Annotated in this window: 62 protein-coding genes and 6 pseudogenes (1 of these 68 running past the window's edge); 41 read left to right on the top strand and 27 right to left on the bottom strand. The window is 40.5% G+C overall.

The genetic code is table 11. The features are described from left to right. The 15 genes from CKY02_RS10690 to CKY02_RS10620 all read right to left on the bottom strand — a co-directional run. On the bottom strand, window positions 1-201 hold the beginning of the coding sequence (locus CKY02_RS10690; protein WP_112895283.1) for a phage tail protein I. The gene continues 408 nt to the left of window position 1, outside the view; the window shows 201 of its 609 coding nt (coding positions 1-201); its start codon is at window positions 199-201; its stop codon lies off the left edge, out of view. Continuing rightward, window positions 194-1,102: a baseplate assembly protein gene (locus CKY02_RS10685; RefSeq protein WP_112895282.1), complete on the bottom strand. Its 909-nt coding sequence runs from the start codon at window positions 1,100-1,102 to the stop codon at window positions 194-196. Before CKY02_RS10685 ends, CKY02_RS10690 begins: the two co-directional genes overlap by 8 nt. 2 nt (window positions 1,103-1,104) lie before the next feature. Continuing rightward, on the bottom strand, window positions 1,105-1,446 hold the full coding sequence (locus tag CKY02_RS10680; protein ID WP_046974472.1) for a GPW/gp25 family protein: 342 nt from the start codon (window positions 1,444-1,446) through the stop codon (window positions 1,105-1,107). Beyond that, window positions 1,443-2,081: a phage baseplate assembly protein V gene (locus CKY02_RS10675; RefSeq protein ID WP_112895281.1), complete on the bottom strand. Its 639-nt coding sequence runs from the start codon at window positions 2,079-2,081 to the stop codon at window positions 1,443-1,445. Before CKY02_RS10675 ends, CKY02_RS10680 begins: the two co-directional genes overlap by 4 nt. A 37-nt stretch (window positions 2,082-2,118) precedes the next feature. Continuing rightward, window positions 2,119-2,784, bottom strand: coding sequence for a phage virion morphogenesis protein (locus tag CKY02_RS10670; RefSeq protein WP_112895280.1), 666 nt, complete (start codon window positions 2,782-2,784; stop codon window positions 2,119-2,121). A 1-nt stretch (window position 2,785) separates the two neighbouring features. Beyond that, complete coding sequence (locus CKY02_RS10665) at window positions 2,786-3,202, bottom strand: phage tail protein (RefSeq protein ID WP_046974475.1); 417 nt, start codon at window positions 3,200-3,202, stop codon at window positions 2,786-2,788. A gap of 7 nt (window positions 3,203-3,209) precedes the next feature. Further along, on the bottom strand, window positions 3,210-3,371 hold the full coding sequence (lysC, locus tag CKY02_RS25695) for an Rz1-like lysis system protein LysC (protein WP_228939934.1): 162 nt from the start codon (window positions 3,369-3,371) through the stop codon (window positions 3,210-3,212). Beyond that, window positions 3,343-3,723 carry a hypothetical protein gene (locus CKY02_RS25690; RefSeq protein ID WP_112895279.1) on the bottom strand — a complete coding sequence of 127 codons (381 nt, stop codon included), beginning with the start codon at window positions 3,721-3,723 and terminating at the stop codon, window positions 3,343-3,345. The genes lysC and CKY02_RS25690 overlap by 29 nt, the downstream gene beginning before the upstream one ends. Beyond that, on the bottom strand, window positions 3,720-4,115 hold the full coding sequence (locus CKY02_RS10650; protein ID WP_112895278.1) for a structural protein: 396 nt from the start codon (window positions 4,113-4,115) through the stop codon (window positions 3,720-3,722). The genes CKY02_RS25690 and CKY02_RS10650 overlap by 4 nt, the downstream gene beginning before the upstream one ends. After that, window positions 4,108-4,431 carry a phage holin, lambda family gene (locus tag CKY02_RS10645; RefSeq protein ID WP_112895277.1) on the bottom strand — a complete coding sequence of 108 codons (324 nt, stop codon included), beginning with the start codon at window positions 4,429-4,431 and terminating at the stop codon, window positions 4,108-4,110. The genes CKY02_RS10650 and CKY02_RS10645 overlap by 8 nt, the downstream gene beginning before the upstream one ends. Window positions 4,432-4,434: 3 nt before the next feature. Next, window positions 4,435-4,638 (bottom strand): tail protein X, encoded by a 204-nt coding sequence (locus tag CKY02_RS10640; RefSeq protein WP_112895276.1) that lies wholly within the window; start codon window positions 4,636-4,638, stop codon window positions 4,435-4,437. Next, complete coding sequence (locus tag CKY02_RS10635; RefSeq protein ID WP_112895275.1) at window positions 4,638-5,102, bottom strand: head completion/stabilization protein; 465 nt, start codon at window positions 5,100-5,102, stop codon at window positions 4,638-4,640. The genes CKY02_RS10640 and CKY02_RS10635 overlap by 1 nt, the downstream gene beginning before the upstream one ends. Before the next feature lie 82 nt (window positions 5,103-5,184). Beyond that, complete coding sequence (gene gpM, locus CKY02_RS10630) at window positions 5,185-5,850, bottom strand: phage terminase small subunit (RefSeq protein WP_112895274.1); 666 nt, start codon at window positions 5,848-5,850, stop codon at window positions 5,185-5,187. Further along, window positions 5,850-6,953, bottom strand: a complete 1,104-nt coding sequence (locus tag CKY02_RS10625) for a phage major capsid protein, P2 family (RefSeq protein ID WP_112895273.1) — start codon at window positions 6,951-6,953, stop codon at window positions 5,850-5,852. Before CKY02_RS10625 ends, gpM begins: the two co-directional genes overlap by 1 nt. A gap of 12 nt (window positions 6,954-6,965) precedes the next feature. Then, window positions 6,966-7,802: a GPO family capsid scaffolding protein gene (locus tag CKY02_RS10620; protein WP_112895272.1), complete on the bottom strand. Its 837-nt coding sequence runs from the start codon at window positions 7,800-7,802 to the stop codon at window positions 6,966-6,968. A 142-nt stretch (window positions 7,803-7,944) separates the two neighbouring features. Here CKY02_RS10620 and CKY02_RS10615 point away from each other — a divergent pair, with 142 nt between their 5' ends. The 3 genes from CKY02_RS10615 to CKY02_RS10605 all read left to right on the top strand — a co-directional run bounded on the left by CKY02_RS10615 (window position 7,945) and on the right by CKY02_RS10605 (window position 12,948). Further along, complete coding sequence (locus CKY02_RS10615) at window positions 7,945-9,702, top strand: terminase ATPase subunit family protein (protein WP_112895271.1); 1,758 nt, start codon at window positions 7,945-7,947, stop codon at window positions 9,700-9,702. Next, window positions 9,702-10,736 carry a phage portal protein gene (locus CKY02_RS10610; protein ID WP_112895270.1) on the top strand — a complete coding sequence of 345 codons (1,035 nt, stop codon included), beginning with the start codon at window positions 9,702-9,704 and terminating at the stop codon, window positions 10,734-10,736. Before CKY02_RS10615 ends, CKY02_RS10610 begins: the two co-directional genes overlap by 1 nt. A 421-nt stretch (window positions 10,737-11,157) precedes the next feature. Further along, window positions 11,158-12,948: a P-loop NTPase fold protein gene (locus tag CKY02_RS10605; protein ID WP_146747424.1), complete on the top strand. Its 1,791-nt coding sequence runs from the start codon at window positions 11,158-11,160 to the stop codon at window positions 12,946-12,948. 404 nt (window positions 12,949-13,352) lie between these two features. On the opposite strand, the gene CKY02_RS10595 is transcribed toward CKY02_RS10605, so the two are convergent. The 7 genes from CKY02_RS10595 to CKY02_RS10565 all read right to left on the bottom strand — a co-directional run bounded on the left by CKY02_RS10595 (window position 13,353) and on the right by CKY02_RS10565 (window position 17,776). Next, window positions 13,353-15,485 carry a replication endonuclease gene (locus CKY02_RS10595; RefSeq protein WP_112895268.1) on the bottom strand — a complete coding sequence of 711 codons (2,133 nt, stop codon included), beginning with the start codon at window positions 15,483-15,485 and terminating at the stop codon, window positions 13,353-13,355. After that, window positions 15,482-16,297, bottom strand: coding sequence for a DNA adenine methylase (locus CKY02_RS10590; RefSeq protein WP_331271570.1), 816 nt, complete (start codon window positions 16,295-16,297; stop codon window positions 15,482-15,484). Before CKY02_RS10590 ends, CKY02_RS10595 begins: the two co-directional genes overlap by 4 nt. A gap of 4 nt (window positions 16,298-16,301) precedes the next feature. Next, window positions 16,302-16,523: a TraR/DksA family transcriptional regulator gene (locus CKY02_RS10585; protein ID WP_023043970.1), complete on the bottom strand. Its 222-nt coding sequence runs from the start codon at window positions 16,521-16,523 to the stop codon at window positions 16,302-16,304. Then, a complete protein-coding gene (locus CKY02_RS10580) occupies window positions 16,516-16,710 on the bottom strand; it encodes a DUF2732 family protein (protein ID WP_023043969.1) in 195 nt (64 codons plus the stop codon). The genes CKY02_RS10585 and CKY02_RS10580 overlap by 8 nt, the downstream gene beginning before the upstream one ends. A 73-nt stretch (window positions 16,711-16,783) precedes the next feature. Continuing rightward, a complete protein-coding gene (locus CKY02_RS10575; RefSeq protein ID WP_023043968.1) occupies window positions 16,784-17,143 on the bottom strand; it encodes a DUF5347 family protein in 360 nt (119 codons plus the stop codon). Between the two features lie 143 nt (window positions 17,144-17,286). After that, complete coding sequence (locus tag CKY02_RS10570) at window positions 17,287-17,493, bottom strand: hypothetical protein (RefSeq protein ID WP_023043966.1); 207 nt, start codon at window positions 17,491-17,493, stop codon at window positions 17,287-17,289. 10 nt (window positions 17,494-17,503) lie between these two features. Beyond that, on the bottom strand, window positions 17,504-17,776 hold the full coding sequence (locus CKY02_RS10565) for a Cox family DNA-binding protein (RefSeq protein WP_023043965.1): 273 nt from the start codon (window positions 17,774-17,776) through the stop codon (window positions 17,504-17,506). A gap of 131 nt (window positions 17,777-17,907) precedes the next feature. On the opposite strand from CKY02_RS10565, the gene CKY02_RS10560 reads away from it, so the two are divergent. Beyond that, a complete protein-coding gene (locus CKY02_RS10560; protein ID WP_023043964.1) occupies window positions 17,908-18,201 on the top strand; it encodes a helix-turn-helix domain-containing protein in 294 nt (97 codons plus the stop codon). A gap of 66 nt (window positions 18,202-18,267) precedes the next feature. Next, complete coding sequence (locus tag CKY02_RS10555) at window positions 18,268-19,251, top strand: phage integrase (RefSeq protein WP_023043963.1); 984 nt, start codon at window positions 18,268-18,270, stop codon at window positions 19,249-19,251. Window positions 19,252-19,608: 357 nt separating this feature from the next. On the opposite strand, the gene CKY02_RS10550 is transcribed toward CKY02_RS10555, so the two are convergent. Then, window positions 19,609-19,914, bottom strand: coding sequence for a type II toxin-antitoxin system RelE/ParE family toxin (locus CKY02_RS10550; RefSeq protein ID WP_112895267.1), 306 nt, complete (start codon window positions 19,912-19,914; stop codon window positions 19,609-19,611). Window position 19,915: 1 nt separating this feature from the next. After that, entirely contained in the window at window positions 19,916-20,194 is a 279-nt protein-coding gene (locus CKY02_RS10545) for a damage-inducible protein J (protein WP_112878970.1), read from the bottom strand. A gap of 637 nt (window positions 20,195-20,831) precedes the next feature. Here CKY02_RS10545 and CKY02_RS10540 point away from each other — a divergent pair. The 4 genes and pseudogenes from CKY02_RS10540 (at window position 20,832) to CKY02_RS10525 (ending at window position 22,421) form a co-directional block, all read left to right on the top strand. Next, a complete protein-coding gene (locus CKY02_RS10540) occupies window positions 20,832-21,074 on the top strand; it encodes a type II toxin-antitoxin system ParD family antitoxin (protein WP_112877769.1) in 243 nt (80 codons plus the stop codon). Beyond that, window positions 21,067-21,321: a type II toxin-antitoxin system RelE/ParE family toxin gene (locus CKY02_RS10535; RefSeq protein ID WP_112895266.1), complete on the top strand. Its 255-nt coding sequence runs from the start codon at window positions 21,067-21,069 to the stop codon at window positions 21,319-21,321. Before CKY02_RS10540 ends, CKY02_RS10535 begins: the two co-directional genes overlap by 8 nt. 114 nt (window positions 21,322-21,435) lie before the next feature. After that, a pseudogene (locus CKY02_RS25685) lies at window positions 21,436-21,578 on the top strand (ISKra4 family transposase); the annotation flags it as partial. 227 nt (window positions 21,579-21,805) lie between these two features. Then, window positions 21,806-22,421 (top strand): annotated as a pseudogene (locus tag CKY02_RS10525) (phage integrase). A 219-nt stretch (window positions 22,422-22,640) separates the two neighbouring features. Here the strand turns inward: CKY02_RS10525 and cpxP are convergent. Continuing rightward, a complete protein-coding gene (cpxP, locus tag CKY02_RS10520) occupies window positions 22,641-23,135 on the bottom strand; it encodes a cell-envelope stress modulator CpxP (protein WP_112877771.1) in 495 nt (164 codons plus the stop codon). Between the two features lie 157 nt (window positions 23,136-23,292). Here cpxP and cpxR point away from each other — a divergent pair, with 157 nt between their 5' ends. The 29 genes and pseudogenes from cpxR to CKY02_RS10380 form a co-directional block, all read left to right on the top strand. Next, window positions 23,293-23,988: an envelope stress response regulator transcription factor CpxR gene (gene cpxR / locus CKY02_RS10515; RefSeq protein ID WP_112877772.1), complete on the top strand. Its 696-nt coding sequence runs from the start codon at window positions 23,293-23,295 to the stop codon at window positions 23,986-23,988. Beyond that, window positions 23,985-25,355, top strand: coding sequence for an envelope stress sensor histidine kinase CpxA (gene cpxA / locus CKY02_RS10510; RefSeq protein ID WP_112895264.1), 1,371 nt, complete (start codon window positions 23,985-23,987; stop codon window positions 25,353-25,355). Before cpxR ends, cpxA begins: the two co-directional genes overlap by 4 nt. Before the next feature lie 392 nt (window positions 25,356-25,747). Continuing rightward, window positions 25,748-27,058, top strand: a complete 1,311-nt coding sequence (locus CKY02_RS10505; protein ID WP_112877774.1) for a nucleotide sugar dehydrogenase — start codon at window positions 25,748-25,750, stop codon at window positions 27,056-27,058. 14 nt (window positions 27,059-27,072) lie between these two features. Continuing rightward, entirely contained in the window at window positions 27,073-28,122 is a 1,050-nt protein-coding gene (locus CKY02_RS10500) for a Gfo/Idh/MocA family protein (RefSeq protein WP_112895263.1), read from the top strand. An 18-nt stretch (window positions 28,123-28,140) separates the two neighbouring features. Beyond that, window positions 28,141-28,728 (top strand): acyltransferase, encoded by a 588-nt coding sequence (locus CKY02_RS10495; protein WP_112895262.1) that lies wholly within the window; start codon window positions 28,141-28,143, stop codon window positions 28,726-28,728. A 14-nt stretch (window positions 28,729-28,742) separates the two neighbouring features. Then, window positions 28,743-29,813: a DegT/DnrJ/EryC1/StrS family aminotransferase gene (locus CKY02_RS10490; protein ID WP_112895261.1), complete on the top strand. Its 1,071-nt coding sequence runs from the start codon at window positions 28,743-28,745 to the stop codon at window positions 29,811-29,813. A gap of 5 nt (window positions 29,814-29,818) precedes the next feature. Further along, on the top strand, window positions 29,819-31,042 hold the full coding sequence (locus tag CKY02_RS10485) for a lipopolysaccharide biosynthesis protein (RefSeq protein ID WP_112895260.1): 1,224 nt from the start codon (window positions 29,819-29,821) through the stop codon (window positions 31,040-31,042). A 1-nt stretch (window position 31,043) separates the two neighbouring features. After that, window positions 31,044-32,153 (top strand): D-glucuronyl C5-epimerase family protein, encoded by a 1,110-nt coding sequence (locus CKY02_RS10480; protein WP_112895259.1) that lies wholly within the window; start codon window positions 31,044-31,046, stop codon window positions 32,151-32,153. A gap of 517 nt (window positions 32,154-32,670) precedes the next feature. Beyond that, window positions 32,671-33,372: a hypothetical protein gene (locus tag CKY02_RS25680; RefSeq protein ID WP_238399200.1), complete on the top strand. Its 702-nt coding sequence runs from the start codon at window positions 32,671-32,673 to the stop codon at window positions 33,370-33,372. 11 nt (window positions 33,373-33,383) lie between these two features. Further along, window positions 33,384-34,472: a glycosyltransferase gene (locus tag CKY02_RS10470; protein WP_240002039.1), complete on the top strand. Its 1,089-nt coding sequence runs from the start codon at window positions 33,384-33,386 to the stop codon at window positions 34,470-34,472. 5 nt (window positions 34,473-34,477) lie between these two features. After that, a complete protein-coding gene (gene wecB, locus CKY02_RS10465) occupies window positions 34,478-35,548 on the top strand; it encodes a non-hydrolyzing UDP-N-acetylglucosamine 2-epimerase (RefSeq protein ID WP_112895256.1) in 1,071 nt (356 codons plus the stop codon). A gap of 44 nt (window positions 35,549-35,592) precedes the next feature. Then, complete coding sequence (locus CKY02_RS10460) at window positions 35,593-36,783, top strand: glycosyltransferase family 4 protein (RefSeq protein WP_240002038.1); 1,191 nt, start codon at window positions 35,593-35,595, stop codon at window positions 36,781-36,783. Beyond that, window positions 36,776-37,933, top strand: coding sequence for a DegT/DnrJ/EryC1/StrS family aminotransferase (locus tag CKY02_RS10455; RefSeq protein ID WP_112895254.1), 1,158 nt, complete (start codon window positions 36,776-36,778; stop codon window positions 37,931-37,933). Before CKY02_RS10460 ends, CKY02_RS10455 begins: the two co-directional genes overlap by 8 nt. A 3-nt stretch (window positions 37,934-37,936) precedes the next feature. Next, window positions 37,937-38,545 (top strand): sugar transferase, encoded by a 609-nt coding sequence (locus tag CKY02_RS10450; RefSeq protein ID WP_240002037.1) that lies wholly within the window; start codon window positions 37,937-37,939, stop codon window positions 38,543-38,545. A 9-nt stretch (window positions 38,546-38,554) separates the two neighbouring features. Beyond that, complete coding sequence (locus CKY02_RS10445) at window positions 38,555-40,429, top strand: polysaccharide biosynthesis protein (protein WP_112895252.1); 1,875 nt, start codon at window positions 38,555-38,557, stop codon at window positions 40,427-40,429. 227 nt (window positions 40,430-40,656) lie between these two features. Continuing rightward, the gene (locus tag CKY02_RS24535) at window positions 40,657-40,794 is read left to right on the top strand and encodes a hypothetical protein (RefSeq protein WP_167405296.1); all 138 of its coding nucleotides are present in this window, start codon (window positions 40,657-40,659) and stop codon (window positions 40,792-40,794) included. Window positions 40,795-40,827: 33 nt separating this feature from the next. Continuing rightward, window positions 40,828-41,787 carry a DMT family transporter gene (locus CKY02_RS10440; RefSeq protein ID WP_112895251.1) on the top strand — a complete coding sequence of 320 codons (960 nt, stop codon included), beginning with the start codon at window positions 40,828-40,830 and terminating at the stop codon, window positions 41,785-41,787. A gap of 1,117 nt (window positions 41,788-42,904) precedes the next feature. Continuing rightward, a complete protein-coding gene (locus CKY02_RS10435) occupies window positions 42,905-43,240 on the top strand; it encodes a hypothetical protein (protein WP_112895250.1) in 336 nt (111 codons plus the stop codon). Then, window positions 43,233-43,988 carry a glycosyltransferase family 2 protein gene (locus CKY02_RS10430; RefSeq protein WP_112895249.1) on the top strand — a complete coding sequence of 252 codons (756 nt, stop codon included), beginning with the start codon at window positions 43,233-43,235 and terminating at the stop codon, window positions 43,986-43,988. The genes CKY02_RS10435 and CKY02_RS10430 overlap by 8 nt, the downstream gene beginning before the upstream one ends. A 21-nt stretch (window positions 43,989-44,009) precedes the next feature. After that, window positions 44,010-45,761 (top strand): hypothetical protein, encoded by a 1,752-nt coding sequence (locus CKY02_RS10425; RefSeq protein ID WP_112895248.1) that lies wholly within the window; start codon window positions 44,010-44,012, stop codon window positions 45,759-45,761. After that, window positions 45,762-46,253, top strand: a complete 492-nt coding sequence (locus tag CKY02_RS10420; protein WP_112895247.1) for a hypothetical protein — start codon at window positions 45,762-45,764, stop codon at window positions 46,251-46,253. A 14-nt stretch (window positions 46,254-46,267) separates the two neighbouring features. Next, entirely contained in the window at window positions 46,268-47,290 is a 1,023-nt protein-coding gene (locus CKY02_RS10415) for a WavE lipopolysaccharide synthesis family protein (protein WP_112895246.1), read from the top strand. A gap of 8 nt (window positions 47,291-47,298) precedes the next feature. After that, window positions 47,299-48,114 (top strand): ABC transporter permease, encoded by an 816-nt coding sequence (locus tag CKY02_RS10410; protein WP_112895245.1) that lies wholly within the window; start codon window positions 47,299-47,301, stop codon window positions 48,112-48,114. Then, window positions 48,111-48,842 carry an ABC transporter ATP-binding protein gene (locus CKY02_RS10405; RefSeq protein ID WP_112895244.1) on the top strand — a complete coding sequence of 244 codons (732 nt, stop codon included), beginning with the start codon at window positions 48,111-48,113 and terminating at the stop codon, window positions 48,840-48,842. Before CKY02_RS10410 ends, CKY02_RS10405 begins: the two co-directional genes overlap by 4 nt. A 43-nt stretch (window positions 48,843-48,885) precedes the next feature. Continuing rightward, window positions 48,886-49,524 (top strand): PI-PLC domain-containing protein, encoded by a 639-nt coding sequence (locus CKY02_RS10400; RefSeq protein ID WP_112895243.1) that lies wholly within the window; start codon window positions 48,886-48,888, stop codon window positions 49,522-49,524. After that, window positions 49,521-50,168, top strand: a complete 648-nt coding sequence (locus CKY02_RS10395; protein ID WP_112895242.1) for an HAD family hydrolase — start codon at window positions 49,521-49,523, stop codon at window positions 50,166-50,168. Before CKY02_RS10400 ends, CKY02_RS10395 begins: the two co-directional genes overlap by 4 nt. Continuing rightward, on the top strand, window positions 50,161-51,225 hold the full coding sequence (locus tag CKY02_RS10390) for a nuclear transport factor 2 family protein (protein WP_112895241.1): 1,065 nt from the start codon (window positions 50,161-50,163) through the stop codon (window positions 51,223-51,225). Before CKY02_RS10395 ends, CKY02_RS10390 begins: the two co-directional genes overlap by 8 nt. 325 nt (window positions 51,226-51,550) lie before the next feature. Continuing rightward, a pseudogene (locus CKY02_RS25675) lies at window positions 51,551-52,107 on the top strand (transposase); the annotation flags it as partial. 117 nt (window positions 52,108-52,224) lie between these two features. After that, window positions 52,225-52,620 (top strand): annotated as a pseudogene (locus CKY02_RS10380) (helix-turn-helix domain-containing protein); the annotation flags it as partial. A gap of 258 nt (window positions 52,621-52,878) precedes the next feature. On the opposite strand, the gene CKY02_RS10375 reads toward CKY02_RS10380, so the two are convergent. Beyond that, a complete protein-coding gene (locus tag CKY02_RS10375; RefSeq protein ID WP_112895240.1) occupies window positions 52,879-53,883 on the bottom strand; it encodes an IS110-like element ISPlu13 family transposase in 1,005 nt (334 codons plus the stop codon). Window positions 53,884-53,956: 73 nt separating this feature from the next. On the opposite strand from CKY02_RS10375, the pseudogene CKY02_RS10370 reads away from it, so the two are divergent. From CKY02_RS10370 to galE, 3 genes and pseudogenes are all read left to right on the top strand, one after another. Continuing rightward, a pseudogene (locus tag CKY02_RS10370) lies at window positions 53,957-54,586 on the top strand (IS630 family transposase); the annotation flags it as partial. 64 nt (window positions 54,587-54,650) lie between these two features. Further along, a complete protein-coding gene (locus tag CKY02_RS10365; RefSeq protein WP_112895239.1) occupies window positions 54,651-55,763 on the top strand; it encodes an acyltransferase family protein in 1,113 nt (370 codons plus the stop codon). Between the two features lie 231 nt (window positions 55,764-55,994). Further along, a complete protein-coding gene (gene galE, locus CKY02_RS10360) occupies window positions 55,995-57,014 on the top strand; it encodes a UDP-glucose 4-epimerase GalE (RefSeq protein WP_112895238.1) in 1,020 nt (339 codons plus the stop codon). Window positions 57,015-57,104: 90 nt separating this feature from the next. Here galE and CKY02_RS10355 read toward each other — a convergent pair. Further along, a pseudogene (locus tag CKY02_RS10355) lies at window positions 57,105-57,671 on the bottom strand (IS630-like element ISPlu19 family transposase); the annotation flags it as partial.

The following is a 57,671-nucleotide window of genomic DNA, read 5'->3' as shown; positions in this document are numbered from 1 at the left end:
GCGTTTAGTATTCTCCGGCCAGTCCATATCCCAGCGATCAACTGACCACGCCCACGCCAGATAGGGGAGCAATTTCACTGGACACCGCTCAGGACTCCACAAGTCACGAAGGGGAACCGGTACATCTGCCAGACTGGCGAGGGCTTCAGCGGCGGCCACTTCCAGCAGTGATGATCCGACCGGTAACAAGCGGTTATTCATCCGCTCCCCCAATCACTACCTGCACACGTGTGCAAAAACTCGCTTGAGTTTTATCCAAAATCACATCCTGAGCCGGAGCTTTCAGGTGAACACGCTGAACACCAGGCATATGCAAGACAGCAAAGATGGCACTGCGCACGATATCGCGGCCAATCCGGTGTTGCTCAGCAGTGTAACGTGCCAGCCGTTCACGCACAGCCTGCAATATCGGCTCATATTCCGGAGTTAGGTACAGGTACAGCACGGCATCAATTTGATAATCGACAATCTCCGCAGACTGTACGGTCAGACGATCCGCCACGGGACGAACGTCCTCATCATTCAGAGCAGTATTCACGACCGCAATCAATTCATCACTGGCCGCGCCGTTCCCCTCACGTGACAAAATACTGACGGTGACACAGGCAGGTGCCGGGCTTATCACCGATGCATCGGCAACCCGTCCGTCAGCACTACGCGCATGGTATTCATAGGACGCAACAGGGCCGGCGACGCTTAACCCCTCGAACGCTTGCGGAATGCGTACCCGAAAATCAGCGTCAGATTCCAGCACCGCAGAGATCGGTGGTATGGCGAGATTATCAGCGGGCTGTAATACCAAACGCTGCACATTGTTATTCGCCCCCAGTTGGTCTAAGTCGCTGCCTGTGGCATACGCCACCATCGCCGCCCGCGCCGCCTCATTGACGCGCTGACGCAAGAGCAATTCCCGATAGGCGTTTTCCTGCAACAGTTTGGTGATGGGTTCGGATTCCAGCGCCAATGTGCGGGTGATAGCATCGCGATGCTCTGGCGGATACAGTGAAATCAGTTTTTCTTTTCGCTCAGCCAGCAGGGTTTCGAAATCCAGTAGTTCGACAACCTCCGGCGGCGGTAACTGACTAAGGTCGATGGTCGGCATGATCACCCCACAGGCACAGAAAAAGCAACCGGGACATTGGATAGCCGATATTGGCCGCTGATATCAACAGTCATGTATCCGGCTTCACCCTGATTGATAGTGATAGCGGTCAGGGTAATGCGGGGTTCCCATCGCTGGATGGCGGTATAGCACGCAGCCATAATTTGCAGACGTAAAGCAGGATTTTGGGGCGCATCAATCAGTTCGGATAACAACGAACCATATTGGCGGCGAGTAATACGGCTACCCATCGGCGTTAGCAAGATATCGCTAACTGACTGGCGAACATGGGCGATATCGCTGATAGCCTCACCCGTCTGTCGATTCATACCAAGGTACATCATGATATGGGGACTCCCGATGTACTGTCACCGGAGCGCACACCGTGGTGTCGGTGCGAATCCACCACAACCCCGTTAGAACTGAATTCACCCCCTACATGGACGATATTGCCGCGCATAGTGCCGTTTTTTCGCACTTCCAGACTGCCCGTAGTCAGATGGTGGGTGCAAATGACGGTGGGTGTATCCAATGTGATCTGATTGCCGGCCACACAAGTGATTTCTGGTGCAGTAACATGTACGGAGGCCGACGCGGTGATCATGGCAGTCTTAATACCTGTGACAGTTAAGGTGCTGGTCTGCGGTTCATATTCCATCACGGCACCATCAGGAAAAGCGATACACACCGCTTCCGGTGATGCCGAAGGGGCCGGAAACTCATCAGAAAAAATCGCAGGCAGTATAAAAGCTGTGGTCAAGTCACCACCAAGGGATAGCAATAAAACCTGTTCATCAATACTGGGCGCCCACCATGTTCGGGAACTTCCCGCTCTGGATGTCAACCAGTGCAACCAGTCGGTTTCAAGATTGCCTGTCATAACCCGGCACATGCCCCGTGTAGTATCTACTTGGGTAATGACGCCGATTCGGATCAGATTGCGCAATCGGCGCAACAGTTCAGTTAATTGTGTGTTCATGCAGACAACAATGTCACCCCAAACCCTCACCTGCACGTCATGAGGTTTGTGTACTGACTGGCACACATCCGTGGATGAGATGGGAAAATATCTGGTCTTCGATATGTTGAATATCGCTCTGTGTCAGTCCCAAAAGTCGCCGCGATGGATATTTGGCTTCAATGTTTTTCCCTCTCATACGTTCCTTTAATCCGAACTGATGCACACGAGCAACCGCAGTGACTTTCGATGCGAAAAAGATAATGGCTTCCCGCTCACTGGCGGACAGACGTAAGTAACGCGCAGTAGCCAGTTTCTTAAACATGCGGGACTTTTTATCGGATTTTCGGGTACTTATCCGGTCGGTTTTGACGTCCAGAAAACGTTGGATATCGCGTTTGTAAAAAGTACGCTGCCCTTTACGCTCGGCATCATAACCGGTAATCGTTTCACCCTTCTTGCCCTTGCGGATTTGCCAATTTTTCAAGGTGCGAGGTTCACCGCGCCAGATAAATTTTATACCATGCTGTACAGTGCGGGTTTGTGCCTTGCGTTGGGTAAAACGGCTGCCGTCAGGGTTACGCTGGGATCGGATACGTTGCATTTGGCTCTGTCGTAAGTCCCGTGCGATATCACGGGCTAGCTGCTTTCGACTGGCGGGAGAAAGTTGATTCAACAGGGCGGTTAGTGCGGTATCCAAAGGCTGCAATGCGTCACCGTTCATCTCACCACCTGTCAAACGGGTTTTCAGGCTCAGGAACGGCGCACACCGTGCTAACCTGCCCTTGCTGGGTGACCAGTACACGCTCGGTCAGTTTCAGATCGATACTGATATCAGCGGTGTCATCATTGAGAATATTCACGTCAAAAGTAAAGCCGCTGCGGCGATTGTCAGGATGAGCGAAAATATCTGGCTGGTGCTCGCGTATCCAATGCACGATAACCACCATGAGCACATCCTGATCATCGGGATAGGCTTCAATAATCAGGTTTAGCGTGTATTCATATTCGTAAGACAAGGAGAGTGCCATTGTCGCCAAAACGACGCCATCTTCAACAAACAAATGCAGGTATTCAGGGTTGTCGCGCAAGTAGGGGATCTTTTCTGTCAGGACCTTCCGCAAAGCGTTAGGCTTATTCATGTGTCACCTATCTAATCTGTTCTATTTGTCGAATGGCCTGTTTATCCAGATTGCACTGTTCAATAACCGCCAGTAACTGTGCATTCAGCAACAAGCTATCACCCCATGTCATTGTGTCGGATATGACCGGGGGCAGACAGTCAGCGAGTAGATGCATCGGAATCGGCATCAACGGTACCTGAACGTATTCGGTTCGCGTGCTGCTGCAACCGGACAACAGCCCTATCAGGAGCAGCACGACGGGCGCAATCATTACCGACAACAACAGTGTTGATAGCCGCCTGAATTTGTGCAGCATCCACGGCTGATCGCTTCCGATTTTCGTTATTAACCCGTGAGATATCATTGATTATCCTGATGGTCTGGAATGCGTTATCGGTAATGGTTTGCTGTTGCTCATACCGCTGGTTCAGCGTTTGGTATTCATCGCTTTTTTGCTGATACTCACCGTAATAGAACCAGAGCAGGCCAGACACTACCACCAGCGTACTCAAGGTAAGTATGTGCAGATTAAACCTCATAACAGCGCAAACGCCCGTTTAATGATCGTATCAGCATACGGTTGCTGTCCGTTCTCTATTTGAATGATGGTGCAAACCAATCGGGTCATGATCACCTGATTATCAACATCAATCACCGCGTTACAGGGAATACCAACCGTCTGGCTCATACATGCAATATAATTTTCGGTATCATTTTCATTCGGTGGCGCCCAACGAGAAATTATCTGCCGGATACTCTTCAATCCGTATTTTCGTTCATAATTGCGGATAATCTTGATAATGGCCCGTATGCCGTATTCTGGTGACACAAACTGACAAAATGACGGATCTGTTTGTATGTCGTGTAATCCCAGCCATTTATCGCCGTGGCGGATATTGCCCGGATTATGGTTGCGAACACCTCTAGTCATGTGATTTGCCTCCCAAACGTTTATTGATTGCGCGAAGGGCAAATTCACGCAGTTTTTCAACACCAATAAAACCAATGGCACCCCCCAAAGCCGGTGAAACACTGCCGGGAATGCCAAACAGTTCCAGCCCGCTGGAAACACCCCACGACAACGCACCACATAGCAACGGTTCAACCCAGCGTTTTTTCCGCTCTACGCCGTCATAAATCAGGCGACCATAACAGATCAGTACAGCCAGTAAGGAGCCGGATATCTGCGGCCATGAATTTCTCAGGCCATTCAATAAATCGGCCCATAAATCCGGTTGTTTATCCATTTTCTAATCCCATAATTGAATGATGGGCGTTACAGCAGCAGGCGTGATTTCAGGCAGTTCAATCTCGGTACCCTGTGGCAGGATGGCCCCAACATCGGCCAAACCGGGATTGGCTTCTAATACCCGTTCGGTGACTCCCTGTGTTCGTCCATAGTGGCGCCAGCATAAGGAATCCACGGTGTCATACTGTTGCGCCCGCACTTGCACTAGATAAGCTCCACTATCATATGGTTATATCCTTGTATCCGGCGCATCGCCCATTGCGCATCCCGCCACAGGTCGTCAATGGTGATTTCCATTGCCTCAGCCTTTTTGCTGCCAATCTGAGTAGTGTCGATATCGCGGTAACGTTCGATCAGATTCGCCTTGGTCAGGCAAAACACCGCACGACGATAGAGATAAACCAACTCACTCTCGCCATTGAGAGTGTCGGCGGGAATGTCGGCCAGTGATGAGTATCCCTCATCGATATGGATCTGCCGCCAATGGTTCAGCTCGCGATTCACCTCAACAATGGCGTTGGAAATTGCTTGATGTAATCTCGGCGCGGTGACCGTACCATCTGTGCGCATCTCGTCACGGTAGCGACCGATCTCGATAGCAGGAAAAAACGGGACACTGGTCATGGTGGCCTGTTTATCCGTTGCGGGTGCGGTTGAAATAAAGTCCATATTGCCCCCTGAATAGGTGGGCGGTGAACAGGGCGTTGAGACTTCGCCACCCCGTGCCGCCCCGGCGCGTTGGCACGTTCGGTTATGTGTTGTCGTGTTTCTGACTGCGGAGCGCTCTGGCAAGTTGCTCTAAGTCTTTTTTCACGCCAACATGATTATTCAGTTCTAAAGCCCTGCTCAGTGAACAATAGGCAGGCTGCGGCTGGTTGTTATCCCGCTGGCTATAACCGAGCCATTTATATAACTCCGCCCTCACCTTATCGGGCATATCCTGATCGTGGGTGAGATTAGCCGCCCGTTCCAGCGTGGCAAGAGGCATCGGAGATTTAGCGGTATAACAACGCTGGGCGGCTTCGGCGATCTCTTCTGTCACGGCACAGCCCGTTGTCCGCTCATGATTTTCAGGCATAGCGAGTCGGTGCTGTAACGCGTACTCAGCGATATCCAGCGCACCATCATAATCACCGGCATCAATACGCCACAGCAGGACATACATCAGCACATCATCTTGATGACCTATGCCCCCCTGTAATACCCCAGTAATCCACGGCGCATATTTAGGCAATATCTGCCTTTTGTGCTGCGCTTTGCGCTCCATAGACTGGATTTTTTTAAGGTGACGGCGGTCTTGCTCCAGCATCAGCAGCATCTGGTTATAACCGCCGTGATTTTGCCGCGCGGGGCTACTCAGTTGAGCGGCCTCGGTCGCCTGTAATCGCATTCGGTGACGCTGCCACGGGCTAGCCATTATTGTTCCTCAGTGTCGGCGTTGTGCTCAGATGCGGCATTATCTGGCTGCGGCAACGCTGCTTTTTTGCTGGCTGCCAACATCTCGATATTTTCAATCAGGGCCACACCACGATAGTCTTCAACGACATACGCTTCATTGACTGATTCGTAGTTTTCAATGCGATCACGTTTGGGGTTATCCAGCACAGAACGTCGGCGAGTGCCTTCCTGATAATAGATAGACAGATTATCCAGACGGCTAATTAGCAAGGCTTTGGGCGGGAAATACGGTACGCGCACCGCAGGCAAATTACCGATACGTTTCTGGCTGATAATCACATCTGCCGCCATTTTCTCGGTGTTGGGCTGCGACTGATTGACCAACGGAAAATATTTGTCAGCCAACAGTTCACGGCCACAGATGACCATCAGCTCCGTATCATCCTGATATTCTGGGTCGATAGCATTGTTGACGGTATCTATCACCAGTGCGTCCAGATTATTGAAATCACCGCCTTCTCCCACACGGATGGTTTCAGATATAACTTTACCGGCTTCGTCAGTGATATTGCTCATGACATGATCCGGTGCATCCTGTCGGATTTTCTCCAACCAGCCGATATTTACATCCTGCAATAGTGGATATTGAACGCGGTTTGAGGTTTTGGCCCGTTTAACCCCATTCCAGCCGATCATAATGCGGTCCAATGCCTGACGTCTGATAATGGCGTTACGGATACGTAACTGGAAATCTTGAAATTTCGCCCATAAGTCAAGTTTTTTGTAAGGAATGCTAGTATCAAAGTTGGTTTGTTCGCATTTGTACTCAATAGCGTTGAGTCGGGTCGGATCGGAAGTTTCTCGCTCCTTACTGTCGGTGTCTGTCGTCCCTGCAATAGTCGAACCGACACCTAGCCCAATCGCTTCGCCCGACTGCTCACTGACGGGAACCATGTTAATTTTTTGCAGGAAATCGGCGCTTTGCTGGATTTCATCTTCCAACGTCTGAGCAACGGATGGATTGACGTCTACCTTACCTGTAAATGCCGTGGCGTCCACACCGTAAATTTCACCCAGACGCATCAGAAAGGCGTTAAATTTAAATCGAGTTTCATTCTTCATGGGATTGTTCCATTAACAGTTGGTCAGATGTTTACTGACTGGAGTGTCAGCGTTCGGCGATCCCAGCGAAACAGGTCGGTGTGTTTTCTGGCTGTCTTGCTGACTCAACTGAGTTTTTAAGTCACGAAGCTGGGTTTCAAGTTCAGTCTGCTTCCGTTTGATAGCGGTTATTTCGCCTATTTGTTGAGAAAGTGTGCTCACGGCTTCCACTGTGGCCTGCTGCTCTTGGGCACATAATTCGACGGCCTGATGGATATCGTTAAAACGGGCATCGTCAGCTTGCTGCTTCTTATGGAAAAATGCCTGTACACGGGAAAAGAGCGAGGGCTTTTCGCTTTCCTCTAGTGCATCCACAAACTCAAACAGGGTTTCTTCCGCTGCCGTAAAGAGGTTGTCTGGGTGCTGCTTCCTTGAATTGAGAGGATTGCTGTCCGCATTAGCGCTAAACTGCAACATTTCGGTGCCAAGACTTGCCGGACTGTCAGTAACGGCCAATCCCACCAGATACGCCCCGCCGAAGTCGGCAAAATCTAGGTTGATTTCAGCAGAGGTGTAAACTTTTTGGCGCTTACGGTTCATTTCTACCAGATCATCGGTGGGTGAAAGTACCCCATACAGCCCCAACTTGCCCGCCAGCGCGCCGTCCTTGATTTCTTCGGTAAAAACCGATTCCACATCACCAAAGCGAGGACTCCACGAAAAATTGTAATGCTCCATGTTGATGCGTGCACCGTAGGTCTGCGGGTCATAGTTGGCGGCAATCTGTGTCAGCCATTCGCGCTGAACCTTGCGCCCGTCTGTGGTTGCGCCTTCTACACAGATTCGAAAGGGTTTGGATTTCTTCGGCATTGTAAGCCCTGATTATCAATGGGTCAGTCATGGCCTACTAGTTTGTATCGTCAAGTCGAGGAAACAATAAAATGCGGTTGTGTCTGGACTGACACACAGGGCAGACACAGAGAAATGACGGGCGGGTCTGTAGTCTGGTGATATGAAAACAACATCTGATTTTGATCCCCGTAAGCACGCAATGCACCTGTATTTTAACGGGTACCGGATTGCACGGATTGCGGAAATGCTCAACGAGAAAGCATCAACTATCCATAGCTGGAAACGCCGTGACAAATGGGATGAGGTGACCTCGTTTGAACGAGTCGAGTTGTCCCTTGAAGCACGGCTATGTCAGCTTATCGCCAAGGAGCAAAAAGAAGGCAAAGACTTTAAGGAAATTGACCTGCTGCACCGTCAGTTAGAACGACAGGCGCGGATCAGGAAATATAGCGGCGGCGGTAATGAAACCGATCTGAACCCCAAAATTGCCAACCGCAACAAAGGTGAGCGCCGGCCACCGGAAAAGAACGTGTTCAGTGAAGAACAAATCAAAAAGCTGGAAGACATTTTCCGCTCGACCCTGTTCGGTTATCAACATGACTGGTATCACGCCGGATTAGCACATCGTATCCGCAATATCCTGAAATCCCGTCAGATTGGTGCGACATTCTTTTTTGCCCGTGAAGCCCTAATCGATGCGTTGACTACCGGACGCAATCAGATATTTCTCTCTGCCAGTAAAGCGCAGGCCCACGTATTCAAGCAGTACATCCTGGAAATGGCGCGGGAAGTGGACGTCGAACTAAAAGGCGACCCGATCACCCTGAGTAATGGCGCCACCCTGTATTTTCTTGGCACCAATGCCCGCACCGCACAAAGCTATCACGGCAATCTCTATCTAGATGAATATTTCTGGATTCCGAAGTTTCAGGAACTGCGCAAGGTAGCATCCGGTATGGCAATGCACAAAAAATGGCGCCAGACTTACTTTTCTACCCCGTCCAGCTTAACCCATAGCGCGTACCCGTATTGGTCAGGCAAACTGTTTAACCGTGGCCGCGCCAAGGCCAATCGTATTGACATTGATATTAACCATCAAGCATTAGCCAGCGGCCTACGATGTGCCGATGGTCAGTGGCGGCAGATTGTCACGGTTGAAGATGCAGTCAGGGGCGGCTGTAACCTGTTTGATATTGACCAGTTACGGCTGGAATACAGCCCGGACGAGTACCAGAACCTGCTGCTGTGCGAATTTATGGACGATATCGAATCCATTTTCTCACTGCAACTGATGCAGGGTTGCATGGTCGATAGCTGGGAAATCTGGGACGATGTGCAACCCCTGATGCTACGCCCGTATGGTTATCACCCTGTCTGGATCGGTTATGACCCCGCCAAAGGGGGCGAGAATGGCGACAGTGCCGGTTGTGTCGTAGTCGCTCCACCGCAGGTACCGGGTGGCAAATTCCGCATCCTTGAACGTCATCAGTGGCGTGGCATGAACTTTCGCGCTCAGTCTGACGCCATCAAACGACTGACGGAACAGTACAACGTCGAATATATCGGCATTGACTCGACTGGCGTCGGGCATGGGGTTTACCAAAACGTCAAAGAATTTTTCCCATCCGTGCGGGAATTTGTCTATAACCCCGCCGTTAAAAACGCGCTGGTACTTAAGGCATGGGACATTATCAACCATCGTCGGTTGGAGTTTGACGCCGGCCAGACCGACATTGCACAAAGTTTTATGGCTATCCGCCGTTCTACCACCGCCAGCGGCAACCGCCCGACCTATCAAACCAGCCGTAGCGAAGAAGCCAGTCACGCAGATCTGGCATGGGCCGCCATGCACGCCCTGTTTAATGAACCGATTACCGGTGACACTCCCCACCATAGAAATATTGTTGAGGTTTACTGATGAGCCGTAAAAACAGAAAACGCAGCCCGACGGTGAAAACCACAGCCAGCCCATCGATTGAAGCATTCACCTTTGGCGATCCGATCCCGGTCCTTGACCGGCGCGAGGTGTTTGATTATCTGGAGTGTGTACTGGTCGATAACTGGTATGAACCGCCAATCAGTTTTAACGGGCTGGCGCTGTCGTTTCGCTCGGCGCCGCACCACAGCAGCGCGGTTTATGTCAAACGCAACATCCTGACCAGTACCTTTATCCCACACCGTCTACTTAGCCGACAGGCATTCGACTCATGGGCGCTGGACTTTATACTGTTTGGCAATGCCTATCTTGAACAACGCAAGAATCGCCTCGGCCAGCCTTTGAAGCTGAATCACTGCCCGGCCAAGTTCACCCGACGCGGCGAAGACTTGGAAACCTATTGGTTTGTGAAATATGGCTACAACAGCCAGCCATACCCGTTCCCGACGGGGCAAGTGTTTCATCTGATTGAACCCGACATTAATCAGGAACTTTACGGATTGCCGGAGTATTTAGCTGCTTTGCCGTCGGCGCTGCTGAATGAGTCGGCCACTCTGTTTCGCCGCAAGTATTACCTGAACGGTTCCCATGCGGGTTACATCCTGTATATCAGTGATGCGTCACAAAACCTGTCCGATATCGATAATATTCGCGACGCGCTGAAAAATGCCAAGGGGCCGGGTAATTTCCGCAATCTATTTTTATATGCGCCGGGCGGTAAAAAAGACGGTATCCAGACCATTCCACTGTCTGAAGCCGCGGCTAAGGATGAATTTTTAAATATCAAGAATGCCAGCCGTGACGACATACTGGCCGCGCACCGTGTACCACCGCAGATGATGGGGATTATTCCACAGAATACCGGCGGTTTTGGTGATGTGGAGAAGGCGGCTAAGGTGTTTGTACGTAATGAACTGATGCCGCTGCAAAGTAAAATGAAACAATTAAATGACTGGATTGGTGAGGAGGTGATCCGATTTGAACAGTATTCGTTGGATATGAACGAGGACAAATAGCCCGCGTCATTGATTGAGAGGCCGCCGACTGAGCGGTCTTTTTTTTGTCTGGAAGAAATATAGTTTCAATACAGAATGATTACATCATGAAATTTGAGACCAGCACAGCTACCAGACGCTGCTGCGCGCAGTCGTGACCCCGCCGCGCCTGCTCACTAAATGTAGTGTTTTTCATGCACATGCAAGAGACAATCTGAAAGAAGCTAGTGCTGATGCTTTACAGGGGATGAGATCCTTGTTTGATCTTGCGGATTGGTGCGCAAAATGGGTGGTTTTCTACTAAGATTGATGGTGTGTACATATTCTATTAATTATCAGTAAATTTAATAGTTCAAACTAATTACTAGCAGCTAAAAGGCAGCTACACAGAATCTAACAATTACCGATGGTTTCATTTATGAATTATAAATTAGAGGATAATATGAAATCCAAAGAAAATTTTGAAAACTGTATCAACACTTATAAAAGCCTAAAACAACCCGGTTATGCTGTCCTCGTAACTGGTGATTGGGGGGTAGGAAAAACACACTCAATAAAAGAATGCCTAAAGAATAACGAAATGTATTATGTGAGTTTATTCGGTACAAATAATGCTGATGAAATTCATGCTGATTTATTTGCAAAAATGCACCCAGTTAAAAGTGTTGCAAAAATATTATCTCGTGGAGTTTTATCAACAGTAAATATAAGTGGTATTAATTTAAAACTATCTGACTTAGGTGATTCCATTATAAAAAAGATTATTTCAGATGATATAAAAAATGATAGAGTAATTGTTTTTGATGATTTAGAAAGATCTTCGCTTAATTCAAAAGAATTACTTGGTGTAATTAATAAGTACGTTGAACACTATAAATGCCATGTTATTGCTATAACTCATGATGAAAAATTAGAAGACCAATTCAAAGAGATGAAAGAAAAGGTCTTTGGATATACAGTAAAACTACACCCTGATCTAGATAATGCATTTATTTCTTTTATCGAAAATAAAATATCAAAGGAAACCTTAGAAAAATATAGAGAGCACATTACTGGCATTTTCAAACAGTCTGAATGCAAGTCACTTAGAATTTTAAATGAAATTATTATTAATTTAGATTTATTATATAGATGTTTAAAAAACGAACATCTTGAGTATGAGAAAATTATTCTGGACATGACATCAATGTTTGTAGCCATATGTATTGAGGTGAAAAAATCCTCACTGGTCGAAAAAGATTTACGTGCCAAGTCATCTTATGAGATTTTCGATTCGACACTTGTGAAAAAGCTTGAAAAATACAATGGTATTAATTTTTACAATCCAGTTCTAACCAATGATATATTGGCTGATATATTATTTAATGGTGTATTTAACCCCAACGAAATAGAAGAGTCAGTTAATAATATTATATTAATGACAAAAGGAAGTTCTAATATAAAATCATGGAAAAAGATTTATAATCTTAGTCAATTAGATCAGAATGTTGTAAATAATGCTGTCAGTGATATTCAAAAAACTTTTTCTGAAAAATTAGAAAAAAATGAGGGAGATTTGCTACATGTGTTTTCTTGCATGCTTATGTTTTCTACTTTAAAAGTTATCAATATTGATTTTGATGATACATTTATAAAGTGCAAAGATTATATAGATTATTTATATGAACAAGATGAATTACCGTATAACAATTTAATTTCAAATGATTATAATTATAGAAATGATTTTTCATATGATGGATACAGTTATTTGTTCTTTGAAGAGTATGTGGATAAGAAAAAATTAAACGAATTAAAGGAATACTTTAATAAGAGAACAGAAGATTGCTTAATAAAGCAATACCCTAAATTTGCAGAAGATATAATCAGCAAATTAGATAACAATGTCAATGAATTCGGAAATCTAATCACAAGAAATCATCAATATGAAGGGATGTATTCCAGTATAGCTATTTTGGCTGAGATACCTCCTAAAACATTCGTTAAAAAATGGTTATCTAAACCACCTCAACAGCAGGCTATAATTAATAAAGCTCTACTTACAAGATATTGCCATGATAATGTTGTTAATCTGGAAATGGAATGGCTTAAAGATATTATTGAAAATATTGAAGCCACCAACGATAATAAAATTGGACTTGAGAAAGTTAGAATTAAATGGATGATACATGCTCTAAAAGAGATTGTTGACAAGCATAAAAATAAACAATCGAAACAGTATGAGGGAATAGAATAAAACTACTCATCAAAATTTTAATGAAAACCAATGAGCACATTTCATATTAATGTGCTCTTCTGTACTATTTTATTTCCTCATTTGCATTAAAGTTCATTTGCAGAGCGACTGCTGCTACCAGCACCATCTCCGCGCATGCCGTTCCTGCGTGATCACTGCCATATTCATCATGCAAATGACCTGTGCGAACTCGTTAACTTCCTCACTTAATATTGCTTGCCAGACAAATGGGGATAAATTGCGATTTACTTCCCATTTTGCATTCTAACAGTTCATTCCCATCAAAACATCACTGACGACTGGGGTTAAGGAACGTTTTACCCTCTAAATTTCTCCCCCTGATAGAAAAATGCCGACAATTTTCGAGTAATCAATAAACTTGTGCTTTACCACAAAAACTTTCATCATTTATTCCTCATTTCACCAATATTCTTAATCCGCTGCCACAACAAATCGCGACGGGCTTCTTTCTGACATTCCGTCTCTATCGGAATAAAACTGCCATCCGTCCATAACTTGAACAACTGTTCACCTATGTTGATTTTTCCTCCGATGATTAATGACTTCGCCATAGCCCGGCTAAAATCCATGCCGATTGAATCCGCATAATCGATAACTTTTTCCACTAACAGATCACCGCCTCTGACCGTACTGTCACACCCCGTACAGTTATTGACAGAACTCCAAGAGGCGGCAGAGCCGCCAGAAAACCCCAAACCCACACCCTTAACATCAGCGTTAAATTTAGGAACAATGTTCCATTTAACAGTACGGGTAATAAAAGAAGAGGAATCGCCCAAGCTGGGTGAATAGACACCAGAAATACGCAACACATTTTCGCCGTAGGCATTGCCCTGTTCGGTGATTTCATAGGACAACCGCACGGTTAAATCTTTTCGTGCAACCAGAGGCCCACCTTGGAACTCGGTATAGGCGAACCAGTCCCCCACATCCGCAGCAAATCGGACATTATCCATATCTGCATCAGGCAAGATTTGCTCATCACCACGCAAACGACGCAATTCGCGCCAGACGGAAACGGGCGCACCGCCGATCTGCTGAAACTGCCGGATACGCCAACGACTGGCCCAAGCAGCAACAGACCATGACATATCCTTAAGAAGTTGGCCTGTTTCCTCATCCTTTTCGCCATCCAGCGCGTAACCGTCAATATTCTTAGAAATGTACTTAGCAATATAGCCTGTAGCCGAACCTTTCGCTTTATCGATGGGCTTCACATGGAATCGTGCTTTTAGTGCCTTTTGCCCCTGTAATTCTTCTGAATCTTCCAACCGGGCGTAATAACACATGATGTCGCGCATTTCATCGACATGCTCAGGACGCATAAACAGCAACATGTGCCAGTGAGGAGTCCCATCATGGTGAGGTTCAACTACACGAAAACCGAAGGCGCTGATCCCCGCACGGGAATAAGCCGCCCTGATTTTCGCCCAGACGTTGCACAAATATTTTTGTGTATCACGGGGACTGGCCCCATTCCAATTTGAAACAAAGCCACCGACACTATGGACAGCGTGACATTTTGATGGAGCAGTGATGGTATAAAACTCACCGACATAGCCGAGTTCGTCAGCCAGATTTTCAAAACCGCGCATTCTCACCATCAATTCACTACGGCGGACAGCAGGATTAGCCACACTACCGAGTACCATATCTTCCAGCGGCACCCTGTCGCCCTGTTCATTCTCAACATCAAACTGTTTGATAAAGTCCCAATTGCGGCGCTTCTGTTCCAACCATTCACGCAGCGTACTACGGGAAACATAGGGAGAGGCTGATTTCTGCACTTGACCTACCGCAATAGCCATATGCTCAGCGCGAATATCACGCATTCTTTTCAAGCGGGCATACCACCATTTATCCGACATCATGCGCAGGAGGCCGGCACACAATTGATCGACTGTGGCGCCTTCCCTGCCTTTGGTGAACTGCTGCCAGTAAGGGGCTGTTGTGCCAGCTTGTTGAGTCAGTTTTGCCAGTAACTCATAGATACGGATCAAACGTTCTCTGGCGTCTTGTTCGCTCGCAGGTTGTTGATTGACATACTGAGCCGATGTATTTTCGTAGTTCTCGGCCATAAAATGGGAAATTCCCCAGGCAAGCTGTTTGATATCCTTACGCTCCAACGTAACCAATCGCTCTAACTGCTCAATAAAGGGGAACGGGGTAACGCCGGATACCTGATCCTTGAATTGATAGCGTTCAGTGACTTTATTCAGCCGTGGTAATACGTTCTCGCCAAACTGACGCAAAAACGTATTAGCACGACGGCGATCACCCCCCGATTGGGTAAATATTTTTTTGTACCGAGTAGCAAAATAGAGCGCCAAAAAATCGGGCATATCACCGATAATTTTATGACGCCAGTCATAATCATCAGGGTTTACCTGCCACATGATCTGTTCAGCTAACGTTGACTCGCCGGGCAAACCGGGCTTGAACATCTCATATTGCAGGCGTTTTGACTGCTGGTAATCGCTGTTGTGCTCCTGCAACAAGTCGATTAACTCACTCATGCACTCGCCTCTAGCGTCGCAATAATTTCTATTACTGGCTGACGATTGCCATTGGCGGCAATGGTGCGGGGTGCTTCGATTTCATGGATAGTGAACCCCAGATCGGCATAAAGTTCTTTGGCCTCAATGGAGTTGGACACTGTGACAGGAACGCCCAATAATTCATTAAGCTGTTTCAGAGAAGTCGCCAGCTCCTTATGGTCATGATGAAGAAAGCCATTTTTGCAATACTGCGTGAAATTAACGCCGTTGGTGAAATAAGGCGGATCGCAATAAACCATATCCCCAAAATCAACCAGTTTCAGTATTTCGCGCCAATCGGCACGATGGATAGAAGCAATCTTGGATTTCTCAGCAAACGCCAATATTTCTACTTCGGGAAAGTAAGGTTTTCTACAGTTCCCAAAAGGCACATTGAATTCACCTTTTGAGTTATAACGACACAGGCCATTAAAGCAATGCTGGTTTAGAAATAAAAATACCGATGCGCGCCATATCTGCGATTTATATTTTTCATCATCAGAATTAAATAAAGCTCTCAGACAATAAAACCCATGTTCACTATTAAAATACGAAAACCAGTCTTGCGCAGCATTTATAAATCCATCACAATTTTCTTTGATGCATTGATACATATCGATTAAATCGCTGTTAGCATCTGCAATTAAATACGCATCATATTGCGTATTCATCATTACAGAACATGAACCTGCGAACGGTTCAACCAACCGTTGACCTGCTGGCAGATGGGGTAGCAATTTATCCATAATGCGAATTTTAGAGCCTGCCCATTTCAAGATAGTTTTATTCACCAATTCATATACTCCGATAATGCTTCTGTTTCAGTTCAAAAACTTCCTGACATGCGACGCAGCGGATGACTCCAGCGATATTCATCCGACGTTCCACAGGGATAGGTTGGTCGCACTCTTCACATTCAAACGCAGAGACACCGACGGAGCGGTTTACATGCTCTGATATTCTGCGCTCTAGCGTTTTCTCAGCATGTTGGCAAGCATGGTCGATTTCCCTAGACACTCTCCAACTCCCGTGCTTCGTGTTCTATTTTCTCGGCTTCACTGTTCAACAATGCAGATGAAGCGGCGTAATCCAATTTCTTTGCCACAATATGCGCCGCGATTTTTAACAGACGTGAAGAAGAACGTTCGGCTAATATCTTGCGCTCGTCTTCTCTATTTTTTTTAATTAATTTCTCTATATTCATTTTCTATTTCCTATTTTTAGGTAATAAAAAGCCCTGCGAATTTTCGCATTAATTTCTTAAATTATGCTTTAAATTAATACTGAGTTGGCTTTGGCAATGCCAATTTATCTGGCAATATAGACGCCACTGCCCGAAGTTGATTAATTGCCAATATTAATGAACGCTGTTCCTCTATTGTTAATTCCTTAAACTTGACGTGATAACGCTCTTTATCAAAACCTGCCAAGTGAAAAATTAAATGCAAAACCCGTTCATTATTTCTAACGCGGTTATTTGTGCGATCACGCATAGTTTCCATGAAATCGGCCAATTTGTTATTATTTTCTTTATCATCACAAAAATACCGATTACGCGCCTCAGAGGCTTTATTGAGACCATCGATTTTCTCATCCAGTGTTAAGACAACAGCACGGCACGGTTCTGTATTTGCCATTTCATCACCTGTAAATAAAAACTAATAACGGGGTTAATATCACAGTTGCCAAACCAATTACCGAAATCATGAAATATTTGTAATGATTCGTCTTTTTGAAATCATCGCCAGTTAATTTATATTTATGCGGAATTTTCATTAATTCATTCATTGATTTCTCTCCCGTAAAGCTGCCTTGCAAAACTGATAGCCTGCTCTTTTGAATCGAATTGACCATAAGAGTATTCGCCATCACTGACCTGATATTGAGTAATCTGAACTACGGCGTTCTTGCGTAAAGGCTGAATAAGTAATTTTCCAAATTTTACCCGCCCCTTTTTGTATTCCTCTGGTGTTGGGATCTGAGTCATAACACGCACCTTATAGCCCAATCCACAATAGCCAAGCGTCACGCTGTTCTTTTGGCCGGTTGTAGAATGCCTCGCGCATAGCACGATTAAACTCAGGAACATAAATCCACTTCTCCCCTACCCTAGCTTTTGGTTTACTCGGATCACGCCATTCAATAAGTGGCAACTTGTTCTGCTTTACCATTTCTTGAACAGCCGCTTCTTTTTTACCGATCAAAGCCGCAAATTTTGGATACGGTACGGCATCAACTGGATATTCAACCTTGTACGCTTCTTCACTCATTTGTTAACCTCGTTAGATCAAACACCTTTAAACCCGTTCTAACTCTGTTTACAAGGTGTTTTGCTCGTGCTTGATGGTTCCGACTTTTACACCACCAAGCGAATACTAGATCAATACTCGGAACTAAGTCAATGAACATAGGAGAAAAAATAAAGGCCATGCGTAATGCAGAGAACCTGAGTCAATCACAATTCTGTGAAATCATGCAGCTCCCCCTTAGCACATTAAAAAAATTAGAGGGAGGACATAACGAACCCGGCTGGAACACACTTTCTAAATTAACTCAACACCCTAAGTTCAAAAAATATACGCTGTGGCTAATGACTGACACTACAGCACCGGAAGCTGGTCAAGTCTCGCCGGCTATCGCGCACAATGGGCCAGAGAACGAAACCTCATTCCACTCAAACCAGAAAATTGGCTAGATATTGGTTATGCGTATGCTGACGAGTTGTGGTCACAATCTGTCAGTTTCATCGAAGGGCTTACTTATGGCAATTAAGAAGCTCAATGATGGACGCTACGAAGTGGATGTAAGACCCTACGGCAGCACAGGAACAAGACTCCGTAGGAAATTTAATAGAAAAAGTGAAGCAGTTGCCTTTGAACGTTACACGCTCACACAGGCTAGCAATAGTGAACCATCCACCACGAATGATAAGACACAACTGAGTGATTTCATCAATATTTGGTGGCTATATTACGGACAAAACACAGACAATGGAGCAATAGAGAAGCGACATCTCACCAAAACAATGAGGCAGCTTAACAACCCCACAATAGGTCACCTCACAAAGAGAGTCATCATGGAACATCGGGGAAAACGGCTGGCTGATGGAATAAGCGCGAAAACTGTAAATCGAGATATGTACAGACTATCCGGTATGTTCTCGACCTTAATAAAAATTGAGGAATTTACCGGCACAAATCCTCTACAAGGATTAGAGCCATTAAGCGAGAAAAATGTTGCTATGACCTATCTCACAATACCAGAGATAGAACTACTGCTTAATTCTCTAAATAAAGAGGAAAAAAAGCTGGCTTTACTCTGCCTTAGCACTGGCGCGCGCTGGGGGGAAGCGGAAAGTCTGGCAGCTCAACAGGTATTAAAAGGCCGTGTAATTTTTCTAAATACCAAAAATGGAGATCAACGCATCGTTCCCATTTCTGACAAATTAGAGAAAGAAATTCGTGGTAAAAAGAAAATGGGCAAGCTGTTCAATGTTGACTACATAAATTTCTGCAAGATCTTACATGTAGTAAAGCCCGACTTACCTAAAGGGCAAGCAACTCATGTCCTCAGACACACTTTTGCCAGCCACTTCATGATGAATGGAGGGAATATAATTGCATTACAACAGATATTAGGGCACGCCAGCATAATCCAAACAATGGTCTATGCACACCTTGCCCCGGACTATCTGCAACATGCCATTACATTAAACCCTCTTAAGGGTGGGATAGAAGTAGAATAAAGCTAGAGAGTGTGGCGAACGTCCACCAAGCGTCCACACTCAAAAACTTTCGTATACTTTCCAACCCCTTTATACTTTTTTATGTTGTTGTTTTACAAAGAAATGCGTTGTAAGTGACTGAAAAAAAAGGCCCTAAAAAGGGCCTGAAAGACAGGGATGGTGTTTGTTTTCCAAACATAACACATTGTAATAAAAGGATTTAAAAACAAAAATGTCCACACCGTGACCACATCGATATACAAAAAAAGCCCTTCGCATGCCGAGGGGCTTTTTTATAACTCAGTTTACTGTCAGACAAAGAAATGCTCCCAGTTATCTGGCTGGAATATTTTTGAGATTCACCTCAAAGTTTTTTACTTAAAAAAGCCCGGTTATTCTTCTGGAGGTGTGCAATATTCTGAGAATTTTTATATTTTCTATATCCTCATCGTAACGGTAGAGCATGATGAAAGGAAAATGAGGGACAACGAGTTTTCTATAACGTTTATCTGGGCTGTTACGAGCCTTTACGCCTGCATATGGGCTAACTTTCAGAAGTTCAGCCATTTCCGAAAATTTTGTATCAACTTTATCAGCCAATAACAGCCCAGCCTGTTCAAAGAAGTAGAAATAAATTTGCTCCCGGTCAGTTTGGGCGGTTTCTTCCCATGAAAGACGTATCACTTTATCCCCTGCTCAGCTTATTACGCAGTAGAGCCATCCGATGATGACTTTCAGAATCATCGATGAAATGAGCCAAACCATTTTCACATCGGTCAATTGCTTTCTCAATTTCCGCTTCTAACCAGTGAGCATGGGTATTTTTTTGATACTCACGTTCTTCATTCGCCAACTCTTCGGCTTTTTGTCTCATTAACTTTGTTAAGTCTGTCTGATGGCGTTTGGCAGCTTGCATGGCTAAACGCTTGGTTTCTTCATCAATACGAAAATGAATCGTCTCCATTCACCCTCCTTCGTTCACTATTGCCCCAAAGAAAATGTTGTCATTTGTGTTGTCATATTAGCACAATAACCTATAACAACAATGTTGTTTTCAAAGAAAACAAAAAAATGATAACCCGCCATATTTTAATTATTGCACGTTGTATCTTTTCAACATCTTCACACGTCAAATACGGCTGAAATTGTTCATAGCTAAAATAACGTGCTCAAGCACCAAAAATATTCGTTTTTAGTAACTGATATTCATGTCACTTCACCTTATTTATATACAAGCCATCTTTACATAAATCAACTATATTAAATAAAATATATAGCAATTAAATATTTAATTATCATAGACATAGATAGTTACCGGGTAGCTGCGATAACTGCCAACTTTTCTCTACATCAACCATAAGAACAAAAACATTCATTTGTGCAATCCCATTCTTCTGACCGATAGATCAGTGATTTATCCATTGCAAAAAGCTATTGCCAAATCTCCTCAAATGGCAATTAGTTAACGCAACCATTGTCTGCAAAATTTATTGGTCAAAGAAGGCATTGCTGATCGGGTTGGTAGGACTAAGCAGAACGTTGGTAATGCGGCCTGATCTGCTGCATACTTGATGTATTAACTATTAATACATTGGTGATATATGAGAAAAATTACTACTGTCAGTATGGGCGAACAGCTTGACGGGTTCGTACAGCACATGATTGAAAGTGGCCGTTATGGAAATGCCAGTGAAGTTATACGTTCGGCGCTGCGTTTGCTGGAGCAACAAGAAGCTTACGATGAGATTGTACGCAAGGCGGTTATTGCTGGCTTGGAAAGTGGGGAAAGCTCGCTGACCCTACGGGATATAGCGGAACAACGGAAACGCAGACATAATGTATAAGCTCACGGATCAGGCTGCTGAAGATTTTGCTGGGATTTATGATTATACACTTTTGCAGTTCGGTGAAGCTCAGGCTGACCATTATACGGAGGCACTGGAAGCACTTTTTGACACGCTAGCAGAGATGCCACATATAGGGAGGGAATACCTATCTGTCCCAGGTGTAATGCGGGTTGAGTTTCACCGCCACACGGTTTTCTATACTATCCGGGATACCGATATTCTGATTGCGCGTATCCTTCATTAACAGATGAATCACCCCCGTCATCTTCTTTGAGCGGGCAGGTGCTACGTTGTGCTGTTCATCAAGCCAGCGTAGCTGTCTCGTCCTGCGAGCTGCCATCACTGATACAACATCAAAAATCAACGGGGCACACATTATTTACTACAGACTCGAACAAAGGTATTAAATGGTGATTTAAAAGCCAAATTTGAGCATTGATATCCAAGTATAAAATTAAGTGAAGAAAGGGTAACTATTTTACAGAAACTGTTGCAGCATAAGCGCCGTCCTACAAATTACCAATCACCCCAAATTTGAAAAATACACACTCTGGCTAATGACGGGAAAGATTGCCCCAAAATCTGGGCAAATTAGCCCAACTCTCTCCCCTGATGGTGCAGACATCAAAACGTCACACCACTCAGACCGGAAAACTGGCTAACACTACATGAGGAATTAATCGACTGGATCGACAGTCAATCAATTTGTTGCATCGGAGGGCTTCACTATGCCAATTAAGAAGCTCGATGATGGTCGTTATATGGTGGACATTAGACCTCTTGGGCGACAAGGAAATCGCATCAGGAGAACATTCAACAAGAAGACAGAAGCTATTGCCTTCGAACGTCATTCAATGGCAAATGCTCAAAAACTCAGTACAAGAACTGATAGACGAGACCTTAGTGATTTACTGAACTTATGGTGGCTATATCACGGACAAACCGCAGAGAACGGCACTATAGAAAAACGACAACTGATGAAGACAATCAGGCAGTTAAATGATCCATCTATAAACCGTCTCAACAAGCATGTTTTATTGGAACACCGCAGTAATCGCCTGGCTGATGGGATCAAAGCGTCAACGATAAATCGGGATATGTATCGTCTATCAGGAATGATAACGACATTGCAAAAACTTGAAGTTTTTAGCGGTAGCAACGCACGTTCTACGCCACACATTCGCAAGTCATTTTGTGATGAAAGGTGGAAACATTGTTGCACTGCAACAAATACTTGGTCATGCCAATATACAACAAACTATGGCGTATGCGCATCTAGCACCCGACTATCTGCAACATGCCATTACATTAAACCCTCTTAAGGGTGGGATAGAAGTAGAATAAAGCTAGAGAGTGTGGCGAACGTCCAACAAGCGTCCACACTCAAAAACTTTCGTATACTTTCCAACCCCTTTATACTTTTTTATGTTGTTGTTTTACAAAGAAATACGTTGTAAGTGACTGAAAAAAAAGGCCCTAAAAAGGGCCTGAAAGACAGGGATGGTGTCTATGGCAAGGAAAAATTCTCGTTTGCTACTACTTTGCTTCTATGGGTACTACAAATCAGTTCGGTAACTGAGACATACGCTGCCGATAATGTTGTTCCAATTGTGCTTGTTGCTCAGGCGTCAACAGTTGGTACATCTGGTGATGGATTCGTGCCATTTCAACCTGGTGTTCCACATTACATCTGATCATCCTTTCAATCAGAGCCTTTACAGCCACTCCATCAAAATCCTTCGCAGTGACCAGCTTACGCATCTCTTCTCGCTCTGTGGGACTCATTGACATCGATGAATGCGGTTGATGTTTCTGCCCTACCAAATCACGCATCTGTTGACGCTGTTGCTCAGTTAAAGTGATACCGCTAAACATATGGTCGTTATCACCAATATCGTTATTATTACGATAATGATAACTTCCTACATTTTTATATTCACAAGGCGCACAATGACCAGGTACCGTAGCAGCGTGCATTGTACTTGCTGTTCCAGCTAAAGATGCAGTCGAGCTAAGAACAAATATTGACGCTAAAACTAACGCTGCTATGTTACGCATTAAACAATTCCTCGTTTCCCCGAACGATGCTATTAGGTCCAATGTGGACAACTATACCTACGCGGCTGCAAACTAGCGTCAAAGGCTTGTAAAAGAACGTAAAGTCATGGAATAGCAAAGTTTGTTATCGTATTTTTGCTCTTGGAGGAAGTAATCGATGCATAAAATCCTATTAGTTGATGATGACCGTGAACTGACATCACTATTAAAAGAATTACTTGAAATGGAAGGATTTAACGTTGTTGTCGCTCATGACGGAGAGCAGGCATTAAAATTCCTTGACGATTCTATCGACTTATTACTACTCGATATTATGATGCCGCGTAAAAATGGCATTACGACATTAAAGGAGCTTCGTCTACACCATCAAACTCCAGTCATCATGCTGACAGCGCGAGGAAGTGATTTGGATCGTGTTCTGGGACTAGAATTAGGGGCAGATGACTATCTTGCCAAACCATTTAATGATCGTGAGCTAGTGGCACGTATACGTGCTATTCTTCGCCGCTCAAACTGGAGTGAACAACAGCAAACAGACAATGGCCCACCCACGCTTCAGGTCGATAACCTACAATTGAACCCTGGCCGACAGGAAGCCAACTTTGCTAATCAAATTCTCGATTTAACCGGTACCGAATTTACTTTGCTCTATCTATTAGCTCAACATTTAGGTCAAGTTGTCTCCCGTGAACATTTGAGCCAGGAAGTATTAGGTAAGCGACTCACGCCATTTGACCGCGCAATTGATATGCATATCTCTAACCTACGCCGTAAATTGCCTGAGCGGGAAGATGGACTCCCCTGGTTTAAGACCTTACGTGGCCGAGGATATTTAATGGTTTCTGCGACATGATAAACAGTTTGACGGCACGCATCTTCGCAATTTTCTGGTTTACTCTGGCGTTAGTCCTAATGTTGGTATTAATGGTGCCGAAACTGGATTCCAGACAACTGACCTCTCTGCTGGAAAATGAATACCGGCAGGGAGTCATGCTGGAACAACATATCGAAGCTGAATTAGCTCAAGATCCCGCTAACGATTTACTTTGGTGGCGCCGTTTATTTCGCGCGATTGAAAAATGGGCCCCCCCAAGTCAGCGCCTAATACTGGTCACCAGCGAAGGGCGCGTTATTGGCGCGCAAAGAAGTGAAATGCAAGTTGTCCGTAACTTTATTGGACAATCAGATAACGCTGATCATCCTAAAAAGAAAAAATATGGCCGCTCTGAAATGCTAGGGCCCTTTTCCATTCGAGATGGAGAAGATCATTATCAACTTTATTTAGTTCGTCCAGCGAATAGCCCACAATCGGATTTTATTAATCTGATGTTCGACCGGCCACTATTATTATTAACTGCCACCATGTTAATCAGTGCGCCACTCCTATTATGGCTGGCATGGAGTTTGGCTAAGCCTGCCCGTAAATTAAAAAATGCCGCAGACGATGTTGCTAAAGGTAATTTACGCCAGCATCCAGAACTGGAAGCTGGCCCACAAGAATTTCTGGCCGCCGGTAACAGCTTCAACCAGATGATCAATGTATTGGAAAGAATGGTCACCGCACAACAACGGTTAATTTCCGATATCTCCCATGAACTACGCACGCCTCTCACTCGCTTACAACTTGCGACAGCATTACTTCGCCGCCGTCATGGTGAAAATAAAGAGCTGGAAAGAATAGAGACAGAAGCCCAACGGCTAGACAGCATGATTAACGATCTGTTAGTACTCTCCCGCAGTCAGCATAAAAATGAACTGTTGAGAGAAAACATCAAAATGACAGATTTATGGAACGATATTCTTGACAATGCCCGCTTCGAAGCTGAACAGATGGATAAAACCCTTGAAGTAACCTTACCACCGAGTTCCTGGGCAATTTACTGCAACCCATTAGCACTTGGCAGTGCTTTTGAAAATATCGTGCGTAATGCCTTACGCTACTCCCACCACCATATTGCGGTCGTATTTCACACCGATAATCAAGGGATCACCATTACCGTTGATGATGACGGCCCAGGCGTCAACCCGGAAGACCGTGAACACATATTCCGCCCTTTCTACCGTACAGACGAAGCCCGCGATCGAGAATCCGGTGGCACTGGCCTTGGCTTAGCCATTGTTGAAACCGCGATTAACCAGCACCGCGGTTGGGTTCGTGCTGAGGACAGCCCACTCGGCGGCTTACGCTTGGTTATTTGGCTACCACTTCATGGCCGGTAATACAGATTTCTGCTAAGCTTATTCTGCAAATTTATTAAACAAATAAATTTTATTTATACTTGACCCGATGAGTCTGACGGTTTAACCTCCCCTGTTATTCATTAAAAAACCTTATATTTCATTGCTTTTCTATTACAGCAGACAAAAGCATTGAAAAATCAAAACAGTAGATAAAATTATAACGTTCTATGGAGTTCTGGGAGCCAATAACCTAGTGCGGTAGCTTTGTTATTACCTTATTTATTATTTCAGTAATATATCTTACACAATCTATTTAAAAAGCTTGTTAAAGTTTCACCTGCCAAATAAAACTTATGGCAATAGATAGCACCCTATTAAAAACAAAATGTAATGTATTTTCATAAGTTTTATTTTTACTTAAAAGGCAAAATATGTCCTCACTCAACATTCTCACCGAGAAATTTGATAATAAAACCGCCACCATTGCCATTGTTGGCCTGGGTTATGTTGGCTTACCGTTAATGCTCAGATATAACGATATTGGTTTTAAAGTGATTGGTTTCGATATCGATAAAGAAAAAACAGATAAACTCAATCAAGGCCAAAGTTACATTGAACATATTCCCTCCGCCAAAATCAGTCACGCGATAAATACCGGTTTTGAAGCCACGACGGATTTCACCAACATCGCTCAATGCGATGCCATTATTCTTTGCGTCCCAACGCCGTTAAATAAATACCGTGAACCCGATATTAGTTTCGTGATTAACACCACCGATAGGGTAAAACCGTATTTAAGAGCCGGGCAAGTCCTCTCTTTAGAAAGTACCACTTATCCGGGCACCACCGAAGAAGAATTATTACCCAGAGTTGAAGAGAGCGGGTTAACCGTCGGTGAAGACATCTTTTTGGTCTATTCACCGGAACGCGAAGACCCGGGTAACCCTGATTTCGAAACCCGCACCATTCCTAAAGTCATCGGCGGCCACACGGAAAACTGCTTAAAAGCCGGTATCGCCGTGTATCAACACGCCATTGACCAGGTTGTTCCCGTCAGTTCAACTAAAGCGGCGGAGATGACAAAACTTCTGGAGAATATCCATCGGGCGGTCAATATCGGCTTAGTCAACGAAATGAAACTCGTTGCCGATAAAATGGGCATTGATATCCACGAAGTGATTAGAGCCGCGGCAACCAAACCTTTCGGCTTTGTTCCCTATTATCCCGGCCCCGGATTAGGCGGGCACTGTATTCCAATTGATCCCTTCTATTTAACCTGGAAAGCCCGAGAATATGGTATTAATACCCGCTTTATTGAACTCTCCGGTGAAGTCAATTCCTCCATGCCCGATTATGTGGTCACCAAAACCGTATTAGCGCTAAATAAAGCGAATAAATCCATTAATGGCAGCCGCATATTAATCCTCGGCATCGCTTATAAAAAGAATGTGGATGATATGAGAGAAAGCCCCTCAGTACATATTATGGAAAAATTAAGCGAATTAGGGGCCAATATTGAATATGCGGATCCGCATGTCCCGGTCTTTCCGAAAATGCGTGAACATCATTTTAATTTAATCAGCCAGCCCATCACGGAAAATAGTCTCAAAACCTTCGACTGCGTTATTTTAGCCACCGATCACGATAAATTTGATTATGAATTAATTATCAATCACGCCAAATTAGTCGTCGATACTCGTGGTAAATACTCCCCCAATCACACAAACATTATCAAAGCTTAACTTAGGATAAGATTATGCTGAGCACGATCAACGACAGAAAGATAAGATTTGCTTTAGTCGGTTGTGGACGGATCGCTAAAAATCATTTCAATTCTCTGGAAATACATCAAGAAGCGGCCGAATTAGTCGCCGTCTGTGATAACGATCAAGACGCATTAAACACAGCGGTAGAAAAAACCGGCGTCCCGGGTTTCAGCGACTTAAACACGATGCTGGATAACATCACAGCGGATATCATTATCCTGACCACTCCATCCGGCCTTCACCCAGCACAGGCGATAGCCTGTTTTGATAAAGGCTTTCACGTCGTCACCGAAAAGCCGATGGCCACCCGATTGACTGATGGGGAAAACATGGTTAAGGCGGCGGATAAAGCCGGAAAACACCTCTTTGTCGTCAAACAAAACCGCTTAAATGCCACCTTGCAATTACTGAAACGGGCAGTCAGCGAAAAACGGTTTGGCAAAATCCACATGGTCCACCTCAATGTTTTCTGGACCCGTCCCCAAGCCTATTATGACCAGGCCGCCTGGCGGGGTACCTGGGAATTTGATGGCGGTGCCTTCATGAATCAGGCGAGCCACTATGTTGATTTAATTGAATGGCTAATCGGCCCGGTCAAAGATGTTCAGGCCATGACCTCGACCCACCTGGATATCGAGACAGAAGATACCGGGGTACTCAATATCCGCTGGCGGGATGGCACATTAGGCTCGATGGCCGTTACCATGTGCACTTATCCGCAAAATCTCGAAGGTTCAATCACCATCTTAGGGGAAAAAGGCACGGTCAGAGTGGGGGGGTTAGCCGTCAATGAAATTCAGGAATGGCATTTCGCTGACGAAAAAGAGTATGACCAACAAGTCAAAGCCGCCAATTACGAAACCACTTCCGTTTATGGCTTTGGTCACCCGCTTTATTATAAAAATGTCATTGAGGTGATGAAAGGCGACGCCAAACCGATAACCGATGGCCGGGAAGGATTAAAATCCTTAGAACTGCTTATCGCCGCCTATTTATCCGCCAGAGATAATAAAACCATCTCTTTACCTTTAACCTATTAAATCAATGGAACCGGCCTCATGTCAGCAGAACACGTAATGATACATTCCAGTGCCATTGTTGATGAAGGAGCGCAAATCGGGAAAAACAGCCGTATCTGGCATTTCACCCATATCTGTTCTGGCGCGCAAATTGGCGAAGGTTGTTCCTTAGGACAAAATGTCTTTATTGGCAATAAAGTCACCATCGGCAATCACTGCAAAATACAAAATAATGTCTCGGTTTATGACAATGTTCATCTGGAAGATGGGGTATTTTGTGGCCCCAGCATGGTGTTCACCAATGTCTATAATCCCCGTTCATTAATTGAAAGAAAAAGTGAATATCGAAATACGCGGGTAAAAAAAGGCGCCACCTTAGGCGCCAACTGTACCATTATTTGCGGCACTACCATTGGCGCTTATGCCTTTATTGGCGCCGGCGCGGTAATCAATAAAGATGTTCCCGATTATGCCCTGATGGTAGGTGTGCCGGCCAAACACATTGGCTGGATGAGTGAATTTGGTGAACAACTCGATTTACCGCTGCACGGACAAGCTACCGCCATTTGTCCACACACTCAGCATATTTATCAACTCAATAACCATATTGTCGCGCGAATTAAATAAGCAAGGATAAAGGCATGCAATTTACCGATCTGGCAGCACAGCAACTTAAAATTAAAGATAAAATTGACGCGAATATCCAGAAAGTATTAACACACGGAAAATATATTTTAGGGCCCGAAGTCGACGAATTAGAAGCAAAGCTGATTGCCTACACCGGAGCGCCATATTGTATTACCTGCGCCAATGGCACCGATGCCTTGCAAATAGCCTTAATGGCGATTGGCATTAAACCCGGCGACGAAGTGATTACCCCCGGCTTTACCTACATTGCCACCGCTGAAACCGTTGCGCTACTGGGCGGAGTTCCGGTTTATGTTGACATCAAACCCACGACGTATAATTTAGATCCGGCGCAACTCGAAGCGGCGATTACACCAAAAACCAAAGCGATTATTCCGGTTTCCTTATTCGGCCAATGTGCCGATTTTAACGAAATTAATGCCATCGCAGCAAAACATAACCTGACCGTAATAGAAGACGCGGCCCAAAGTTTTGGCGCGACTTATAAAGGCAAACGTTCCTGTAACTTAACAACCATCTCATGTACCAGCTTCTTCCCCAGCAAACCGTTGGGTTGTTACGGCGATGGCGGCGCTATTTTCACCCATGATGAAGAACTGGCGAAAATTATTCGTCAAATAGCCCGTCATGGGCAAGACAGACGATACCACCATATCAGAATCGGGGTGAACAGCCGTTTAGATACCCTACAAGCGGCTATTTTGTTGCCCAAACTGGAGATATTTGATGAAGAAATGGCATTACGTCAAACTGTTGCAGAAAATTATAATCAGGCGTTGAACAATATCGGCATCATGACCACGCCGTATATTGAACCTCACAATCTCTCGGCCTATGCGCAATATACTCTCCGGGTTAAAAACCGCGATGAATTACAACACAAATTAAAAGAACAAGGCATTCCAACCGCCGTGCATTACCCTATTCCCCTGAATAAACAACCCGCGGTGGCCAGCCATATTGCTCTGCCTATAGGAGACGAAATCGCACAAGAAGTCATTAGTTTGCCGATGCATCCTTATTTATCCATAGATTTAATTAATAAAATTGCCAGTTCAATTTAAAATCCATGAATTATAAATTATTGAGGAATATATCTGGCTTATTACTCTCATCATTATTCAGCCAGATATTATTATTACTATCAACGCCAGTATTAACAAGACTATTTTCACCGGAAGAATTAGGTATTTATGCTTCATTTTCATCGCTTTTAAGTGTTTTTGCCGTCGGTGCTTGTCTTCGTTATGAATTTTCAATAAGTTCATCAGAAAAAAATCGTGAAATTAATTCATTAATCACATTATCTTGCATTATTCCAATAACCATTAGCCTAATAGTTATCACTATTTTTGCAATATCTAATACACCTGAAAAAATAATTATAGGAAACTATATATACTATATCCCACTAGGTATTATCACTTATGGGTTTTATCGGGCAGTGAGTTTCAATAATATAAGAGAAAAACAATACTATGCACTCTCTATCACTAAAATAACGCAAACAGTTGCCATGATTAGCACCCAAATCATTGGCGGCATTGCCCATTTAGGCGCAAGCAGTCTCATCTTAGGCCAAATATTAGGTCAATCGTTAGGTGTCCTATTTTTAAGTAAAAGATCCAAATATCGTTTAATTATCAGCAAACATGAACTTAGAAAAATAAGACTACTGGCTAAGAAATATTATCGATTTCCAGTTTATGATTTTCCTGCGGCTTCAATTAACACGTTTAGTAATGAGCTGCCCCAATTATTTATCATGTCCACCTATGGGCTAAAATCGGCAGGATTTTATTTAATTGCATCCAGAATATCAGGCGCTCCAATTACACTATTAACCCAAACCGTTTCGTCTATATTACAAGGATACTTAAAAGACACACTTATATCACCTTTCTTAAAGATAAAAAAGACATTTTATTGTCTAACGCTCATTGCTATTTTATTTGCTATAGTGACATACTTCGCGGGCATACCCATCATAAGCTTTATTTTCGGTGAAGAATGGCTTGAATCAGGTAAATATCTATTATGTTTAATACCGCACTTATGCGGACAAATAATATATTCATCGTTATCGATATATTTATCCATCTATGAACATCAGAAAAGCAATTTATTTATTCAAACAATATCGATTATATTAAGATTAATCGCCCTCCTTGCTGGATATCTATTAGGCGATATTTACCTTACCCTGTTATTATTTTCACTCACAAGTTTTGTTCTTTATATGACAAGTACGGCTTATATTTTAAAATTATCTTTCATGCATAAAGAAGGTTAACATGAAGAAAATCATAATAAAAATAATTCCCTATATCATTATCGTGATGATTGTCAGCTATACATTCAATAAATATGCTTATGAGCTAGACGAATTCAATGGCAATGTGAGAAACCTAGTCATGAAAGGGAAATTCACTCAACGCGAATTTAATAGCAATGGTTTTCCTTTATCTCACTCACCTCATATTCCAGAGCCATTCTTATCCCCATTTTATGTTGTTCACTATGGCCTGATATACTCTTCTTTAGGCTTAACGAATAAAGATAACACCAATATATTATGGCGAACCGATTCATCCTTACCGGGATGGAATGTACCGCCACCTCAATTCAATCAAAATGAATTAATGACTAATTTTAAATTTTCAGCCGATTGGTTATTTAATAATATAAAATTATTTCATGGTGAAAATCATTACTTATATGATTTTGATTGGTCATATAAAGGCTACAAAAATAATAAACTCTCTGCCCCCTGGTGGTCTGGGCTAACCGATGCCTATGCCATTATTCTCTTATTAAGAGCTTATGACTATTTTGGTGATGATAAATATTTGCTGACTTCGAAATTACTATATCAATCATCACTCGCGCCTATCCATAAAGGCGGAAGTTTAACAACATTAGATAATATGCCCTGGATTGAAGAGTATGTTGATCCTCAAGCCAATTCAGACCAATTAGCTTTTGTATTAAACGGTATGGTCTACTCTACTTATGGTATTGAATCTTTTGAAAATTATCTAAATATAGATGAAAATACCAAAATATCCGATAAATTATATCAATCAATCAGTCATAATATATTTAAGTTCGACATAAAAAACGAATGGTCTAGCTACGATTTAATTGGCAATCCAAGTAACATTAAATATCATAAAATACATACCCTTCTTTTAAAAGATCTGATAGATAGAAATCAAAATTTTAAAAATAAAGAAATAATAGACTTATATAATAATTGGAATAACTCCGCCGCTAATAGCGGGTATTATTACATAAAACATGGCCCTACGAGTTGGGCATACTATCAATTCATCACTATGTATTTTCTGTCTATCTTAGTATTATCATCCATTTACTTTTTTATCAGCAAAAATGCAAAATAATATTAAAATAATCCTGAAAATATTTATCTATCAGGTTATTATCTACCTGAATTCAGTGCTTATATTAGATACATTCCATGAGGTAAGAGGCTATAATATTACCCCACAAGGTTACTTAAGTATTTTTTTCTGTTGGATATCATTTTTACCACTCATTTTACTCAACAACCAAAAAAATCCCGTGATGGTTTTTTTATGGTTAATCTATATCACTTACATTATACCGGTATCAATTATATTCCCACTGATTAATTCAGCTTCTGTCTATTCAATCATTTTCGTATGCACAATAAACATATTATTTTTCTCATCTATATTATTCTTTCGGATAATAGATAGAATAACAATACCAAAACTAAAAATTCCGTGGGATTTATATAAAATACTTATAATAGGATGTGGTATTATTGTACTCCTATTCGTCATTAGTAATCCTGGATTAAGTTTAATACCTCCTAATATATTTAAAGTTTATTCCGTGAGACAGCACTTTAAAGACAACACGCCGTTACTCACTATGTACATCATCACCAATGGGGGATATGTTATCTCACCATTACTATTATTAGCTTCACTCTATATCAGAGGTCCGATTAAATATGTCCTCATTACAATAAGCATTATGATTTCCTATTTAATCTACAGCTCCTCAGGATTAAAAAGTATAGCATTCATGAATCTTGCCGTTATCATGCTATTCTTCTATATAAAAGGAACAAGATCGATAAGTAACTCGGTGATAAATATCATTCTCTATTTATTCCTTGCTGCCGGGATATTATATTTTATTTTCGATTTTTATGATCCACTGATACATTGGCTACGCAGAGTATTCTTCACACCAACATTAAATACCTATTACTTTTATGATTATATCTACAACAACAATAGTGAATTTACGACAGAAGCTCCTCAAATAGTTTCTCAAATCTATTATGGTACCTCAGGCTCAGCGAATACTGGCTTTATTGGAGACGGTATCGCCAGATACGGTACACTGGGTTTAATCATAAACTTTTTTATATTTAATATATTAATCTTTGCCATGAACCTGAGCTCAAAAAAGGTTCCATTTGAATTTTCAACGACACTCTATCTACCCTTTGTATACACAATATCAAACTCAGCAATTACAGCACTGCTACTGACCTATGGGCTGCTGGCATTAAGCATATTATTATTTTTATTCCCTACAAAAACTAACAAAATATCCTTATGAAAATTACACACATGACCTCGGTACATTCACGTTTCGACATCCGTATTTTCCTAAAAGAATGTTCTGCCTTACAAAAAGAACATGAGGTCTCGCTTATTGTCGCAGATGGCAAAGATAATGAAATCAAGAATAACATTGCTATCATTGATGTCGGTATATTACCCGGCCGATTAAATAGAATCTTTAAAACAACCGATAAAGTTTATAAAAAAGCATTAGAATTAGACGCTGACTTATATCATTTTCATGATCCGGAACTCATCCCTATCGGATTAAAACTCAAAAAGAAAGGTAAAATAGTCATTTTTGACGCCCATGAAGATGTCCCTAAACAAATTTTTAGCAAGCCTTATTTAAATAAATTTACCCGCGTTATTATCTCTAAACTATTCGCCTTCTACGAGAAGTATTCTACTCCTAAATTTGATGGCATTATTACAGCCACACCATCAATAAGAGATAAATTCTTAAAACTCAATAACAACACCATAGACATTAATAACTATCCCATATTAGGTGAGTTATATAATAAGCATGCCAGCTGGCATGAAAAAGAAAAACAAGTCTGCTATGTCGGCGGTATTTCCGACATTAGAGGTATAGCCGAGATGGTTGAATCCCTCTCTTACCTCACGACGAATACAAAAATGAAATTAGCGGGCAATTTTTCTGACACAGATTTAGAGAACAAAATAAAAAGCATGAAAAATTGGCACAAAATAGATGCTCTGGGATTTTTAAATCGTATAGAAACCAAGGAACTTTTATCTAAATCTATTGCGGGTATCGTTCTATATCACCCACTCCCCAATCATATTGATGCCCAACCCAATAAAATATTCGAATATATGAGTGCCGGCATCCCTGTTATCGCTTCAAACTTCACATTATGGAAAGATATTGTTGTAAAAAACCATTGTGGCATTTGTGTCGACCCATTAAACCCTAAGCAAATAGCTAATGCGATAGATTACTTATCAAATAACCCTGATATAGCAGAAGAAATGGGTAACAATGGTCTCTTGGCAGTCAATGAAAAATACAATTGGGATATTGAACAAAATAAACTAACCAAATTTTATCAACAAATTGGACGTTAATCGATATGAAAAAAATCATCACCGTATTAGGCGCCAGACCACAATTCATTAAAGCAAGCTCTGTTTCTCTTGCCTTAAAAAATAATAAAAAATTTAAAGAAATTATCATTCATACAGGTCAACATTTTGACACTAATATGTCTGATGTATTCTTCAATGACTTAGCCATTCCCAAACCGAATTACACGCTCAATATTCACGGTGGCTCACACGGTGAAATGACAGGTAGAATGCTCATCGAAATTGAAAAAGTACTCATCACAGAAAAACCGGATGCCGTTATGGTATATGGCGACACAAACTCGACTTTAGCTGGCGCATTAGCCGCATCTAAATTACATATTCCGATTATCCATGTTGAAGCCGGTTTACGTAGCTTTAATATGAATATGCCCGAAGAGATAAACAGAATATTAACCGATAATGTGAGTTCAATTCTCTTTTGTCCAACAGACACTGCCGTCAATAACCTACAAAAAGAAGGCTTCGGCTCAAAGCCCGTTAATATCAAAAAAATCGGTGATGTGATGGAAGATGCCGCTTTATATTTTAGCCAAATGGCGAAAAAACCTGATGGGCTGGATGAGATACAGAACTTTATATTAACCACGCTCCATCGTGCTGAAAATACCGATAATCAGGAACGTCTAACTGAAATAGTAAACGCCTTAAATGATATACATAAAAGAATTGTTACTGTTGTTATGCCAATTCACCCAAGAACTAAAAAAATGTTAGCACAGTACGACTTACATTTAGATGTTCATTTAATTGAGCCAGTAGGATATTTAGAGATGATCTGGCTACTTAAAAACACCTCCCTGATTATTACCGATAGCGGTGGACTCCAAAAAGAGGCTTTTTTCTTCAAGAAACCTTGTGTGACCGTGCGGGATCAAACTGAATGGGTAGAATTAATTGAAGCGGGCGTAAACAAACTCTCGGAGGCTGAAAATAAAAAAATAACCCAAGCCGTTCATGACATGATTGGAATCGATATGGACTCGATTCAATCCATGTATGGTGGTGGTATCGCTGCGACAAGAATTGCTGACGAACTAGAAAAATTACTATGAATATCGTCTATATAAACCACTATGCCGGCTCACCGGATCTTGGGATGGAATTTCGTCCATATCATTTAGGACAAGAATGGGTTAAATCGGGACATAATATTACCCTACTTGCAGCCTCTTATTCTCATGTACGGACCAAACAACCCAAACTAATAGATAATAAAAAAACCACCGAAAATATTAACGGATTAGAATATATCTGGTATCCAACCCCGAACTACAACGGAAACGGATTATCCAGAGTCAAAAATATTTTCTCTTTTTTACGGCAAATTTGGCTTGATAGCCATAACTTAGTCAAAAAATATCGACCAGATGTTGTTATTGCTTCCAGCACATATCCTATGGATATCTGGGTGGCAAAACGTCTTGCCAAAAAAGCCAATGCAAAATTGGTTTTTGAACTCCATGATTTATGGCCTCTTTCACCCATAGAATTAGGTGGAATGTCACCTAAACATCCATTTATTCAATTATGCCAACTTGCTGAAAACGCGGCTTATAAATATGCGGATATAGTTATTTCCATGCTCCCAAATGTACAAGAACATACGAAAGCACATGGATTAGATCTCAATAAATTACATATTATCCCTAATGGCGTGGTTGTAGAGGATTGGATAAATCAACCTACTCCGTTAAACAGTTCACTAGAAAAACTTATTGTAACCGAGAAAAATAAAGGGCATAAAATTGTATGCTATAGCGGTGCCCATGGACGCCCAAATGCACTAGAAAAACTGCTCAAAACCGCTTCACTTCTTCATGATAAACCGATGACATTCTTATTAGTCGGCACGGGCCTTGAAAAGGATAATTTAATTGAAGAATCTAAATTACTGGGCATAAATAACATTATATTCTTTGATCCGATCCCCAAAACTCAAATCCCAACACTACTCAATAAAATTGACATTGCCTATATAGGGTTACAAAAGCAATCATTATTCAGATTTGGCATCAGCCCTAATAAACTTATTGATTACATGATGGCGGGCAAACCTATTTTATGTGCAATTGACGCCGGTAATGATCCCGTTTCTGACGTGAATTGCGGTATTACAGTTAAATCAGGCAAGCCAAAAGAGATTGCTCAAGCCTTATTAAAACTCAGTGAATTATCAACTGACGAATTAAACCAAATGGGGCAAAAAGGTAAAATTTACGCTTTAGAAAATCACGCTTATTCCGTATTAGCCGACAATTTCATCAAGGCCATCATCAATCATGAATAATAAATTCCTTCCTTTTGCATTACCTGAAATTGGACAATCCGAAATTGATGAAGTCATTGACTCACTTAAAACCGGCTGGATAACCACCGGACCTAAAACCAGAAGATTTGAACAAGATTTTGCGCAATATTTAGGTTCTGATGTTGAAGCCATAGCGGTAAATTCAGCCACGGCGGGATTGCATTTAGCATTAGAAGCCATTGGTATTCAGCCGGGTGATGAAGTCATCGTTCCGACCTATACCTTTACGGCAACCGCAGAAGTTGTCCGTTATTTGGGAGCTCACCCTATTTTTGTTGATTCTTTACCTGACAGCCTGAATATTGACCCAATAGCAATAGAAAAAGCCATAACCGCCAAAACTAAAGCAATTATGCCAGTACACTTTGCAGGTTTATCCTGTGATATGGATGCCATTATTGCAATAGCTAAAAAATTCAATCTACGAATCATTGAAGATGCCGCCCATTCATTTCCGACTTTATATAAGGGAAAGAAAATTGGCACGCTAGATACCGATGTCACCGTATTCAGCTTTTACGCGAATAAAACCATGACGACAGCGGAAGGTGGCATGCTAGTCTCCAGACATCCAGATATCATAAAAAGAGCAAAAATAATGCGCCTCCACGGCATTAGCAAAGACGCCTTTGATAGATATCAATCTAAAATACCTGCCTGGTATTATGAAGTGATTGAACCAGGTTATAAATATAACATGCCCGATATTTGTGCATCTATCGGCATCCATCAATTACAGAAAATAGACACTTTCCACAAGAAAAGAGAGGCAATGGCTAAACTCTATGATGATGAATTAAAACATCTGCCGATTATCTTACCGACTAAACCTCAAGAATCTAATAGCCAACACGCCTGGCATCTATATACCATTAGATTAAATGATCAAGTCAAAATATCCAGAGATGACTTTATCATAAAAATGGCAGAAAAAAACATCGGCTGCTCTGTCCATTTTATTCCTTTACATAAACAACCCATCTGGAAAAATACCTATTCTCTTAATGAAAACAATTTCCCAGTTGCCGAAGAAAACTTTAAAAGAATTGTATCCATCCCTTTATATACAAAAATGACCAAAGAAGACCAAATCTACGTTATCAACACAATTAAAGAGATCTTGGCATAAATGATGACATATTATTTAGCTATAAAAAGGCTATTTGATTTTATTTCTTCTCTTATTGGACTCATTCTATTATTTCCTATCTTAATGACTATTGCCATCTGGATAAAAATGGATTCGAAAGGGCCTATTTTTTTCCGGCAAAAACGGGTAGGCCAATATAATCAAGATTTTTATATTCACAAATTTAGAAGCATGACGACAGGATCAGAGCAAAAAGGACAACTTACTATCGGTAATGACCTCCGTATTACCCACTCTGGAAAATTTATCCGCAAATATAAAATTGACGAATTAGCTCAATTGATTGATGTTGTTCGAGGTAAAATGAGCTTAGTCGGGCCAAGACCTGAAGTGCCACAATTTATGGACAAATATCCAGATGATGTCAGAAACAAAATATTATCGGTAAAACCCGGCATAACAGATTTGGCTTCTATAGAAATGATCGATGAAAACCAGGTATTAAACCAATATAAAGATCCTCATCAAGCCTATATCGACATTATTATGCCGATAAAAGCCAAGTACTATTTAGAATATATTGATAAACAGTCATTTTTCTATGACCTGAAGATTATTTTTAAAACAATTTACAAAGTAGTTTTTAGGTAATTAACCATTATGAACAAGAGAATATTTTTCAACCAAGATAGATTAATTAAAACCATCATCCTTCTGATTGTAGATATATTTATCATTATTATTTCATACTGGCTAAGCATGTGGCTACGCCTTGATAGAGAAGTGCCCGTTTACAGTTTACAACATTGGTTAACGATTATATTCACCATACCTTTCACACTATTTATTTTCCTAAGAATTGGCTTCTACAGATCGATACTGAAATATGTCAACATGAGTATATTGAAATGGGCCATTATTGGTTCATTTCTATCTACTCTACTATTGACCGCAATCTCGCTATATCAGCAGGCATTTTTACCCAGAACCGTACCGATTATCTACTTCTCTTTTCTGGTTATCTCACTCTGCGGTACAAGATTTGTCTATAGAACACTACGTAATCTATTAAAATATAAAGGCACGCCTGTTATCATATACGGAGCAGGAGAATCTGGCCGACAACTGTTACCTATATTAAGAGAGCATAGAGAATTCAACCCTATTGCTTTTGTTGATGACAATGCCAAATTACACAATTTATCTATTCATGGAGTTTACGTCTTTTCTCCCGAGAAAATAACCATTTTAGTAGAAAAATATCATATAAAGAAAATATTATTAGCCATACCCAGTGCATCAATATCTAATAGAAAAAAAATACTCAATAGATTACAAAAAGAGCATTGTGAAATCCTCACCATCCCGAGCTTCAATGATCTGGTTGAAGGAAAAGCTCAAATAAACTCACTGAAACGTGTTTCCATTAACGATCTACTTGGAAGAGAACAGGTTAACCCATTACAAAATTTACTCAGTAAAAACATCAAAAACAAAAATGTGCTTATTACCGGCGCCGGTGGTTCAATCGGATCAGAATTATGCAGACAAATCATCACTCAATCCCCTTCGCAACTGGTCTTATTTGAATTAACCGAATATTGTCTTTATTCAATAGAAAAAGAGTTACAAAAGATAAATTCAGATAGAGATTTGAACATAACCATTACTGCAATTTTAGGTGACATAAAAGATTCAGAAAAGATAGCTAGAATAATCAATAAATTTAACATTAATACCATATACCACGCTGCGGCATATAAACATGTTCCACTGGTAGAAATGAATACCATAGAGGGCATTAATAACAATATTTTTGGCACCCTCTCACTGGCTAAAGCAGCAATTAACCAAAAAGTTGAAAAATTTGTATTAATCTCTACCGACAAAGCCGTCCGCCCGACAAATACCATGGGGGCAACAAAAAGATTTGCCGAGCTGATACTGCAAGCTTTTGCAAAAGAAAACAGCCATACAAAATTCTCAATGGTTCGCTTTGGCAACGTCCTTGGCTCATCCGGTTCCGTTGTCCCCCTGTTCGAGAAACAGATAAAAAGTGGTGGACCGATAACCCTCACTCACAAAGACATTACCCGTTACTTCATGACGATTCCAGAAGCGGCCCAATTAGTCATCCAGGCAGGTGCACTGGGCAATAATGGCGATGTTTTTGTTCTGGATATGGGAGAATCAGTAAAAATTTATGACCTCGCCCGGAAAATGATCCATCTTTCCGGCCTGACCGTGAAAGATGAAACCAATCCTCATGGTGATATCGAAATCAAAATTACCGGATTAAGACCCGGTGAAAAACTTTATGAAGAACTCTTAATTGGTGATAACGTCTCTGGCACTAATCACCCAAGAATCATGACAGCCAATGAAGTTTTTCTCACTTGGGATAAATTAAACCCATTATTAAATGAGTTAAAAACATCTTGTGAAAATTACGATTTTGAAAATATTAGGCAGATCCTTATCAATGCTCCTATTGATTTTCATCCTAAGGATTATATTTACGATCTTTTAAAATAAAAATTCATGTCATGAAGCTGGCTGAAAATCATATTACCGACATTAGCCTTCTGGACAAATAATAATCCTATGAAATTTTTAACACACGAGCAATTAAAAATCATATAATTCGAAAATTAAAATAACAAGCCAACAAAAACCTCATTATTAGATATATCTATACCCTATGGATTTCAAGATGCATCGCGGCGGCAAGGGAGCGAATCCCCGGGAGCATAGAGAACTATGTGACCGAGGTGAGTGAGTGCAGCCAACAAAGAAGCAACTTGAAAGATGACGGGTATAATGCATTATACTTCCTTCATTTCCTCCTTCAACAAAGGAGAATGATTAAACATCTGGAAATTATGAAGCTAGCCTCTTAATATGAGCCTATAAATTTATGAAAAAGTACTCAAATGGCTATATTCACTAATAGTAAAATAACAGCCAATGCCTATGGACTCTCTTCCGGTGTCTTCTGGGGGCTAAGTGGCGTACTTTTCGCATTATTACTAAAAAACACCGCACTTTCCTGTTGTCTTTTCATTCCTATCGTACTCGCTTTCCTAAATGATCTAATCTCATGCGTATATATGTTTATATATCTTATAGCTAAAGGAAAATACCGAGAGATACGCCTTATCCCCAAGAACAAGAAAAATGGAATAATTATACTGGCGGCTATATTTGGTGGCCCAATTGGCATGTCTTGTTATATTTTAGCTATTCAATACATTGGTATTAGCTACACAGCAACTATCTCGGCCACCTATCCTGCTATTGGCGCACTAACTTCTTTTTTCCTGCTTAAAGATCGTATTCACCTTATCGGCATATTGGGATTAATACTGGCCGTTGTATGTACCATGATACTCGGCTATTCGGCATCAACTCAGACAATATCTGGCTGGATAGGCTTTCTCTTCGCTTTTATATGCGCACTAGGCTGGAGTTCCGAAGTTGTTATCAGCTCTTACGGCATGAATAAAGATATACCTGCTGATATTGCTTATTTTATCAGGCAATTATCATCCTCAGTGGGCTATTTAATCATGATCATATTATTCATTCACTCTTTTCCTGGAGTTGTACATATATTCTCAAATATAGAATTATACTCCTTATTATTTTTCACTTCACTGGTCGCCACGCTATCGTACCTCTTCTACTACAAAGCAATCTGCATGCTTCAACCCATCCGTGCTATGAGTTTAAACATCACTTACGCCATCTGGGCAGTCATCTTTGCTTGTTTGCTGGTAGATGAGCCTATCTCTATAAAACTAGTGCTCTTATGTGTAGGAGTCTCTGCCGGATCACTCCTGACTGCTGTAAATCCACTTAACATCAAAAAATTGATTTTGACACTTAAATGAATGCGATTCTATTCGTATCAAGTTTAGGCTCGCTTTAATGTTATAGTTAAAGAAAACCACTAAAACTCTACTACCTATCAATAATATATTACCAAGTATCCCCGAACCTACACCAACCACTCTCCCCCTCTTCTCTGACCTTTTTAGATAACCATCACTACTGAATTTACCTATACCTCTAAAGATTACAGATTGCAGAATTAGGAATATCGTTACCTCACCAATCACAATGCTAAATAAACATAAAGTCACAATTAAGCTTTACTACCGGATGGATATCACGGAAATACTGCCACATCCCGAAGCGAATGGAATAGCAGCAAACCTGTTGAAAAACAAGGCACATAGTACGTTGTTGGTAAGATCTAACCGCCATTCCATGAGTAGTAATACAGATTTCAGCTAACTCTATTCTACCAATTAGTTAAACAAGTGGTTTGTTAAACTTGACCCAGAAGAGTTTACAGTCTAATCTCCCCCCAACTAGTTACAAAATCTTATCCCCCATTACTTTTTGTTAAGACAGACAAAAGTATTGGAAAATCAGTGCAATAGATAAGATTTCCGAATATCACAGGCACTCTGGGAGCCAAAAACCTAGTGCGGTAGCTTTGATTTATATATAAATATGCCAGAGAGAAGGCATAAAGCGCCAAAAACTACCTTAATACAGCAGACTTAGCAACCACATTGCTAAAAATTATCTTTGATATTTATCTCTGCTTGTGAACCGATAGGTTTTTTACAATACTTAAAAGAACTTAATAAATATTTTTAGCCTATTAGCTTAGATGACATAACGTTATAAAACATAGCTAAGAAAAATATAGGCTTTCCTATCTATTTTACTCCACTACACAAACAACCAACATGGAAAAACATATATTCTGTAGATAAAAACAACTCCACAGAAGGGGGATAAAAACTTAAGAGAATTATATCAAGTCTTTATATACAAATATAATAACAAGGAGACAAAATCTAAATCTACGTTATCAAAAAAATTATAATAGATAATTGAGAAAGTAGAAATAACTTATTCAATTATAAAGGAGCCTTTGGCTTAATCTCATCTAATTGTACTAGGTGTTTAGTCCCAGATTAGGAATGAATTATTATGGAAATTTATAAACTCGACGATATGGTCAGAGGTTGGTTTGTAGGTGGATTTACCCCTTCTATTTACAATACGACTGACGTAGAAGTTGCCGTACAACATTTCAAAGCAGGTGATAAAGAAAAAAGACATTTGCATAAAATAGCAACAGAAATAACCGTAATAATAGTGGGTAAAGTAGTCATGATGGGTAAAGAGTATTCTGCTGGCAGTATCATTAAGATTAATCCCGGCGAAAGTACTGATTTCCACGCATTAGAAGATACCATTACAACCGTCGTAAAATTACCTGGCGCTTTAAATGATAAATATTTAGTGGATGAAAAAAATGCTTAATATTGTTATACCAATGGCAGGTCGAGGAAGTCGTTTCTCTTCAGCTGGTTACATAGACCCAAAGCCTCTTATTTTACTCGAAAATAAAAGAATGATCGAAGTTGTTGCCAACAATCTAAAACCATCATGTCCCCATCGTTTTATATTTATTTGTCAACAAGAACACCTTGATAAATATAATTATAAAAAAGAACTAGAGAGAATCTCCCCGGGTTCAATTGTAATAGGCATCGACGGCGTTACAGAAGGTGCCGCGTGTACTGTAATGTTTGCTGAGCAATATATAGATAACGATGAACCTTTAATGATAGCCAATTCTGACCAATGGGTTGATATTGATATCAATGATTATTTATCTAAAATGGATATTGAAAATTTAGATGGCCTAATTATGACCATGAAAGCAAATGATCCAAAATGGTCTTACGCACAACTAAACGAAAAAAATAATGTAGTAAAAGTTGTAGAAAAAATTGTCGTTTCAGATGAGGCGACCGTTGGGATTTATAATTACAAACGAGGTAAAGACTTTTGTTTACATGTTCGAAAAATGATTGAACGTGACGAAAGAAGTAATGGGGAATTCTATGTAGCACCAGTTTATACATACATGTATGAATATAATAATGCGAATATTGGCATATATAACGTTGGCAGTGAAGCTGACGGAATGTATGGACTAGGCACGCCAGCTGATTTAACTTTATTTAAAAGTTTACCTGTCTATAGTAAAGCAATATTATTCTAAATTTAAAATTAAGGTTTGAGAATGGAAGTAATTCAGTTAAAACATGATAAAAGCCTTAAATACAGAAATTTTAAAGGAGAAAGAAACCTCGATTTTTCCATCTTTAGAGAACCCGAAAAACTGCTTTTAGTTTCCATAGGTAAAGTAAATAATAATTCTAAAGATCATAAAGTAATTGAAATCAATGGCACAACAAGGTTCTTGTTTGAACCGCCCCATGATGTTTGCTTATATAACATTCAAACAAGGACACCATTCTATGCACATTTGATTTGGGATATAGCTCATCAGCTTAAAATAGGAAACTATTTATATGTTTTTGAAGATTTAGATGACTCCTGCATCCTTCAAAACAGCTACTTTAAGAATTCCTTTCAACTTATTGAAGAACAGCAAGAATATAAAATCTTCCGCAAAACTTCTCAATTAATCATAGAGAAAGATAAAGGCTTTGATTCTTGGACGATAGGTATCCCTGTAGGTCCAGAAGAGCCAACATTCCTTAATTACTGTGTTTCAAGAATTATAGAACTTGGTATTGATGATTTAGAGATTATTCTTTGTGGTAAACCTCATTCAGATTTTAAATATTTTAATGCAGTAAAAATAATCGGTGAAGATATTCCAGCGCCCCCGGTACATATAACGAAGAAAAAGAATGAGATTGCAAAACATGCGTCAAAAAATAATCTATGCATAATCCATGATCGTGTTTTATTACCATTGAATTTTCTCAGTGCAATGAAAACATTCGGAGATTTTTTTCCCTTCGTCGGCTTTCAGTCTTTTTACTTTGTTGATAAACTTAATTTAATTCCACGCAGATATTCCGATTTCAACACTATCAGTGATAAATTAGATAAATACTTCAAACTCCATTCCATGAACAAAAAAGACATTAAGACCATTGCTAACTCTTTGTCTTTTTATTATCAAAACCCATTACGCTCAAATCACGGCAAAGATTACCTTACAGGAAGTCTCTACATATGTAAAACAAGTCTATGGAATTACTGCCCTCAAAATGAAAAGTTATATTGGGATGATTTTGAGGATGTCGAACATGGTATTAGGGCTGCATCAGTGGGAATACCTGTTATCGTTAACCCTTATACAATAACTCAAAGCATGAATTCACGGTCCATAATACATTATTATGGATATATAAATCTAATTTCAAATAATGGCAAAATTAGGCTATCAAGAGCAATAACTGAAATTCTGCCTTTTATAAAAAGGAAACCATTATTTCGAATTTCAATAAAAGAAGCTAAACGCAGGCTTCATCGCTTTGCATCAAAATACGGAGCAGATGATGAAGTATTAAGGAGTATTGTCAGTGAATCCTTGAGTGGCTACTCTAGGTTGAGTTTAATCTCTAAGATTATACACTCTATCAATATACCTGTATGGTTAACCGAACAATTCGTAAAGGACTTTAGCGCCAATGTTCTATTTGAATCAATACCTCCAGAACACTATGAAAGGCTGAAGAGGCTTTTGACTTCAAATATTAACCCTCGCGACAAAAAATTAGCTTTAATACATTACCCATTCTTACAAAACCAAGTTTCCCATTCGCTATTCCACCATTCATTTGAGGAAAGCAAAGATAGCTGGGGGCTAAGAAAAACCAAGTCTATAAAATATTCTAATCTCATATCTGCTTCTTATCTGAAATATTTCTATCGCGGGGTCTATCTTCCTATGAGTGTTAAGGAAATAGCAAAGTTGATGGAGCAAACCACCATGTATATTAATGAGGATAATTAAGTGGATATTATACTTGAGGAAATAGATGAAAGCAGTTATTTCGAAGAATATGCATTTAAATCAACTTCAGATGCAAACAGGAAAGAAAGAAACCAACTTATTATAGGAAATAAGTGCAAGCCGAAAAATTATTTGATTAGTACAACATGGAATGAAGATCTTCTTAAGCAACCTATAATAGAAATTATTATCCATCAACAGAAGCATGATAACTTCCAGAAAAATAGCTCAATTCTGTTGAACCTTCTTATTTTTCTTCACAAAAAGGATTATTCTAACACCGTTAAAATTAAAATAATAACCAATCATTATGATTATTATATAAAAGAGTTCCATTCTTTAATATTTAGTGATACGAGTGTACATAACAAATACAAATTCTACTCATCAAAATTAATTATTTTTAATTTAATTAGAAAATACTTTGGATATAAATCAAGTCATTTAATGACTACGTTTTATAATCGAGCCAAACGATTACTAAGACATTGAAAATACTTACTGCCATGAAAGGAAAAATTGATATCGTAATGCAGGGAACTTTAACTGCTAATAATAAAATCGACAAACAATTAGTAAGTTATGTCCTTAAAGTGAGAAGATTATTTCCTCACTCTCGCCTAATTCTTTCAACCTGGGAAGTTGACGATTTCTTAAGGAACACTATAGAGAAGATTTCCAGATACTTCGATATAGATATATTATTTAATACTGATCCTGGTGCAATTACTACTTATTTCAATGGCATAAAATATAGTAGTAATATTAACCGCATGCTAGTTTCCACTTACCAAGGCATATTACATTCGGATAATGAATATATAGTCAAGCTAAGGACAGACTCTTATTTTTACAATACAAATATCATGGAGTTAATGGAAACATATATTATTAATAATATCGACAACCTTAAAAGAGACGAAAATTACACTATCTTTAAAGAACGCATGATAAACTGTAATCTTTTTGCACGTAATGCCAAAGGGTATTTACCTTACTTATTCCATCCTGGTGATATTTTACTTGCAGGACGACGAATAGATTTGGAAAAGCTCTTTTCTATCGAATTAGCTAACAAGGATATTTTCCAAACCCACACGAGGATGTATTTTTATACGATGATGCGTTTTGTTCCCGAACAATATATTTGGGTAAAATGTATTGAAAAGCAAAAGGGATATAGAATTTTCCCGGGTAATCAGTCACATAGCAATGAGTTAATTGAAGAATCAGAGAGGTTCTATGTTAATAATTTTTTTGTAGCTGACTCCAACACCTTAGGTTTTAAATGGCCTAAGCATACAACGCACTACCATAATAAAGGAACATATAGTATATATACAAATGAAGATTGGAAGAGGATGTATAATAAATACGTTCTAAAGATCCCCAATAAAATAAATCTTTATCATCTATACGAGCGGTTCGTTACTATTATGATGATTATTTACTTTATGATACGAACTAATCTTCTACGTATTCCTTTTATCAAGCAAATAGCTATCAAGCGTTTTTACAAAAGGGGATGATATTTTATATGAGTACTATAATATCAAAGAAAAATAGCAAAACTAGTTTGAAAGAAATATTTCAATCCAGATACCTTATACTACAACTAGCGAAACGTGATTTTTCCGTGCGGTACAAACAAACTAGCTTGGGATGGCTATGGGCAGTAATTAACCCACTAATAACTTTTTTGCTCTTTACTTTTGTTTTTGGTTTATTAGTAAAAGTCCCAACCCCAGAATATTCTGCACCTTATTCTGCGATTCTTTTAGTTGGTATTATATTTTGGAATTTTTTTGCTTCAAGCCTTACAGCTGTGAGTGACTCTCTTGTGAATAATATCGGGCTTATTAAAAAAACCTATTTTCCAAGAATCGTATTCGGGTTAGCAAGTGTTTTTGTTGCATTCGTGGACTTAATCATAGCTCTAGTTTTTTTTGTGCCTGTGCTTATGTATTTAAATATTAATATAAATGTCTGGAAAATCGCTCTTTTCGTGCCATTTTGTGTTATAACGACATTATTTTTTTCGTGGGGACTAGGAAGTTGGATAGCAATTTTAAAAGTGAAGTATAAGGACTTCCGACATATTATACCTCTTCTTATGCAAGTTTTATTCTTTGCATCTCCTATTGTTTATACGGCAAGCATCATTCCCGCTGAATATAAAGACATTTATGATATTAACCCAATGACTCATATTGTTTCAGTCGCACGTTATGCACTTTTAGATAGTATTATATTACCAAACCTATTAGTAACATTTATATCTTCTCTGGCAATCGCAATTTTGGGAAGCCTTTATTTCAGTTTTAATGAACGGAAGGTGGTAGATCTCGAATGATTAAATTTGACAATGTATTTAAAATATACAATAGTGGCAACCAAAATGCCGACTCGATACGCGATTTATTTTCATTCAATCGTAGAATTCATAAAAAATACACTCGCACCCAAGAATTCATTGCTGTCAATGACGTCAGTTTTCATATCGAGGCTGGAGACTCAGTGGGTATTATAGGGAAGAACGGAGCTGGCAAATCAACAATTTTAAAACTGATGACTCGCATTATATTACCTTCATCAGGTCAAATAACAATTAACGGTACGTTTTCAAGCCTTTTAGAAGTTGGTGCTGGATTCCATCAGGATCTATCTGGATATGAAAATATCTTCCTTTCAGGAGCTATTTTAGGAATGAATCGCTCAGAAGTCAAAAATAAGCTTGATGACATTATTTCATTTTCCGAAATATCAGATTTTATTAATTCCCCTGTAAAATATTATTCTTCCGGTATGTATCTACGCTTGGCATTCTCAATTGGTGTTCACCTTGATTCCGACATTCTTGTTATTGATGAAGCTATTTCTGTAGGCGATTCACAGTTTCAAAAAAAATGCTTAGACAAAATTAACGAAACAAAAAGAAAGGGTAAAACAATTGTATTTGTTAGTCATGACAGCCAGCAAGTATTGGACATTTGTAACAAAGCTATAGTTTTAGATCATGGGAAAAATCTATTTGATGGCAATGTTAATAAAGCTATTAAATATTACAATGATATCGTATAGAAAATTTTATAAAGCATAAGTGATTTAATTATTCGGAGTTTATATGGAAATAATTTCCCATCGTGGCTACTGGAAAACCCCAGATGAGAAAAATAAAACCGTAGCTTTCAAAAGATCCTTTTCTTTAGGGTTTGGCACTGAGACTGATATCAGAGATTTTGATGGTGAGTTAGTAATCAGTCATGATATTGCTAATCAAGAATGTATTTCATTTGACGATTTTCTGAATATTTATAAAATGGAAACTGGTAATAATCGTTGCACATTAGCTCTGAATATCAAAGCTGATGGATTGCAATATAAAGCCAAAGAAATTCTAGACAAATATAAGGTAGATAATTACTTTTTTTTTGATATGTCTGTGCCTGACATGCTTGGGTATTTTCATTTAGGACTCTCAACATTCGCAAGATATAGCGAATATGAGTCAATAAATTCTTTGTATGATCGTGCTGAAGGGATCTGGCTTGATGGTTTTAATCAAGATCTTGTTACGGTTGATCTGTTAAATAAATTTCTATCTTCAGACAAAAAAGTCTGCATAGTTTCTCCAGAATTACATCATCGCAATCATATTGAATCATGGAAGAAATATAAAACTTTTCCCTATAATATTATTAATGATCGCAATTTAATTCTTTGTACTGATCTGCCTGAAGATGCAACGGAGTTTTTCTTATGAACAAAAAAATTAAGGCTGTTATTTTCGATATGGATGGCGTACTAATCGATGCCAAGGATTGGCATTATGATGCCTTAAACAAAGCATTAGATCTCTTTGGTCTGGAAATAACAAGGCAAGAACATTTAACTACATATGATGGTTTACCTACAAGAGACAAATTAATAATGCTAAGTAAAGACAAGGGATTATCGACGTCTTTACACGGGTTTATTAATGAAATGAAACAGCAATATACAATGGATATCGTTCATAATCTCTGCAAGCCAATGTTTCATCATGAATTTGCATTAGCTTCGCTACATAAAGAAGGATATAAGCTTGCTGTTGCTTCTAACTCCATAAAAACTTCCATTGAAGTTATGATGGAAAAATCTCACTTATCAAATTATTTAGAATTCTTTATTTCTAACCAGGATGTTATAAAAGGTAAACCTGACCCGGAAATGTATAATCTCGCAATATCGAGATTAGGCTTAAAACCTCATGAATGTGTAATTGTTGAAGATAATGAAAATGGAATAAAAGCAGCAAAAGCTAGCGGTGCGAATGTGTTAGAAGTCGAAACTGTTTATGATGTAAATTACGAAAACATCAAAGGTTTCATTAATAGAATTGAAAAAGCAGGGTGGAAAAATGATTAATGTTATTATTCCTATGAGTGGGAAAAACCTATATGAGACCTCAAATGACTTCATCTATCCTAAACTTCTGACTGAAGTTTCAAACAGAACACTATTAGAATACTCACAAGAAATTTTTACATCCCTGCAAGAGAGGTACAAAATTATATACGTGGCTCCAGTTGAAAAATTGAATAAACTTAGTCTCAAAACTATAATCAACGTGATCTCAAATGGAGAAGGCAAAATCGTTCCACTGCAAGGTATGACAAAGGGAGCGGTATGCAGCAGCCTTATGGCAATCGACGAGTTAGACCTTGATTCTGAGCTGATTATCGCATCTGCTGACCACTATATAAGCGATAATCTCCAAGAGATTGTCAATGATTTTCGTGCTAGCGATTCAGATTCCGCTGTTTTAACTTTCGAATCTGTCCACCCTAAATGGTCTTTTGTAAAAATTAATGATGAAGGTAATGTAGTGCAAGCCGCAGAAAAAACCGCAATCAGTCGAAATGCGATTGCTGGTTTATATTATTTTAAAAAAGCAGATGATTTCATTTCAGCTGCCAAAAATCTCATTAGGAAAGGTGGTGCGATTGATGGTAACTTTTATCTTTCTTCTTGCCTTAATGAACTGGTTTTAATGGGTAAAAAAATAACATGTAGGCCATTAGCTGATTCCGTTTATCATAATTTTTATGATGCCCATGCAGTAAAATCCTTTGAAATGAGTCACCGTAAAGCAGCTGGTCCTATACGTAGCTTAACTGAAGCTTACATTAAAGCGTTCGATAAAAAATCATTACATGAAGTGATGGAACTGTTTGATAGCAATGCTTCTTTGATTGATCCTAGTAATCATTTAATCGGCAGCGATAGTATTCGAGAAATGTTGATACAACTTTTCTCTTCACATAAGAAACTCTCTTTTGTGGCAAAATCCATTCTCACAGAAGCTTCAAAATCAATAATCGAGTTTGAACTTACTTTGGATGAAAAAGTTTTCCGTGGTGTAGATATTATAGAATGGAATTCCAGAGGTAAAATTGTAACATTAGATGCTTACCTTTACTGATTCGTACTTATACTATTTAATTAAATAGCCTAGTTCCGATAATGAGGTAGTGATACGCCAATTACACCAATCACTACCCCTACATTAGCTGTCCTGATTAAGACATTTACTATTGGTTCACAATATACCTGACATACACAGTAAAGAGACCTCCGAGTTGGCAAACATCAATACTTTCACCTTTATCTTCGTTGTTCTCCACATAGTAAACAGTCCAGCAATAGCGCGATAGCAAATTGCTGGAATAACCAGTGTTACTCCCTCGACACCACCCGGTTCACTCAATCTTCACGATCATCCCTACCAATATGAAGTCAAAAGCAGATCGAGGGGGTTTAAGGATATTCTGATTACGAGTGTGGGTGATATGACGGGTTTCCCGGAGGCGATAAACAGCGCTCTATCCGCGAACAAAAGTACAGCTGTGCGTTATTCACCAGATACTCCCCAATTAAATATGTGGTCTCAAAACATTATAAAGCGTTTATCGCGGACCTGAAGCCCCGTTACCGGGTAGTGTCAAAAGATGCAGCAAAAACGGTGCTGGATGAACTGGAAGCCAAATGAGGAGAGCAGTATCCAGTGGTTATCCAATCCTGACGCAAAAAGTGGGGGAATTTGTCAGCGTATTTTCGTTATCCCACAGGCATCAGAAAAGGTGCTTTATACCACCAATCACAGAATTAATTGCGCCGCCAGTTCAGGAAGCTGACGAAAACCAAAGGAGCTTTCCCAAATGAAAACAGTTTGTTGAAGCTGCTTTATCTGGGGCTAATGAATACACAGGCAAAATGGACAATGCCCATTCAGAGTTGGAATTTAACATTGTCCCAGTTAGTCACTTATTTTAACGAGCGACTGAAGAACGTGATGACGCTGTAATATTTTTAACGTGACACAGAATTCTGAACACTCTCGACAAATCACTAAAAGAATATATATACCCGTAGTCATTGAAGATGCTTGATTTTATCTGAAATGGAGATCATTATCCTCGCTATGAAAATATTTATTACATCAGAACAAAAAATCAAACTTGAACGTCTTCACGACACCACTCGTGATGGTCAAGTACGAGACAGAATAAAAGCTATCCTTCTGGCTTCTGAAGGGTGGAGTTCTGTCATGATAGCCCAGGCATTGCGACTCCATCAGACCACCGTTGACCGCCATATCGGTGATTACCTCAATCAAGGTAAACTTCAATCTGATAATGGGGGGTCTGATAGTTTACTTTATCGAGAGCAAACTGACTTTTTAATCAACCACTTATCTCAAAATCTTTTCCATCACACACATGAAATTGTGGCCTATGTTACTCAGCTCTGGAATATGACCTTTAGCATTCCCGGCATGAATAAATGGCTACACCGTCAGGGTTTTCCTTATAAAAAATCTATGGTTCCCCTCGTTTTTGCAACACTCATTTTGATGAATTTTTGGCTTGCTTAAATCTATCCGGCGTCACTGTAGGCAAGGAGCCTGCGCCTCGATGAGTTCCGCGCCTGATGAACCTTAAAACCTTGTCGGCTTGAAAGAGCCATTTTTTATGTTAGGTTTCTCATCAGGCCGGTAGGCCGTTCATGTCATCAATAATCAGTCTTCGCAAAACCAGTGGGGTAACATTTAAATAGGTTCACAATGACGCCAGCTTTAGGCGACAAATACCGTGCGTTGTGTCGTAATGGCCCACGCTATCCGGGCGAGTTTATTAGCCAATGCACAGGCCACGATATTAGAGTGCTTTCGTTCAAGCTGCTGCTTAACCCAGTCAGCCAGTTTTCCCTGCCGGTGTTCAATCTGTTGCATGAATGACCGGGCGCAGAGTACCAACAGTTGCCGGAGCGTCTTATTACCCCGTTTACTGATACCCAATAAGGTCGTCCTTCCCCCGGTGCTGTACTGGCGGGGAACCAAACCCGTCGAGGCCGCAAAATCCCGGCTGCGAGAATATTGTTTTCCATCACCCAGTTGTGAGGAAAGCACACTCGCCGTGATGGGACCAATACCGGGGATCGTCATCAGCCGTTGTCCGGTATCATCCTGAATGATTTCCTGTGACAGTGCGGTCTCAATCTCGGTGATTTGCCCAACCAGATAGTGATAATGCGCCTGTAACCGTAGTAATATTTGCGCCAAATAAGATGGAAGAGGATGTTCGGCCAAAACAGTGGAGAGTCGTTTTATCACGGCAATCCCCTTGGGCATACTGATGCCAAACTCAAGCAGGAAAGCTTGCATCTGATTGGTGGTTTTGACTTTATCCCGGACCAGTGATTCCCGGACACGATGCAACGCTCGCATGGCTTGTTGGGCTTCCGTTCTGGGCTGAACAAAACGCATTGAAGGTCGTGAGGCGGCTTCACAGATGGCTTCCGCGTCAATAAAATCATTCTTGTTACTTTTGACAAAAGGACGGACAAACTGCGGTGAAATCAGCTTAGCCTCATGCCCCAAATCAGCGATCCGCCTTGCCATGAAATGCGCGCCAGCACAGGCTTCCATCACCACCGTTGCCGGAGAGCAATCGGCTAAGAATTCCATCAATTTAGTTCGGGTGAATTTTTTACGTAGCAGAGCTTTTCCCGATTGCTCCTGACAATGGACATGAAAAGAATGTTTGCCGAGATCGATGCCAATCAGTGCGATAGTGTTCATGATGGTAGCCTCTTATCAAAGATAATCACTCTGCTAATATACTGCCGTTAGAGTGAGGGGAACCATCTCATTACCTTGTGGTGTCCCTCATAAATTCGATGCAGAAAAACAGAGACAATTTATTGAATATTATGAAAATCTTAAAGTCACAGCGAAAGACGAACCCATCCTCTTTCTTGACGCGGTTCACCCGACTCAAGGCACTAAACTCGGTTATGGCTGGATGCGAAAAGGCGAGAAAAAAACAGTCAAAACAACAGGAAGCCGAACTCACCTGAATATATTGGGGGCACTCAACCTGAATGCTATTGGTCGTACGGTGTTCCAGGAATATCAAACCCTCAATGACGACGACATGTGCTGTTTTTTCAATGAAATAAGAAAGTCTTATCCTGACTATCATCAAAAAATTCATCTTATTGTGGATGGGGCGGGTTACAACAAAGCTCATCTCGTGAAGGAGTGGGCTTATGTTAGCAATATTGAATTACATTACCTTCCTCCATACAGCCCAAATTTAAATCCGATAGAGCGATTATGGAAGGTCATGAATGAACAGGTTCGAAATAACCGTTATTTCGCGGATAAACATGAATTTCGAGACAAAGTATTCAAATTTTTTACCACAACGCTACCTGATATAGCGGACTCGCTGATGTCTAGAATTAACGACCATTTTCAGGTGCTAAAAACTGCATCTTGAAGTTTCTTGGGTATATATCATTGCCACCCAATGAGTAATTAAATACATATATACAGGATTAATAATGCTCTTATCCATTCAATATCTTCGAGGCGCGGCAGCCATACTGGTGCTATTTGTTCACATGTCACCCATACTTGATGGAGTTTATACACAACAAAATATTGGCTATCTGCTTTTTGGCCAATTCTTTTTCGGCGTGGATCTTTTCTTTGTGATCAGCGGGTTCATCATCTGCCTTTCAACAGAAAAAAATGAACATCATGGATGGCTAAAATACATTATTCGCAGATTCTTTAGACTTTACCCATTAATGCTTATCTGCGTTGCTATCTGTTCGATTATTGCTATTAAAATGAATATAACTGATTACGGAGAACCAAATCTCCATAACGTTGTTAAATCGATATTACCACTTCACATCAACTACCTCTCATCCCCACCGTTCTTTGGTTACAATATACTGGCACCAGTATGGACTCTCAGCTATGAAGTGATGTTCTATATATACTTTCTAGTTGCAATTGTTATATCTCACAAATATCGAGTGGTAGCCGGAATAACTCTGATATTTACAACCATGCTCATGTTACAGTTGGTATTTTCAGGTTCGGTGTCCATGAATGCATACAGAACAATGAATTATCCAGAAGGGATTGAGAGACCGTTCATCGCTCTGTTATCGTCGCCAATGATGATTGACTTCATCTATGGTATGTTCGCTTACTTAATTCATAAACATGTAACTCTGCCTGTTTCAGGACTTATCAAAGTCTTGTTGTTATTTATATTCCTAGCATCAGTATGCGTACTTTGTTCTGGAGGGCTAATTCCATCAGGTAGTACTGCGCCACCATTTAAACTTCTACACGGACCCAATAATTGGGGAATAATTTCCTTCCTTATGGTAGCAACCTTTGTACTGTACGAAAAAACCTTTGGTATCGATAAGTGCGAATTCATGAATATGCTTGGAAATATTTCGTATTCAGTTTACCTAACTCAGTTTATCTTGTTTCGATTGCTTTTCGAGTTACATTTTTTCCGGAAAATTAGCGGATTCTCGAAATTTTTCTTTACTGGATTGATAATCATTTTTATATCGTACCTAACCCACTTATTAATAGAAAAGCCATTTATGGCAATATCACGAAGGTTGATTAGTAAGATGAAATAGAACTATTTTCACCTAATACTATAAGTTATAAAGAATTACTTATACCTATGAAAAAATCATTAGTACTAAAAGAATCTGTTGAATATTTAATACTAAATTCTGAAATTAAAGAAAAACATGAAAGTAAAAAAGAAAAAATTTACAAATGAAGATTTTTAACATAGAAAGTGTTATAAATAAGTACTTGGAAATTTACATTAAATAGTGCACTGCTAATCTTTTATCCTACTTATGTCAATTCTAATCACCGGCGGAGCCGGCTACATCGGTTCACACACAGTATTAGCGCTTCTGGAAAAAGGAGCTGATATTGTAGTTATCGATAACCTTTGCAATTCATCACCTGAATCTCTTCGTAGAGTTGAAAAATTTACTGGCAAATCAGTGAAGTTTTATCAAGGTGATATTCTTGATTTAGATTTACTGAATCAAATCTTCCAGGAAAACAAAATAGATACTGTAATTCATTTTGCCGGATTAAAAGCGGTTGGTGAATCTACCAGAAAACCACTTGAGTATTATCAGAACAATGTTACTGGCACCCTAGTTCTGTTGCAGGCTATGCGTGCCAACGGTGTACATCAACTGATTTTCAGTTCATCCGCAACGGTTTATGGTGATCCTGAATTTGTACCACTTACTGAAAATGCCAAAGTAGGCGGCACCACCAACCCTTATGGCACTTCTAAACTGATGGTTGAGCAAATTCTAAAAGATTTTGCCGCAGCCGAGTCAAATTTCAAAATTACTAGTCTAAGATATTTCAATCCTGTTGGTGCACACCCATCAGGTATGATTGGTGAAGACCCTAACGGTATTCCCAATAATCTGTTGCCTTATATCACTCAGGTCGCGATTGGTCGTCTGGAATGTTTATCAGTGTATGGCAACGATTATCCAACCAAAGACGGTACCGGTGTTCGTGATTATATTCACGTAATGGATTTGGCTGAAGGCCATATTGCCGCCATTGATTATCTGGATAAACAACAATCTTATGAAGTTTTCAATTTAGGAACAGGCGCTGGTTATTCTGTATTTGATTTACTTCATGCTTTTGAAAAGGCAGCAGGTAAAGAGATTCCACATAAAATCACAAATAGACGCCCTGGAGATATTGCTGAATGTTGGTCTGATCCGTCCAAAGCCCGTGAAATTCTTGGCTGGCAAGCAACACGCAATATTGACGACATGATGCGCGATAGCTGGAACTGGCAGAAGAATAACCCCAATGGTTTTCGCTCTAATTAAGGTGTATACCTACACTGTTTGATTCCTTAAAAGAAGTAAAATTCAGAATAAATCTGAATGACTACCTATTCGATATATACCCAAGAAACTTCAAGATGCAGTTTTTAGCACCTGAAAATGGTCGTTAATTCTAGACATCAGCGAGTCCGCTATATCCGGTAGCGTTGTGGTGAAAAATTTGAATACTTTGTCTCGAAATTCATGTTTATCAGCGAAATAACGGTTATTTCGAACATGTTCATTCATGACCTTCCATAATCGTTCTATCGGGTTTAAATTTGGGCTGTATGGAGGAAGGTAATGTAACTCAATATTGCTAACATAAGCCCACTCCTTCACAAGATGAGCTTTGTTGTAACCCGCCCCATCCACAATAAGATGAATTTTTTGATGATAGTCAGGATAAGACTTTCTTATTTCATTGAAAAAACAGCACATGTTGTAGTCATTGATGGTTTGATATTCCTGGAACACCGTACGACCAATAGCATTCAGGTTGAGTGCGCCCAATATATTCAGGCGAGTTCGGCTTCCTGTTGTTTTGACTGTTTTTTTCTCGCCTTTTCGCATCCAGCCATAACCGAGTTTAGTGCCTTGAGTCGGGTGAACCGCGTCAAGAAAGAGGATGGGTTCGTCTTTCGCTGTGACTTTAAGATT

The organism is Photorhabdus bodei, from assembly GCF_003287735.1.
In the GTDB taxonomy this organism is placed as follows: domain Bacteria; phylum Pseudomonadota; class Gammaproteobacteria; order Enterobacterales; family Enterobacteriaceae; genus Photorhabdus; species Photorhabdus kayaii.
This window is presented reverse-complemented; position numbering and strand designations above follow the sequence as displayed.

Bases quoted from the DNA above. Each gene is read 5' to 3' on its own strand.
- CKY02_RS10470 (WP_240002039.1), top strand. From the start codon at position 33,384: ATGACCTCGGTACATTCACGTTTCGACATCCGTATTTTCCTAAAAGAA.
- CKY02_RS10500 (WP_112895263.1), top strand. From the start codon at position 27,073: ATGCTGAGCACGATCAACGACAGAAAGATAAGATTTGCTTTAGTCGGT.
- CKY02_RS10635 (WP_112895275.1), bottom strand. From the start codon at position 5,102: ATGGACTTTATTTCAACCGCACCCGCAACGGATAAACAGGCCACCATG.
- CKY02_RS10645 (WP_112895277.1), bottom strand. From the start codon at position 4,431: ATGGATAAACAACCGGATTTATGGGCCGATTTATTGAATGGCCTGAGA.
- CKY02_RS10495 (WP_112895262.1), top strand. From the start codon at position 28,141: ATGTCAGCAGAACACGTAATGATACATTCCAGTGCCATTGTTGATGAA.
- CKY02_RS10375 (WP_112895240.1), bottom strand. From the start codon at position 53,883: ATGAACACTATCGCACTGATTGGCATCGATCTCGGCAAACATTCTTTT.
- CKY02_RS25690 (WP_112895279.1), bottom strand. From the start codon at position 3,723: ATGAGGTTTAATCTGCACATACTTACCTTGAGTACGCTGGTGGTAGTG.
- CKY02_RS10480 (WP_112895259.1), top strand. From the start codon at position 31,044: ATGAAGAAAATCATAATAAAAATAATTCCCTATATCATTATCGTGATG.
- galE (WP_112895238.1), top strand. From the start codon at position 55,995: ATGTCAATTCTAATCACCGGCGGAGCCGGCTACATCGGTTCACACACA.
- CKY02_RS25680 (WP_238399200.1), top strand. From the start codon at position 32,671: ATGTACATCATCACCAATGGGGGATATGTTATCTCACCATTACTATTA.
- CKY02_RS10595 (WP_112895268.1), bottom strand. From the start codon at position 15,485: ATGAGTGAGTTAATCGACTTGTTGCAGGAGCACAACAGCGATTACCAG.
- CKY02_RS10435 (WP_112895250.1), top strand. From the start codon at position 42,905: ATGGAAATTTATAAACTCGACGATATGGTCAGAGGTTGGTTTGTAGGT.
- CKY02_RS10545 (WP_112878970.1), bottom strand. From the start codon at position 20,194: ATGGAGACGATTCATTTTCGTATTGATGAAGAAACCAAGCGTTTAGCC.
- CKY02_RS10625 (WP_112895273.1), bottom strand. From the start codon at position 6,953: ATGAAGAATGAAACTCGATTTAAATTTAACGCCTTTCTGATGCGTCTG.
- CKY02_RS10450 (WP_240002037.1), top strand. From the start codon at position 37,937: ATGACATATTATTTAGCTATAAAAAGGCTATTTGATTTTATTTCTTCT.
- CKY02_RS10665 (WP_046974475.1), bottom strand. From the start codon at position 3,202: ATGAATAAGCCTAACGCTTTGCGGAAGGTCCTGACAGAAAAGATCCCC.
- CKY02_RS10410 (WP_112895245.1), top strand. From the start codon at position 47,299: ATGAGTACTATAATATCAAAGAAAAATAGCAAAACTAGTTTGAAAGAA.
- CKY02_RS10685 (WP_112895282.1), bottom strand. From the start codon at position 1,102: ATGCCGACCATCGACCTTAGTCAGTTACCGCCGCCGGAGGTTGTCGAA.
- CKY02_RS10445 (WP_112895252.1), top strand. From the start codon at position 38,555: ATGAACAAGAGAATATTTTTCAACCAAGATAGATTAATTAAAACCATC.
- CKY02_RS10390 (WP_112895241.1), top strand. From the start codon at position 50,161: ATGATTAATGTTATTATTCCTATGAGTGGGAAAAACCTATATGAGACC.
- CKY02_RS10505 (WP_112877774.1), top strand. From the start codon at position 25,748: ATGTCCTCACTCAACATTCTCACCGAGAAATTTGATAATAAAACCGCC.
- cpxP (WP_112877771.1), bottom strand. From the start codon at position 23,135: ATGCGTAACATAGCAGCGTTAGTTTTAGCGTCAATATTTGTTCTTAGC.
- CKY02_RS10615 (WP_112895271.1), top strand. From the start codon at position 7,945: ATGAAAACAACATCTGATTTTGATCCCCGTAAGCACGCAATGCACCTG.
- CKY02_RS10675 (WP_112895281.1), bottom strand. From the start codon at position 2,081: ATGAACACACAATTAACTGAACTGTTGCGCCGATTGCGCAATCTGATC.
- CKY02_RS10455 (WP_112895254.1), top strand. From the start codon at position 36,776: ATGAATAATAAATTCCTTCCTTTTGCATTACCTGAAATTGGACAATCC.
- CKY02_RS10415 (WP_112895246.1), top strand. From the start codon at position 46,268: ATGAAAGGAAAAATTGATATCGTAATGCAGGGAACTTTAACTGCTAAT.
- gpM (WP_112895274.1), bottom strand. From the start codon at position 5,850: ATGGCTAGCCCGTGGCAGCGTCACCGAATGCGATTACAGGCGACCGAG.
- CKY02_RS10535 (WP_112895266.1), top strand. From the start codon at position 21,067: ATGTATAAGCTCACGGATCAGGCTGCTGAAGATTTTGCTGGGATTTAT.
- CKY02_RS10460 (WP_240002038.1), top strand. From the start codon at position 35,593: ATGGAATTTCGTCCATATCATTTAGGACAAGAATGGGTTAAATCGGGA.
- CKY02_RS10555 (WP_023043963.1), top strand. From the start codon at position 18,268: ATGGCAATTAAGAAGCTCAATGATGGACGCTACGAAGTGGATGTAAGA.
- CKY02_RS10650 (WP_112895278.1), bottom strand. From the start codon at position 4,115: ATGACTAGAGGTGTTCGCAACCATAATCCGGGCAATATCCGCCACGGC.
- CKY02_RS10680 (WP_046974472.1), bottom strand. From the start codon at position 1,446: ATGATGTACCTTGGTATGAATCGACAGACGGGTGAGGCTATCAGCGAT.
- CKY02_RS10570 (WP_023043966.1), bottom strand. From the start codon at position 17,493: ATGACTCAGATCCCAACACCAGAGGAATACAAAAAGGGGCGGGTAAAA.
- CKY02_RS10560 (WP_023043964.1), top strand. From the start codon at position 17,908: ATGAACATAGGAGAAAAAATAAAGGCCATGCGTAATGCAGAGAACCTG.
- CKY02_RS10580 (WP_023043969.1), bottom strand. From the start codon at position 16,710: ATGAATATAGAGAAATTAATTAAAAAAAATAGAGAAGACGAGCGCAAG.
- wecB (WP_112895256.1), top strand. From the start codon at position 34,478: ATGAAAAAAATCATCACCGTATTAGGCGCCAGACCACAATTCATTAAA.
- CKY02_RS10610 (WP_112895270.1), top strand. From the start codon at position 9,702: ATGAGCCGTAAAAACAGAAAACGCAGCCCGACGGTGAAAACCACAGCC.
- cpxA (WP_112895264.1), top strand. From the start codon at position 23,985: ATGATAAACAGTTTGACGGCACGCATCTTCGCAATTTTCTGGTTTACT.
- CKY02_RS10565 (WP_023043965.1), bottom strand. From the start codon at position 17,776: ATGAGTGAAGAAGCGTACAAGGTTGAATATCCAGTTGATGCCGTACCG.
- CKY02_RS10405 (WP_112895244.1), top strand. From the start codon at position 48,111: ATGATTAAATTTGACAATGTATTTAAAATATACAATAGTGGCAACCAA.
- CKY02_RS10605 (WP_146747424.1), top strand. From the start codon at position 11,158: ATGAAATCCAAAGAAAATTTTGAAAACTGTATCAACACTTATAAAAGC.
- CKY02_RS10440 (WP_112895251.1), top strand. From the start codon at position 40,828: ATGGCTATATTCACTAATAGTAAAATAACAGCCAATGCCTATGGACTC.
- CKY02_RS10490 (WP_112895261.1), top strand. From the start codon at position 28,743: ATGCAATTTACCGATCTGGCAGCACAGCAACTTAAAATTAAAGATAAA.
- CKY02_RS10400 (WP_112895243.1), top strand. From the start codon at position 48,886: ATGGAAATAATTTCCCATCGTGGCTACTGGAAAACCCCAGATGAGAAA.
- CKY02_RS10670 (WP_112895280.1), bottom strand. From the start codon at position 2,784: ATGAACGGTGACGCATTGCAGCCTTTGGATACCGCACTAACCGCCCTG.
- CKY02_RS10430 (WP_112895249.1), top strand. From the start codon at position 43,233: ATGCTTAATATTGTTATACCAATGGCAGGTCGAGGAAGTCGTTTCTCT.
- CKY02_RS10395 (WP_112895242.1), top strand. From the start codon at position 49,521: ATGAACAAAAAAATTAAGGCTGTTATTTTCGATATGGATGGCGTACTA.
- lysC (WP_228939934.1), bottom strand. From the start codon at position 3,371: ATGCCGATTCCGATGCATCTACTCGCTGACTGTCTGCCCCCGGTCATA.
- CKY02_RS10425 (WP_112895248.1), top strand. From the start codon at position 44,010: ATGGAAGTAATTCAGTTAAAACATGATAAAAGCCTTAAATACAGAAAT.
- CKY02_RS10485 (WP_112895260.1), top strand. From the start codon at position 29,819: ATGAATTATAAATTATTGAGGAATATATCTGGCTTATTACTCTCATCA.
- CKY02_RS10620 (WP_112895272.1), bottom strand. From the start codon at position 7,802: ATGCCGAAGAAATCCAAACCCTTTCGAATCTGTGTAGAAGGCGCAACC.
- CKY02_RS10540 (WP_112877769.1), top strand. From the start codon at position 20,832: ATGAGAAAAATTACTACTGTCAGTATGGGCGAACAGCTTGACGGGTTC.
- cpxR (WP_112877772.1), top strand. From the start codon at position 23,293: ATGCATAAAATCCTATTAGTTGATGATGACCGTGAACTGACATCACTA.
- CKY02_RS10575 (WP_023043968.1), bottom strand. From the start codon at position 17,143: ATGGCAAATACAGAACCGTGCCGTGCTGTTGTCTTAACACTGGATGAG.
- CKY02_RS10365 (WP_112895239.1), top strand. From the start codon at position 54,651: ATGCTCTTATCCATTCAATATCTTCGAGGCGCGGCAGCCATACTGGTG.